Here is a 44,808-nt window from a genome sequence, read left to right on the forward strand (position 1 = left end):
CGACAAGAACAAAGACGCAGCGGAGACGCCGGAAGGCCTGTCGCCCTATCAAGCCCATCTTGCCGCCCAGAGCGCCGAACCGAAGGAGGACGCCGCTCGCCGTCCGTCTCCAGCTTTGCTCGACCTTAAGGCGCAGTGGGCCAAAATGTCGGCGCGGCAGAAACTGCGCGCGCGCCAGCTCGCCGTCGGTGTCGCTGTCGGTGCGCTCGGGATCGGCCTTTACGCGGCATCGGGCAGCAAGGAAGACGTCAAGCCCGCAGATCCCGCCGCATCACTCAACATGGGCGCGGGGCTGCGCGGCGACAGTCTTGAAGTCAAACTGCGTGGGGATTTGAAAAGGGTTCTCGATGGCCAGCAGCTGCTGGGCGACCGGGTCAGTGCGATCGAGGAAGGTAAGGTCATTCCCGGATCAGGTGTCCCGGGAACTGAGGGCAGTCAGACCATGGATGGCGACCTGCCCCCCGCCCTGCCGGACAACGTTCCAGCCCTGCCCTACCCGCCCGACACCGGCGACATCAGCGCGGATGCCGACAGGCTGCCTGCGCCGCCCACCGGGCCGGTTGCGCCGCCTGCCCCGCCTGCGCCTCCGGTCGAAAAAACGGTCGGCGCGATCGGCTCGGCTGCCGGTCCGGTCATGGCCCAGGGCGCGACCGACAATGCCGCATCGTCCAAAAAAAAGAATCGGACGATCTATTTACCGCCTGGTTTCATGAAGGCGCGGCTTCTGACCGGGATCGACGCGCTGGCGAGCCGGGACGCGACCAGTAATCCTGAACCCATCATCGCCAGGGTGCAGGCGCCCGCGGTCCTGCCCAATGAGGTGAAGGCCAATCTAGCTGGCTGCTTTGTGGTCGGCAACGCCACCGGGAGTCTTGCCAAGGAGCGGGTCGAGGTCCAGCTCGTGTCGCTGTCCTGCGTGGATTTCGACGAGCATTCGATCGTCGATCAACCGGTCAAGGGCTTCTTCGTCGATACCGACGGCAAGAAGGGTCTGTCGGGCAAGGTGGTGACGCGCGCCGGGGCGACGCTGGCGCGCGCCTTCATCGCCGGGACCATCAGCGGCATCTCGCAGTCAGTCGAAAGCACGTTCGGCAATACTTCGACCTCAGCGCTAGGAACGGTGCGCACGCTCGATGCCGGCGATGCTGCAAAGACGGGCATTGCCGGTGGGCTCTCCAAATCCTCCGACAAGCTCACCGACTTCTATCTCGATCTCGCCCGCCAGGCTGGTCCCATCGTCGAGGTGGGCGCCGCCAAGGATGTGGTCGTGGTCATCCAGGAGGGTGCCACCCTCGAAATCAAACCCGGCGCGGGAGCCACATTCTGATGTCCGCGCCCATGGGAGACAAAGCCATGAAGATGCTCCGACCCTGCCTCCTCCTGCTGCCCCTTCTCGCGCTGCCCGGCTGCGCGACCATGGGATCGGTGATGTCACCCTATAGCGAGAAATTCTCGTGCAAGAATAGCGACCATGGCCAGTGCATTCATCCGGGCCAAGCCTATGCCGATGCGGTCGCGGGCCGCGCCTCAAAATCCGATCCTGCCGTCACCCTTGATCACAAGCTGCTCGCTCCGGACAAGAAGCGGGCCCGCAGCATAGACAAGGGGCCCGCCAGGGCTGCGGCGACACCCTCGGCTATGGCGCAACCTGGCCAGCGCCATGTCGGCGCGCTGATCGAGGCTCCCGGATCGCCGATGCTGCGCCCTTCGCGCACCATCCGGACATTGATCCTTCCCTATGCCGACAAGCAGCGCCCCGACCGGCTCTATATGGCGCGCTATATCTATTCGATCATCGACCGGCCCGCCTGGGTCGTAGGCGACTATCTGGTGGAACCGGGCGGGCGAACGCCTGCGCCACCGGTGCTGCGCACGATGCGCGAGCCCGAACCGGGCAGCACAGACGTGCCGACGCAAGAGGCCATGCCGCTTACCATCCATCCGGAGAAACGGCCATGAGCGCGCGGCCCGGCCACAAGGGTCTGAGCTATCAGCGCCTGCGCGCCGCCGTGACCCGCGACGCCTATTCGGATTTCCTGCCGATGGTCGCCTGGGTCGAAGAGGAGGAAGCTTTCCTCTGCATCGACGATGGCTGGGGCCAGGCCTGGGAGCTTGTGCCGTCCGCCTATATGTTCGCCCATGTGCAACAGGCGTTGCTCGGACTGCTCAACATTCATTTCCCCGAAGGCACGGTCCTCCAGCTTATCACCTTCGCCGATCCGCTGATCGACCCGGCGCTTGACGCCTATCTCGATATGAAGGTCCGGCCAGACCCGCTGGTCCAGGCTTCGGCCCGGCGTACGGCCGACTATCTGCGCGGTGGTACAAGGGGCCTGGATGCACTCCATGCCATCCCGGTACGCGACTTCCGGTTGTTCCTCGCAATCAAGACGCGGGTGAAGCTCGGCGCGGACCTGCGCCGCCAGGTGGAAGAGCAACTGGCGAAGATGGGCATTCGGCGTTTGCCGCCCGACGAACTCATCAGCGTCTATCGCCGGATCTTCAACGGCGTCTTTGCGCCCGCACCTGGTGTTTTCCTCAGCGAGAGCATGGGCGGCATGCCCGCCCCGTCGATCGCGCGGCAGATTATCGAGGCCGGACCTGACCTCTGCTTCGAAGGCCCCGAGGTGTTCCTGGGCAACCAGGTGGCGCGCTGCCTCACGCCCAAAGCGCCGGCGCGCCGGATCACCGCCGAGCGCGCCAACCGCCTCATGGGCGGGATGCGCGGCTCTGCGGAGGACAGCGACCAGATTGGTGGGCCATTCCTCTATTGCCTCTCGGTCCTGTTCGATCATTCGCAGTTCGAAATCCACAAGAGGGCGCAGATCCTCTCGGCGCAGAAGGCCGCGGGCAGTTTCGCGGTCGAGGTCGGCAAGCAGATCGAGGAGATCGGCTGGATCTTGGATGAAGCGTCCAACAGCCGGTTCGTGTCGGTGATCCCTACCATGTGGGTATTCGGCCGCGACAGCGCCCAGGCCCGCGAGATGGCGGCGCGCGCCAAGCGACTGTGGGAATCAGAACCCCTGCCCTTCATGGTGCAGGAAGAAAGCTATCTGCTTCCCGTGCTGCTCGCTGCCAGCCTGCCCTTCGGGCTTTATCCCGAAAAGCAGACAATCAAACTGTTGGAACGCGATTTTCGCATGGCCGTGAAGGCCGCCAGCCTCATGGCGCCGGTCCAGACCGATTTTCGCGGCGGCGGCCGCCCGGCTCTCCTCTACGTAGGCCGCAAGGGCCAGCTCATCACGCTCGATCTCTTCGACCCGCGCATCAACAATTATAATTTCATTGTCTCGGCCGAAAGCGGCGCAGGCAAAAGCTTCCTGCTCAATAATTTGTGCCAGCAATATTATGCGCAGGGCGCTCTCATCCGCATCATTGATATCGGCGGCAGCTACCGCAAGCTCTGCACGCTCTGCTCTGGCCGTTATATCGACATCGGCGAGGAGCGCCTGGTGCTCAACCCTTTCGACATGGGGCTGGCGCTCGATGGCGAGGACAAGCAGTCGGCCATTGCCATGGCGGTCGCGATCGTCGCGGAAATGGCGAACGCCTCGACCCGCAAGCCCGTCACCACATCGGAATGGAACCTGCTCAAGTCCGCCATCCAATGGACCGTTGATAGCGGGCGCGGCGACGACGGCATCGACGCGGTGCGCCATTGGCTCGGCCGCTATCCCGACAATGCCGCCTCCGACCTCGACCGGGTCGACCATCTGGTGCCGGTCGCGCGCGAACTGGCGTTCAATCTGCGCGATTTCGGGTCGCAGGGCGCCTATGGCCATTTCTTCAACGGTCCTTCGACGCTCGACATCTCGCGCGATGAATTCGTGGTGCTGGAGCTCGAACGCTTGAAGGCGCTGCCTGATCTGTTCAACGTGATCGTCATGGTGGTGGTGAACGCGGTCACCCAGGAACTCTATCTCTCGGCGCGCGACAAGCCCCGCTTCGTGCTGTGCGACGAGGCCGCGCAGTTCATGACACGCAGCGACGGGCAGGACCTCTCCCGTCTCGCCGAGGCATTCGGCCAGGGCTATCGCCGCGCGCGCAAATATCAGGGGAGCTTTGGCATCGTGCTCCAGAGCATGAACGACCTCATGCTCTTTGGCGGCACCGGACAGGTGATCCTGGAAAATGCCGCGACCAAATTCCTGCTCCAAGGCTCCACCTATGACAAGGCGGTGGACAACAAGATCCTCGACTATTCAGGCTTCGTCCTCGATCTCTTGAAATCGGTCCGGAACGCCAAGCCCAACTATTCCGAAGTGTTCATCGACAGTCCATTGGGCCTGGGAATCGCGCGACTGGTGGTCGACCCCTTCAGCTACTGGATCAATACTTCAGCGCCCAACGAGGTTGCCGCGTTCGAGGCGCTTGTGCGGGCCGGTCGCAATCCGCTGGAGGCAGTGTGCGAACTGGCCGGTGTCGATCCCGCCCAAATACTGGCCGGAAATTGTCGCCAGGGCGGGAGGGCGGCATGACGCATAAGCCTGTAACCCATCCCGATCAGCTGGCGCTCGACTGGGAAAATGACCCGGCGATCGAAGCGATGATCGAAGCGCGTGTCGCCCGTCGCGCCGAGGCCGCCGCCTTCCATTGGCGACTGCGGCTTGTGGCCATCGAAACCTGCATGATGGGCAGTCTCGTCATCGTGGCAGGCACAGCGCTCGGTCAGCCGCCGCTCCAGACCATACGGGCGGGCATTCTCGTGGCTACCGCCTGTTGTGCGAGCGGCATGCTGCTGATCGGTCTGTCAGGCGCATGCGGGATGGTCTTCTCGCGCTTCAAACAGTGGAGGGCGCGATGAAGGCCGATCACGCCAATGGCTTTGATCATGGCCTGGACGTCGGAGACGATGTCCATGGGCTTCTTGCCTATGCGCGCAGCGTGAGCGATCCGGCGCTGGGTGTGGACGCGGTCGCGCGGGCGATCGTCACGGTCATCCAGGCGGAACGCCGCTTTGCGCGGCTGTGCTACACCCTGCTGGTGACCGGCGGCATAGCCAATGCCTCGTTTTGCGCGTTCGCGGCAGCGTGGATCCTCCAGGTTCCGCTGGTCGAAGCCATCTTCATAGGGATCTGCGCCGGCATGGGCGCGAGCTCCACGGGTCTGATCCTCATTCCCTGGGACGCAATCGCCCAGCGCCTTCGTGATTTCACCCAGCGGTGGAGGCGGTCGTGAACGGCATCTTCTCAAGCACGCCCGCGCCAGGGCCCATCCGCCTCCTCATCGGCAGCCAGGGCCTTGCGCTCGTGCAATCCTGTATCGCCTGGCAATCGCCCGCCATGCCCGCGGTCTTTCGCATTCTTGGCGCGGCCATAGCGATCATTGCGACAGCAGCCCTCGTCAGCGCCGCGATCGGCGAGGGGCGCGAGAACCGTGCGCCATATTGGAGACGGCGTCGTGATCGCTAGAACCACGGGCCCAGGGCGCCCTCGTCATGCCCTATGGGCAATAGCGCCCTTGGCGCTGATGACTGGACTGCTGGCGCACGCCCCCGTCACAGCCGCGACCAGCATTATCGGCCGCACCTGGCCGATCGCCGAGCCCGACGCGCTGAGCGAGATCGAAAGCCGCGCCGCGCATGTCCCGGACATGAAAGCCGCCTTTGGCCCGCGCGAGCGCTGGTCGGCGATGAAACCTGCCACGCTCGGCATCACCCGCGCCGATCGCCACCGAACGGTGGTGCCCTTCTACACCCTCGATCAAGATATCCGGCTGCCGGGCGGAAAGCTGCTTTACGCCAAAGGCTATAGCTTCAATCCGCTTGCCTATGTGTCACTGCCCCAACGGCTGATCGTCGCGCACCCCAGCGACCTGGCCTGGGCGCTGCGCACCGCAAGGCCCGCCGATTTCATCCTGCTCGCCGCCGGTGGTTTCTCCCAGGCGGGAGATACACATGCAGATGCGATCACATTGGGTGAGCGTCACGGCCGGGCGCTGTTCCTGCTCGAAGAGCGCGTGAAGGCGCGGCTCGGCCTGACGGTCGCACCGGTGATCGTCGCGCAGGCGGGCCAAAAGCTGGTGCTGACCGAGGTCGTGATTGCCCCAAGTCCGCGGAGGGCTGCGCGATGAAGATGCTCTCTGTCCGAAGCGTTTTGACGCTCGGCTCGGCCCTCGCGGCATTGGCGATCGCGTCCCCCGCTTATGCCTCCAAATGCGAGGCAGGCACGATCTTCAATCCGATCACCAAGGTGCGATGGAACTGCATCTTCCCGATCACCATCGGCGGGGTAAAGGTGGGTCCGACCGACCCGCTCGGCAAGGCGCTCGACGCGCAATCGGCCTCCAAGCCTTTATGCGCGTGCCACAAGGGCGTGACATTCTGGTTCGGCGTCAAGGTCAGCTTCTGGTCGCCCAATCGGATGGTCGATGTTGTGACCGAGCCCGGCTGCATGATGGCGCTGGGCGCTGACATCATGCCGACCGGCGGCAGGCTGCAGGGCAGCCAGACCAGCATTGCCGACGGCACCAACACGCGCAAGATGTTCGCCCAGATGCACTATTATATCGCGCCGGTCTGGAAGATGCTCGACATGTTCACCGACCTGCCCTGCATCGAGGATGACGGCTTCGACGTGGCCATGATCACAGAGGTACTGCCGACCTGGCAGTCGGCGACTTTGGGCGCGATCATCCAGCCAGAGGCAATCCTGTTCGGCAATCCGGCCGCTGGCCTTGCCTGCATGGCCGACAGCGCCGCGGCCGCTGCGGGCAAGGTCGTCGATCCGCTCTTCTGGTGCATGGGATCCTGGGGCGCGACCTATCCGATCGCTGGCGACATCCATTTTGGCGACAGCGTCGAGGCCTGGGCGGGGCTCGCCGCGCGCGGCGTCTTCATGATGGGGCGGCTTGGCGCCCTTACCGTCAATTCAGCGGACGGCTGCTCGTTCATCCCGCAGCCGGTCTGGACCAAGAGCCGCTACAAGTTCCAGCTGATGGAACCGGTCAAGGGCGGCCAGTGCGTCAACGTCGGGCGACCAGGCGCGCTATGGACCAGTGCCAAACATGCACCGGGCAAGGACAATGCCCAGTTCATGCTGTTTGAAAAGACGATCTGCTGCGCCGGGGTTTCGACGCCATGAACAGGTCGCCTTTCCCGATCCGCATGCCCTCGCCTGGCATCAGCCGATGGTCTGCCCGTCATTCCACCGAGCCAGGCGTTCCCCATGCGGTCAGGCCAGTGTCGCATCCCCCCTGCGGCACCGGTCGGACGGTTGGCGTGGCCACACATGCAGACGATCATGCGGCGCGCCCCTCTTCGCCGCATGTCGTCGTGGCCACGCAGACCGTTTTTGAAGGCCAGGCTGTATTCCGGGCAGAGCGTGCCGACCCTGTTTCAGCTATATTTCTATTCCGGCTGCGGCGCGGGTCGCGGCAGATCAATCTGGTCGAGCACCGGCCATGAGGCCAGCGACCCTCGTCCTTGTCGCAGCGCTCAGTCTGCCGAGTCCCCTTCATGCGCAGACCGCGCAGGACCGCGCCCGCGCTGCGGCGGCCGCCGCGCGGGCGAAGAGCGCTGACAGCGACGCGCTGCTGGGCAATTATGTGACGCCGGGTCTGGCGGGACAGGCGATCACCACGGTCGACACCAAAAAGACCTTCACCCCCAATCTTGCCTGCCAGAAAAGCGCGACGCTGCTCGAACTGCTCGCCCAGCCCAGCGCCACCGGCGATATCGGCACGCTCAGCATCTCGCGCGACAGCGATCTTGACGGGAGCTTCGATGAAGCACTGACCGTTCCGGTCCCCACATCCGGTATTTGCGCCAATGGGATCATCTCCTGCGCGCCGGGCAGTTGGGACGCGTGCCGCTTCTTCCGCTGGGACACTTCTACGTCCGGGGCACTGAAGCTTTCGCAGGTCGAGCTGACCGATCTGGCCGGTTGTTACTGCGTCAACAATAGCTGCGGCAGCAATCTGGTCTGGGGCAATATGGCCTCGATCCTCAAGGATCTGGGCGGCGGCGTTGTCGGCGCGCTCACCACGGCCGATCCGCGTATCGGCATCGCGCAGGCGTCCATCGATGGCCCGCTCATCCGCTATACCGGCGCGCAGACCACAGCCTGCACGGCGCAACCGCAAATCGGCGCCACGGCCTACAAGGCCAATCCGGGCGCCATGGCGGGCGACGCCTATGGCGCCGCGCAAACGAGCAGTATTTTCCAGGCGCTTGTCCAGTCGTCGACCGGAACCGGCACGTCGCAGGTGCGCCGGAGTTGCGCCATCACCCGGCAGATCACGCAGGAAGAGATGACCGCCGAGATGATCATCGATCGCGTGGCGGGCGGCTACGCAACCTTCGCGGCAGACCCAAACAGCCGCACCTTCGTCATGGGCTCGCCCACCGACAATAGCCTGTCTGGCGGATCCTGCACGCTTATCGATTTTCACATGACATTGCGGGTCAAGGACGCAGCAAGGCTTCAGCAACTACTTCTGACCCGCTTTGGCGGGGACGACTGGGCTCAGATCAGGATCGATGGCGACCTGGTTGGCTCAGGCCCGGAAGTCTGGACCGGATCGGGACCGCCGCCGGGCAAATGCGAGAAGAAGAGCGCCTTCTATGTCGATCCTGGTCTCGATCTCACCTCCAGGCTGACGCAAGGCGATCATGATATCTGGTTGCGGGTCGCGGTCGCCGATGGCGGCGAAGCCTATGCCGCGATTGAGGCGAAAGTGGATGCTGGCTGCAAGACGAGCGAACAGCTTGTCGATAGCTGTTCAGGCTATGCAGCCAATAATGCCTGCCGTCTCTATGATGAAGATGTCGATGGCGTCATCACCTATCGCAACGGCGTCAAAACCGGGCTCACCCCCCTGCCCCAGACCCGGTTGATCGGCACCGGCGCCTGCGCGACCACGATCAGCCGCGCCTTCTTCGAGCGCCAGCGCAGCTACACCTGCACGGTCGATAGCGGCGCGGTCCCGCAGCCCGATCTATCCCGCGGCACCTATATCATCGATCATTCAACCGAGACTTTGCTCGCTGATCAGGTGAAGAATGCCGATGGCAGCCAAAGCCTGACAACCCGCAATTTCTCCTTACCCGTGTCCGGTAGCGTCAATGCGTGCGAGCCCATCTGCAAGACCCGCAAGGCGCAGGTCAATATAGCCGCAGCCCCCGATGGTGTGACCGGTTCCAGACAGAGTGATCCCATGGGCTGGGACTATTTTTATCACGCCTGCCAGGACAATGGTGTCTGCCCTGCGGGCGCGGGCGAGGAATTGGTGCAGGGCTGCGGCTGCATCGATGATTTTCCCGAAGCGGTGGTGATGATGCAGACCGTGCGCCTGGGCGGTGCCGACATGGTCTGCACGAGTGCCATGAGATGAGGCTGCTGCGTGCCTTTGCCCTGGGGCTCATCCTCCTCGTCGGCGCTGTTTCCTTGTTCCCCGGCAGCGCGAGCGCTCAGCAGCTTTGCGCTGTCGATCTTAACGGCAATGGCGATGCGGCGGACGACGGCGAAACGGCAAGCTGCCACCTGATCGATATGGGTGGATGGATGTGCCCCATTGGCGAAACGCCGTGCCTGGCGGATCAAGGTGGAGCAATGCGCTGCCCGCTCGGCGATCAATATGCCTGCGCTGTGCCGGCCAGCGGCGGGGCGCCAAGCTGCTCGGCCAATGCCTGTATCGACACCAGCGCCAATCCGATCGTCGAGGAGCCGGTGGTGGATGATCCCGGCGTCGTGGCCGACGGCGCCGTCGATGCCGATGGCAATTGCCTTGGCACGATCGAAATCTTCTCCGGACGCGCCGCGCGTTGCCGTCCTGCCGGACTCAGCACCACCTTCCAGAATTGCTGCAAGGACAAGGGGAAAATCGTGAAGGACGGCATGGGCGGTTCGATCTCGTCGATCACGACGAAGATCGCGGTCGCCAAGGGCGTCTTCACCGGTATGAAAGCCGCCTACACCGCCTTCAGGGCAGGCGCGACCGCAAGCCAGGCGGCAAGTGCCGGCGCCAATGCGATCATCGTCGGCATCGATCCCACATCGATCGCGATCAGTCTTGCGGTCAATTTCATGATCGATCTCCTGCTCCAGGGCTGCGACCAGCAGGATATGGAAGTGGGCATGCTGCGCGGTTCGGGCATGTGCCATGAGATCGGCAGCTATTGTGCGTCGAGCATTCTTGGCGTGTGCGTCCAGAAGGCCCGGGGCCATTGCTGCTTCAACACCAAGCTTGGCCGTATCATCCAGGAACAGGGCCGCCCGCAGTTGAAGGCGTTCGATGCTCTTGGCTGGAGCACCGCCAAACAGCCCTATTGCCGAGGTTTGAGACCGGAAGAATTCCAGGCGCTCGATTTCAGCAAAATGGACCTCTCCGAATATTATGCGGAAATCGAGGCGCGCGCCCAATCCGACATCCAGATCGACATGAAGGACAAGATCGATGCCCATATGCAGACGATCAGCAACTAGCCGCGCCCTGCTTCTGGCGGCTCTCGCGCACTATCCCGCATCGGTGCGAGCAAGTGAACCGCAGGCTGTGGCCGAACAGCCGACGAGCGCAAATGCGCGTACGCGCATCCAGGATCAGGGTGACGCGGCTATGGAGCGCGTGAAGCGGGCTGCCGCCAAGGCCAAGGCTTCAACGAAAGCCTCGCCCGTTCTGCCCTCAAAAGCCGACGCTGGCGCGGAGCGCCGCGCCTTCGAGGGGATCAACAGGCGTAAGCAGGATCCCGCCATGGCGGATCGCGTCAAGGCAGACGTCGCGGCGGCACGCAAAGCCCTGGCCATCGAACGGGAGACCGCCAGTCGGCGTATCGCGCAGGCCCTGGGTCTTGAACAGCCAGAAGAAGCGGCATTGGCGGGCGTCGTGTCCGGCAGCAGCGCGAACCAGTGGGTCCCGCTACTGTTCGCGTCCTCCTCCATGCCGGTTGAAACATTGCGCACTTATGCAGGGCAGCTCGAACAGGTTGGCGGCGTGATGGCTTTTCGCGGCATGCCGGGCGGGATGCGGCAGGTTGGACCGATGGCGCAACTGTCGGCCGCGATACTGCGCCGCGATCCGGGATGCGAAGGTCCCGCCTGCGCCATGCGCGACGTGCAGCTGATCGTCGATCCACTGGTCTTCCGGCAGCATCGCGTCACCCAGGTGCCCGCACTGGCGATGATCCCGGGCGATCCGACCCGGCCCTATTGCGAGCGCGACGAGGCGAGCCCGCGCGCAACGCATCTCGTGCTCGGCGATGCTGCCCTGTCCGGGCTTCTTGAGGAATATGGCCGCCTTGGCGGCAAGGCGGAGGTGCAGGATGTTCTTGCTCACATGGCGCGCCGGTAACCGGGTCTGGCGCGAACTCAAGGATCTGCCGCTGCGCGCAGCCGTGGCGCTCGGCGCTGGTGGCCTTGGGCAGCCGGCCCGTCCGGGTCAGCTCTTCAAGGCCTATGGGATCGTGCTGCCGATCGGGCTCTTTGCCTGGTGGGCGATGCCGCAGCTCACATTGGTCATGACGCCCTCCATCAATGCCTGGGTCGTGCACCGCTCCCCCGGCCCGATCCGTCACGGCGACCTCGTCTCGTTCCTTCTGTCCGATCCGCTTGCTGGCCCCAAGCCAGTGAATGTCACCAAATATGCGCTGTGCTTGCCAGGCGACCGGATCATGATGGTTGAAAAGCCTGCCACCCTGGACCGCGGTTGGACCGGCTGCTACTATTGCAACGGCAGGCTGATGGGCATCGCCAAGCCATTAGCACGCAGCGGCAAGCGGCTCGACCATTGGCGGCCGGAAAGTCCGCGCATTCCCGATGGCATGATCTTCGTCGGCTCGCGCCATCCCGATGGATATGACAGCCGCTATTACGGTCCGGTTGCCATCGAGCGGCTCATCCGCATGGAGAAGCTGCTGTGAAGCGCCTCCTCGCTCTGGGTGCCCTGCTGCTGCTGCCCGTCGATATTGCGGGTGCGCAGGCCACCTCTTCAGGCGCGGGCGATCGCGGGACGCGGGGCTATTGGTGGTATGAAACCCCCAAGGCCGACGCTGCGGAAAAGGCGGACGATGATGCAATTCCAAGACCCATCATACCGCCGATGGTTGAACTGGCCAAATGGGCGCCGCCCCGGATCGCCAAGCTGATCGAACAACAGCGCGACTATGCCGCCACCGTTTTGACGATCGACGCGGTCGCCGACTTCTGGCGGCTGCAGGATTTTGCCCGGCGCAAGGCACGCGCCTTTGCCGGCGTCACCCAGCTTGCGATGCTCACCTATCCGCAGCTCAATGCCCGCGCCGCCAATCCAATGGTCGGCGAGGCCCGCGATGCGCTGGGCGCACATAAGGATCAGGTCCGCCGCCAATATCTGCGCGCACATGCCGGCGAATTTGCGCTGGTCATGTTCGCGCGGGACTCCTGCGGCTACTGCAAGGTGCAATGGCCGATCGTCCAGCGGTTCCAGGAGGATATGGGCTGGCAGGTCAGCCTCATGGATCTCGACCGCAAACCCGAACTCAGCCAGCGTTTCGGGGTCGAGGTCACGCCGACCACCATGGTGATCCGACGGAACAGCGCACAGCGCATGGTGATCGCCGCGGGGGTCGAGACTTATCCCAATCTCGCCCAGATGGCCTATCAGGCGGTCCGGCTGCTGCGCGGCGACATCCGGCCCGAACAATGGTTGACGGGAGCCGGCGAGGAAGACGGCTTCTTCGATGCGCTCGCCAATGGACCCGTCTCCGCGACCGATCCGCGCGTGATCGGCGGCGACCTCGTCGATGCCCAGGGGCCAAGGCCGTGACGCGCCTCGGGCAGGCCCTGTTCGCCTGGGCGCTTTTGCTGACCACATGGGTGCAGACGCCCGCAACAGCCGCTGCGCAGCCGACGGATCGCGGCCTTGCCAGGCGAGCCGCCATTCATCCGGTGTCGACAGATGCAGACATGCGTCTCTGGCTGGCCCGCGTGCCGGTGACGCGAGACTTTCCTGCCGATTTCGAGATCCTGCTGCGTGGCCAAGCGTCGCTCTACACTGTCGAGATGAGCACATCGCCCGGCTGCCTGCCATGCGGCGATCTGTGGACCAAGCTTTCCGCTTTCCGCGCCCGCTATGGTTGGCAGGTCCGGACGCTGGGGCAAGAGGAAGCGATGCTGCGATCGGGACGTCTCGGCCTTCCTTGGGTCGGAAACCCGGTCGCATGGGTGCGCCCGCTTGCCGACCCGAACCGCATGGTGCCGATCGCGATCGGCACTGACCATAGCGCCAATATTGGTCGCAACGCCTGGCTTGCCGCCCGGATGCTGACCGGAACACCGGCAGCAGTGGGCGTGCGCGCCATGTCGAAATTCACCGGGATCGTCGGCGTGAGGGCGCTGACCTCCTCTAACCCAAAGCGACGCTGATCATGGCGGGGCGGCGTCACATGTCCATTTTCATCAGGAAGCCTGCCATGAGACATCATTCACGTCGTCTGGCCCTCGCCTTCTCCATCCTCGTCGCTTCATGCGGCCAGGCGGCCCCTGCCTATGCGCAAAGCTGGGCCGAAAGCTGGTTCGATAATGTCACCTATAGCTCGCCAGGCAGCTTCGAGGACCAGACCCGCGGCTATGTGACCGCGGGCGGCATGTCGGGCCGCGTCGATGTCCATGACGACTATCTGATGAGCCTGACGCTTCCCAAGGTGAAGGCGGGCTGTGGCGGCATCGACATGTTTTTAGGGGGCATGTCGTTTCTCGACCCCGACTATCTGGTCCAGAAGCTGGAGACGATCCTGCAGGCCGCGCCGGCCGTCGCTTTCCAATATCTGCTCGAAACCCTCGACGAGAAAATGGGTAACATCATCTCGAAGATGGAGGCAGCGACCAATTACCTCAATTCCATCCAGGTGAATGATTGCCGCCTCGCCAATCGCATGGTTCAGATTGCCAGGGGCGATGATAATATGTCTGGGATCGTCGAGGAGATGACCGGCTACAAGTCGATCCGTGCAGGCTATGCCAATAGCTGGCAACAGAGCCGCGAGAAGATCCAGGCCAATAAGGGCAATCCCACCGAGGATCTGAAGGACGCGCTCGCCAATTGCCCGGCCGAGGTCACCGAGATCTTCAGGACCGGTTCGCTGCTGGCGCATGCCGCCGCGCGCGTCGGGGCGTCCGATTGGGCGGGCGTGATGCGCGCACGGGTGGGCGATGTCTATATGCGCTGGGATGATAAGGACAAGGTGCCGCTCTTCTCGGCAATCCCCGCCTGCCCACGCCAGGATAGCGAGAGCGCCGATGATTTCCTGACCGGACGGGTGCCTACCCGCGCGCTCAACATTCCCGCGACCGCTTCGGATTGTTCGGTGAACGGCGCCGGGCGCGGCGCGCTGCTGCTGGCGCGCGAAAGGATGGAATCGGTGGCCGCCAAGATTCGTACCCGCGCCGCGTTGACGACAGAAGAAAAGCAGTTCGTCGCCAATGTACGGACCTTGCCGGTCTATCGCCTGCTCGAATGGGGCGTGCGGCAGGGCCTGACCGACAGCGTGATCGCCGACACCGACGAGCTGGTCGCCCTCACCCTCGCCTATCAGATGCTCAATGATCTGACCCGCTCGATCGACTTTGCGCTGCAAAACGCAGAGCGCGGCGTGACGACGGCGGGCGCGGCTGACGCGGACAACAGCAATATCTGCCAGACCCGCATCCTGACCAAGGGCATCGAGCAGCTAAGCGAACTGCGCGACGAAGTGTTGCGCCAGCGCGCGCAGATGCGCCAGTCCTACATCGCGGCCATGAACCAGGCGAACCTCTCGGCAAATTATGCCGGGGTGGTGCGCCAGCGCGACCGTGATGCGCGTGACGCCGCTGGCGCCAACGCCAATCGCAACCGGTGAGGCGAGCCATGCGTCATCTCATCCGCCTGGCATGCGTCCTGTTCGGCTTGCTCGCCGCCACGCCCGCGCTGGCGATCGATGCCAGCTATCACACTTGGGACGGCTTCTCCGAGACCGTTGATGCGTTTCACTTGGTGGCGATGATCTTCGGTGATCCGCGCTATGAAACACTGGTTTTGATTGTCGCGGTGGTCGGCATCGGCCTTGGCGCGGTTATCGCCAGCATTCGGGGTGCCGGCATGGGCCTGGTTGCCTTCGGCTTTCAGATGCTGGTCGGCATCGGACTGTTTGCCGGGATGATCGCTACAACCGGCACGGTCCACATCTATGACCGGGTGCGCAACGCCTATCAGCCGGTCGGCGACGTTCCCAATCTCATCGTGCTGGTTGCCGGCGTCACCAACCTGATGGAGCGGGCGCTTGCTGAAACGATCGATGACAACACCACCGATCCCAATGCCAAGCTGGAATTTGGTGCAGGCGGCCATGCGTTCGACCTGTTCCTCAATGCAGTCTCGCCGCGCAGCCCGATCGTCGACACCTTCCTTGATGCAACGGTGAAGGATTATGTGCGGCAATGCTATCCGGTCGCGCGTGTCTCGCCGGCCTATGGCATTGATGACGATCAGCTGTTCCGCACCTCGACCGACCTTCCCGCCTCCTTTGCGGCGATGGCGGGCCCTGCGACCTTCTCGACCGTCTTCACGTCGAGCGACAAGGGCGGGACGACGATGAGCTGCGATGCAGCCTGGGACCATATTGCCGACCGTCTGTCGGATGCCACAGCGTTCGACGCTTATAGCGACCAAGTCTGCGCGCGCACCGGGTTCGATGTGAACCAGGCCAGTCAGCGCGATCGCTGCCGCCAGCAGATCGACGCGCTGGGCGACATGATGCTGGGCCAATCGATGAGCCGGCAGACGTTCCTCACCAACATCCTGCTCGGTCAGACGGTCGGCGATGTGTTGTTTGAGGATTCGCCTGCAGCCACGGCGCGGGTCATGGCGAATCGGGCGATCGTGTCCAACGGGCTTGCGACGCTTTCGACGGCCAATGCGTGGATGCCGACCATCCGGGCTTCGGTTTTCGCGATCATGCTGATGATGATGCCGATCGCGCTGCTGTTCATCCTGACGCCGATCAACCTGCGTGTTGCAAGCTTCGCGCTCGGCCTGTTCGTGTTTGTCGCGCTCTGGGGCGTGATCGATGCCGGCATTTACCAGCTCACCCTTGGCCGGGCGATGGATGTGCTGGCCGAACTGCGCGCGACCAACGTCGCGGCGGATAGCTGGATCCTTGCGCCATCGGCGGCAATGAAGGCGCTGGCCATTTTCGGCTCGTTCCGAACCGCAGCCGCGGGCCTGGCGGGCGCGTTCGTGTTCACCGTGTTCCGCTTTTCTGGCAATATGTTCACCGCGTTCACGTCAGGCATGCTCGGTGTCCAGGGCCAGGGCAGCATGGCGGCGGCAACCGTCGGGACCAGCGAGGGCTATGCCTCGGCACTGGAGGCGCAGGCTTCGGCCGGTGGCACGATGGCGCGGCGCTCCACATCGGCGGGGTTCGGCGATTTCGGCGAGCGCAGCAGTTTTGGGCTCGACCGCGCATTTTCTTCAGCCGGGTCGGTCATCGGAGAGCATGGCGGCGGCGCGACCGGAACGGCGGCGTTCGGGCTGGGCCGGGCGGATGCCGCACGGGAACTGGGCGGGCTCTCCCCTGCCCTAGTCGGACGGGATTTGAACGATCCTGGCACGGCCAGCGCCATCCGGGCCAATGCCGCAACATCCGCTATCCACAATTTTGCGCAAGGGGATGCGCTGCGCAAGCTTGGCACGAGCTACTTCGGCGAAGGCCAGGGCGGCGAACGCGCTTTTGCCGCCTTCGCGCAGAATATGGTGCAGTGGAAGGCGTTCGGCGACAGCCAAGCCTATGAGATGATGCAATCGGGGGCGAAGCGGCATTTTGAGCGCAGCGGCTATGATGCAAAGGATGCGGCGCTCAAGGCGTCGACCGTGATCGCCCAGGCCGGTGCTGATCCGACCTTCGCCAAGATCACGGCCAACGCCTTCGATCAGGAACAGATGCTTCGCAATGACCTGACTGCCGCGCAGACGCAGGTCGGCGCGATGGAGGGACGACGCGACTATGCCGACGACCGGGTTGCGGCGGTCGAGCGCGGCAATGTCGCGACGGAACAGGCCCATCGCACCGGGCATAATCAGGGCCAGCGCGAAGCCGCAGGGATGCTCGGTCTCTCGGTCACCGAGACCAGCCGGCGCATCGGGTTCATCAATGCACTTTCGGGCGAAGCGCGATCGAGCGCGATCAGCCAGCTGTCGCGCTCTACAGGGCGCAACGAAGCGCAGGTGCTGCGCGCGCTGGAAGGCTATAATGCCGCTGTTCAGGTCGGCACTGCCGACGGAGCAACAGCGCAAGCCGTGCGCGAGGGCACGAGTGTCTATAGCCGCACGCGCGAGGCCGCTGGTTATGATTTTGCCGAGCGGTCGGGCAAGCTTGATGCCCAGCGCGAGATCGGTCCTGATGGCGTGCGCAGCGCGGCCCAAATAGGCGAGCAGCGGCGCCAGGCAGACAATGCCGGTTTTGCACAAGGCGCCGCTGCCGCTGGTGTATCGGTGCGAGAAGCCGCGCGTCTGGATTCTTTCATTCGCACGCTGGCGGGCACTGCCGGAAACCAGGTCGATATGGCTGAAGGCGGTGCGGAAGGCATTGCCGATCGCGCGCGCAACGAGCGACTGACCGGCATCGTCGACAAGGAGCGCCTCACCCGCACCCAGGCACTGCTGCGCGAGCATGGCGTGGAGATGTCGAAGCGCCAGATCGCCATGGACCAGAATGGCGACATCGGCCTCAACCTGACGCCGGAACTGGCCGCGCAGATGTGGCGCGGCGGCCTGATCAACGAAAGCCAGCTTGGCGCGATCGCCAATGGCGGGCATGCCCGGTTCAGTTTTGCCCATAATGATCTGCTCGTCTCCAGCAGCACCGGGTTCAGCCAGTCTGCGCGCAACGATACCAGCACGCGGTTCGAAGCCGGCAAACAGGCGGGGCCGGACACGATCGAGCATTTTCTGGGCAGCGGGGCGCAAGGCCAGACCGCCATGGCCAACTGGTTGCGCGGCGGGTTCGAGATGGATCGGCGAGGTGACTGGCGGCTGAAACCGCAGGTCGCCGATACGCTGGAGCGCGACGTCACCGCGATTATGGTTCAGACAGGGTGGAACAGATCGCTATCGCGGATGGCAGAACATCAAACTGCAGACAATCAGACCATATCGGGCGATCTTACCGCTTCGGCAGCACGAGCTGTAGGAGCCGACGGTGGAAGCAAGGACCACAAGGGCAGCGGTAGAGGAAGCGCTGCCGGTTCGCTCACGGGCAAGGTCGGAATGGATATTGTGGATCGCGGAAGCGCCGCCGTATCCGCGCAATCATCAATCGATATTGTAAATTACGACGTTCGGGAAGCAATTGCTTCGGCTGAAAAGGCCGCTGCTCGAACCAGCAGACCAGAAGAGACTTTTGCGAAATATCTGAGTGAGCAAGTGCTTGGTGATGATGGCTTGCGCAACCGATATTTGAGGCAAGCGGATGCAGGTCGTGGGACCGTTGATGTCACAGGCCCAATAACATCAATCGAGCAGTCGTCGATTCTTAGTTCCGGTCGATTGCTGTTCGATCGCGACAATGGAATGGCGGACGGAGATTCCAGCTTTAAGGAGCGGAGGGATCCATGATGTCAGTCTTTGATCACGCCGAGATGGCGAAGGTGGCGGAAACCGGACCGAGCATCAAACGGATCAGTGTAGGGATCCATCGTCGGCGTTTGCGAAGGCTGTCCCCGCGTGATCACCCATTCGCCGCACGAAACCTTGGCTTTCAAAAACCCATAACCGAGAACCGCCACGACCGTGATCGGATTGAAGATGAAGATAAGCAGCACCATCGCGGTAGCCACGGACGTATTAATCCGATCGTACGGGATGGTTATCATGATTTCCAGGCCAATCCAGTACAGCAGCGCCGTTACCCAGTAGAGCTTCGCGTACCATGGCCGCCAAAACCAATCGGCAGCGCGCGGCGATGGCGAGCCTGCCTCATCTGTCTGCTCAACGTGATCAACATCCTGCATTTGCAGAGCCTTTCCATCTGGAAAAATAGCATAGGTTCATCCGACTGGAAACCGTTCCGCCCTGATCACCGCAGACCGATCGCCCATGGCCACCGCGATCATCTTGCCCCCTCCTTTCCTCCTGCCCTCCATCCAGCTTTGTTTTACCGTTCTAACAAATGCGCACACTTCAGATCCTGGACACGGCCGCGATGAAGAAGAAGCGGCCCAATCGAGATGTACCTCCCCGTCTTTCTACCGAAGCGGATGCCGCCATCCTACGACTTGCGCGCCTCCTGGGCCGTCAGATCGCGCGTGAACTTGATCAGGAGCGACAGCAACGAGAAAAGCGCACGGATGTCCCGCCCAAATCGTGCGAATGATGTTTGCGTGTTCAGCCCTTTCAACATCGGATGAACCATCGTCGGCCGAATGTTGCGGCAAATATGCTGCTATTCCTTGGCTGGTGTTGGCGTATTTTGCGCCGAACGGTGGTGCAATTGCGATCTTGCCCACGGAATGATTTTATCTGAAAATCATGGTCTTTCCGAAGGACGAACTTGTGCCTGCGTTTGCATTCTATCTGGTTTCCGACGAGGGCGAGCCATCTATGCGGCTGGTCGATGTGCCAGATGTTGACGCGGCGAAAACATGGGCAATGGATGCGATCAGATCTGCGTCATTTCACACCATCCGCTTCTGGGACGGTGTTCGCGTAATCGAGGTGAAACGCCCTGCGATGCGGCAACCCAGAAAGAAGCCAAGCGATGCAGAGGAGCGCGGAAAGCGTATGGTTGCCATGAAAGCCAAAGGCATGAAACAGCGCGAAATTGCCGCAGCATTTGGGATCAGCATCGGCCGGGTGCGCGATGTCATGTCACGTGAGGAGTTGCGTGCCCGGGAGGAAGCTATTCAAACCAACCGTGCCGCACTGTCGGGCCGGGCCAATAACCTGTTGCGACATTTAGTCATCGAGCCGGAAGCGGACCCTGCCGAGCGGGACCGGCTACTTCCGGGACGGGTTGCAACATTGACCCGCCGTCAAATCATGAATGTAGGCAATTCCGGCAAGGTCACTCTTGCCGAGATTGAAGCCTGGCTGTGGGAACGAGGCCTTTGTCTTAGCGCCGATATCTGAGCTGGACTTTATACCGCATTCTCCGGTGTATTCGTGGCCGGGTCAGCGGGTTGGGCCTCCTGCAACGTCCCGCGAAATGGCACAATCCATCTTCGGCGTGGGATAAGCGTTTCAAATGAGAGCAGGGCAAATGCATAAGTTGCCTAATACGACCGGCCCATTTTGCGGCAAAAGCTGGGACATTCGCGACTGTCGGCTTCGGAGAGCCAGGATTAAAGAAGCCGACGTTGACGATGTTGTGGGCGTCAGCTTTGGAGGACAAATGCTGAAACATGACGACCGTTGGCGCGGCCCGATGGGAACGACGGCTCTAACCGAAAAGCGGACGTTTAATAACTGTATTGTCGTAACAAGCGGTTCGACTAATGGCATCCTGAAGACTGCAGCAGTCGAGAGGTATGACCGTTTACCGAAAGTGGCGCGAACATGCAGACGGCCTCAAGTTTTTAGCCACTCGTCTCTGACATCCGGTGATGCGCCCCAGTCTCATGTTTGAGTAGAGCAACGGTCGGGAATCCGACGAGTGCAAGCGCCGCCCACTTCAACGGAAACGATATTCCCGATCGCTCCTTCGATATCCGCGTCATCGTATTCGATTTCGACGGGCCTATCTCGCGACCGAATGCCGCAGACTGGCAATTAACTCGAACCAGCGTCTATCTATCATGACCATTCAAGCTGAAAAATTCCGCACGGCGGGTTTCGAGAGCCTGTATAGCCTCTCCAATCCGTTGAGAGAAAATGGGCAAGCATTGGCTCAGAACGAAGGCAATGCCTCGCCCATATTCGATAGATGCCGTCAGTGCCCGGAAAACCTGGATGGAATCGCCTGGATAGATGCTTCCCTGATCGAAACGGAGTTCTTCAGGATCTTGAGATGTCGACTGCACATGGTTCATGACGCCGCGTGTGTTAGGATGAGCGCCATGATCGATGCTCGTCTCGTAGAGCGAATTTATGATCGCGCCGAGTCCGCTATGCCAGTCTTCAAGGTATTTGGCGGCATCGACAACCGCCGAGCTAAAGGCCCGGCGCGATGCCTTGCGTTCATCCTCGCCGTCGTGGCGGTTCGACCAGACCATTCCCAGTTCCGGCTTCCTGGCGATGAGCAGCGCGTAGCAAGCCGATTCCAAGCTTGTCCGGAACAGCGGATACACAGCGGCCTCATGGCCGCTCATCGCGATGCGGACACCGCTAGTCCAGATCATGAATGCATTTGAGGACAGGAACATGGGAACCTGCTGGACGGGCTGGCCGTCCGCCCACAAAGATGTTGCGAAAAACTCATAGTAGGCTGTGACAAGGGGCATGAGCGGATGATGCCCCTCAAGCAGAAGGTCCGTATTGCGATTACCCGTTCGGACATAGTCCGCGAGGCTAAGATTGATGATGACCTTCATCGCGACGCTCTTCTTGAACAGAGGTTTCAACCGGCAATTATCGGGTGCGCATCAATCGGAACAATTCGGCCTGATAGCATGCGTCGTGCAGGGCGTTATGGTCACCTGAAGACCGGGGATTAAGGCGCTTTGCCATGACGCTGGAACGTGCGTCAGCCCAGCTGCACCCCGTCGCGCCCATGAAATAGGCTTTTATGTCGAGAGCCGAAAAGCCGAACGGGTTCGAACCATGATAGGCCCAGAAATAATGGTTCACAAAGGCCCAGTCGAACGGCGCATTGAGGCCAACGAAAATGCGATCGGCAGCGGCAGGCCCGAGAGATGCGAGCCAGTCGGCGAATCCCGCCATTGCACTTTGGGGAGGCAGGCCGGTGTGGCGCAATGTCTCCATTGAAAGACCCGTAACCCGGAGCGCGTCGGGATCAAAACGGTCTCCGACCGGCTTCAGCAGGGCCTCGAATTGCATGTCCGGCTGATCGACTTTGCATGCGCCGATCGAGAGCAGGCTGAAGGCGCCAGGATAGGGGCCTGCGGTCTCTACATCCACTGATACGAAGATCGGATCGCTCATCGCACAAGCGCCTTGGCCTGCACGAGAGGCGGTCGGTTGCGAACCGCGTCCCAATGCTCTCTCAAGAGACGACGCCTATCCCGAATCGTTCCTTCGCTAGACCACAGAAACGTCGAGATAGTGTTCACGTCAAACGGCAATCGGCTGCCCTTGCGAGCGGAGACCAATGTCGGTATTGAGCGACCAAAGGCGAAGCCGAGTTCCAAAAAGCAATTGGGTCGCCCGCCCGTGAGATCCGCGACCACAAGGCTGGCGCGAGCCAGCTGGACAAAAATCTCCTCATCGATACGTGCATGCTCATGACGATGTTGATCGTCGATGACCGTCAGTTCATAACCCAGTTCATCCTCGACGACTGGCCGCACGACAGCTTCGAAATAGGAGTCGACTTCCGCGAAGTCGGGCAGCCCCGGATTAAGCAGGCGAACGGCGAAGGCGCGCGGACGCTCGAGCGCTTCCAGCAGATCGACAAGGACGGCGACCCGTTGTTCGACAGAATGGCGGGCAGGCATTTGCAGGCGGTTTACCCACCCATGCGCACTGCCCCCGTTGGTGACGCGGAAGAAGCGCGCCGCCTCGTTGTCGAGCTGTGCCTGCGTGTAGAGCTTGCGTGACCCGCGATCCTTGCCAGTTACGGCGAGGTCGAGAGGAATGACTGGCTTGCCGGCTTCATGATAGCGGTTCGCCAGATGAAGCACGCCTTCATCGCCACCTAGCGTGATGAGTATGTCGCCAAAGCGCGACTGGATATCCATGCGCCGCGCCGCCATGCTCCACTGCGCGGCGCTTTCCATATGCACTAGGTCCGTGTGCGCCATCCCATCCCACAGTGTGACGCGATCGGGTGGAATTTGCTCTTCCGTTTTATGATGTTTGACCGCGATCACCATCGGTCCCGGCACATTCAGGGGCCTTGCCGCCAGATTGGAGTGCATCGCCTCCCAGATATCCCAGTCGAAACATATTGGGTTCCCGTCAGGCCGACACGGCTCCGCATCGACCGGAACCACGAAATTGGCGCCACGTCGCACCAACTGCTGCACAAATTGAGCAAGCACCCCACGCGCATCGCTAATCGCTTCACCCGACGCAATCATCGGATCAGTGGCGAAGCTTCCGCTGATGTGTACACGGCGACCAAAGAGAGGCGAGCGTGCCATCAGATATCGTCGACTATGGGCGATGCTGCCATTGCCTTCGCGACTTCATGCAAGTGTGCGAAAGACAGTGGCGCGTCCGGATAGGCACGGGCGAGCGCGGCAGGATAAAGGCGTGTGCGAATGTCCGAGAATGTCCAGCCGGGTTTACCGCTTCGCGGGCCTGTGGCTGCGATCAGTGCCGCAATCTCTTGGCTGCTCAAGCCCAGTCCATCGAGGTCCATACGAAAAAGCTCTCCCCGTTGCTCGTCCGAGGGGCGCTGAAATGTCTCAATGATTGCCGCACGGCGCCGGACCGCCGGATCGATTGCAGAAAGACGATTGGTGCATAGGATGACGACGATCCGGCCGCCAAACTGCCGAAAATCATCGATTCCCTGTATTAGGGTGTTGACCGCGACCTTGTCCTCATGGTGGCTATGCGCTTGGGACCGTGCGGCGGCGAGACTATCTGCTTCGTCGATAATGAGAATCGCCCGGCGCCCTTTTCCTGCTGCCTTGATCACTTGCGTAAAGGCTTCGGAAAGAAGCGACCCCATCTCGCCGACCATGCCGGAGCCGCGCACCCTGTTGCTCAGCTTGAAAAGGACGGAGTCTTCAGACCGGGCCTCCGTAACCAAGCGGTTCGCGATAGTCTCAGCCATAGCGGTCTTTCCGGTACCGACGTCGCCATGAAAGAGTACCAGCGGATACTGCTCGGTGACCAGATCGCATATCGGCAATATCTTCTTATGATGGCGCTCGCTCCATCGGGCGAGCTCGCTGCCGTGCAGCAGCAACTGAAGCTGAGCATGGATGCGCGCATAGAGGGCTTCAAATCCCAGCAGGCGCGGTTCGCGGGCTGCGAGCTGCGCGCTTGGCAGGTCAATTTCGCTGTCGAAGATGCTTGGCTCGCTCATTGACCCCAATCCTTGCGCTTCATGCCAAAACTCGAGCTTGCATAGTCGCGGCCGCCAGCCGCGGCCAAGCCTGCATGGCTTGTGTCCTCTGAAGTCGCGTGCCACTTGACCTTGAAAAGCTTGCTCAAGCTGGCTTCAGCTTCTGCCGTATAACTCGATGTGTGGCTCAAGATGATCCTCAAACGCGGCGATGGCACGCGGGGCCATAATGCACCTGGCCGGCTCGACGTCCAGCCACCGGCCTCGCTGCTGGGGGTGAAGCGAACAGCTTGCCGCTCGGCGCCGTAGCTCAGCAATGTAACGTCGACCCAGGCTAGATGGCCGCGCTTGACGAGCAGTTCGATATCATGCGCATAAAGTCGGGCGGTATCCTCGCTCCAGCAGCCCGTGCTATTTGCGATCATGATGAGATCCGCCTTCACCCGGCGCATGACGCTTTCGATATCCGTATCGGTGTAGGTCGCGCTTTGCGAGCGCGTGAGCGTCAAACTCATAGTCAGTCCTCCACCCGGAATTTCTTGCCGAACAGATCTTTCCAGAGGTCATTGTCATTCTCGGCCGAAGCGAATTGAGCGGCGTACCAGGCATCTTCAGCCGCCTTGACGATCTCGACCCGCTCGGCTTCCGAAATGCGGCTGGTCACATTGTTAAGGCTGTAGACCGGATCGAGCACGACGACCGGATCGGAGAAGCTGCCGAATGGCGCTTCGTTCTCGGGGAACTGAATTTTCTCCTTGAGGCCGGACTGCGCGATGTAGAGCAGGAAGTTGCGAAAGCGGTGTTCGATCGATCCCCCCGACCCGTTAATCGCGACGACATGGGCCATGATCAGTTCGATGGCGAAGGACTTAAGGGGCTTGAGCTCAGCAAAATTCCGCCACTTCTTGGCCATGCGCACAAGCGTTCGAAAGTCCCCATCCTGTGTCTTGCGATCGCGTACGAACTGGATCTGGCCCGGCGGGTTGGTAAGAACTCTCGAGCCATCGTGAATGTCGAACTGCCAGCCGAAGCCAGGCCGTCCAGCGATTTCGATCACAGGGACGATGTCGACACTGAGACCGCTGCGAACGAATTTCACTGTCGCCGCCTTGCGCTGCAGTTCGAAGTCGGCAACAGACTTGTTAGGATATTGCTTGACCAGCAGCTCAAAGATTTTGTCGCTGAGACCAGCAAGCGATGATGCGTCGATGCTCTGTCCGGCGATGTAGAAGATGACGTCAACGTCCACCGGGTCAATAGAGGTTTTCTGGAGAATGGTGAACTTGGCGAAAGACCCTGCTTTGAAAACTCGAGTGACCTTCAACTCCGTTTGATCGCGGATATTGGCGCGAAGATCCTCTACCAGGCGATCCACCTGAGCATGATATTGCTTGCGGCTCTCTGCGGTAAGCCGAAGTATATTGCTATCGAAGTAGCGTATCTGAGCATTGTTGAGAGGCATGGCTCGGTCCTGATGATGGCGGCGCGCCATCGAGGGCAGCGCACATTTGATTTGACTATGCGAGCGACTGGTATCATATGATCCCATGACCGTCAACGAGGATGACTTCAAAAGGGAAAGCGGTCGAGCTAATGGTGTCAGATGATGTTAAAAGGCAGCTCTGCGCGCTTGCTCGATCAAGCCGCACCCGAACGGCGGTCTTCAATCCGTCGCGTCCGACGCATTGGGCTCCTTATGAGGTTCGTTGCCCGGACTCAGGTGATACCTTCACCGCAGACTCGGCCTGGCATTTTGTCGCCGACATGATCGAGGGTGGCGCTGAGATGGAGACTATCAGCCTGGCCAAGCCGGCTGGGAAGACAGGCTATGTCATGATCGTCGAAGGCTTTGGCGGCGAAAAAATCTATATCAAGCTGCAGCTCGGGAGCGGGCAAGTGATCGGCCGCAGCTTCCATATCAGTGTGAACGAGGACCAGTTATGAGCAGTATCAGCAGTCACGAGGCAGAGCATGCTGCGATGGTAGAGTGCGCGATCTGCGGTGAAGCCACCGGCATTCTGTCGATACAAGAACAGGAATTCGCCTATCGTGATGGCCAGCACGAGGTGCTGCTGCACGCGAACATACCAGTGATCAGCTGCCAAGCCTGTGAAGAGGCTTATACAGCCCCTGGTGCCGAGGAGGCCCAGCATGAGGCGGTTTGCCATCACTTGGGTCGATTGGCGCCTGTCGAAATTCGTGCGTTGCGCACGCGCCTTGGCGTCAGTCAGGCGAAGCTGGCCGAACTCACCCATATTGGTATCGCATCGATCAAGCGCTGGGAGGCTGGCTCCCACATCCAGAATGCCTCGCTCGACGCAAAACTGCGCGCACTGGGTGGTGGGCCGCAGGAGTTTCCCATACGATCGGGCTTTCGGTTCCACTTCCCGCCAAAGCCGGAGGCATGTGAAGCAGCTCGCAGGTGGCGTCTGCGTCAGGACTATAGTTCCATGCATTCGCAGCGCGAACTGGAGGCTGCCTGATGTTCGTCGTGACCTTCTATTCCTATAAAGGAGGCGTGGGTCGCACCATGGCGTTGGTGAATATCGCCGTCGCCGAGGCACGGCTTGGCAAGCGTGTCCTGGTTGTCGATTTTGATCTCGAGGCACCGAGCCTCCCTAGCTACAAGGTTTTCGAAAGTTCAGGCTGCGGCAGCGGAGTTGTCGATTACATCACCAGCTATCGCGAGACGGGCATCGCCCCTGACGCGCAGCAGTTCATTTCGCAATGTGACGTGGATGGCGCGCCGATCTGGATCATGCCGGCAGGCCGGCATACCGATGCAGGGTATACAGTGGCGCTCAATTCGATCGATTGGCAGGATCTATACGAACATCAGGAAGGCTATCTGATGTTCGAAGATCTTAAGCGTCAGTGGGAGTCGCTCGACTTTGACTACGTCCTGATCGACAGCAGGACGGGGCATACCGATGTGGGGGGCATCTGCACGCGGCAGCTGCCCGATGCTGTCGTCATCATGTTTCTGCCCACCACGCAGAATATCGGTGGCCTAGGGCCGATCGTGGACAGCATCATCGAGGAGAATAAAGCCCGCAAGAAGGACATTGCGCTCCATTTCTGCGCCTCGAATGTCCCCGATCTTGATGATGAAAAGGGCATTCTCACAGAGGCGCTTAACTCAGCGAGCGAGCGCCTCTATAAGGAGGACCCGATCACAATCGTACATCATTACAGCAGTCTGGATGTTCTGACGCAGACTGCCTTTGTTCAGTCGCGCCCAAACTCGCGCCTTTCGAAAGAATATGAAACGCTCCGGCAGGCGATCGTGTCGCTCAACTTCGAGGATCGCGAAGGTGCGATCGTATCCTTGCAGGGCATGCCCGATGTCTACGAGGCTGCGCGCCAGCAAAATCGGACCAAGGTACGGGACAAGCTTCTTGAGCAGACCAGGGATATTCGCTCCTTCCATCCAAATGATGGCGAAATCGCCTTTCTGGCAGCACGGGTATTGAGTGACGTCGGAGATAGTGCAGGTGAGATCGAGGCTTTAAACGTCGCGATTGAGCGAGGCTTCTCGGTAGACCGATCGCGTCTGGCTCGGGCCTATTGCTATCTTGCGGCCAATCAGCCGGACACCGCTATAGAGGACTTGACCGTCCTTCTGCAGACGCAGACCGCGACGGTGTTCGAGGTGGGGCCGGCGTTGCAGCTGCTGAATGGAATTCGCGGATGGAAGCCACAGTTTGAGGTTGTGCTGGATCGACCGGATGAAGATTTCGCCACGGTTGTGGCGCTGTCAAATTATATCATGAGCATCCGTGAGGCGCTGCCAGCCATGGCGCGCAGATTTGAACGCAGCATCGATTCGACGCTGCTCACCCCCCGTATGCGACGTTATGCCCTCAACCATGCCATTCTTTGTCACATCGGCTCAGGTAACTTTGCGCGCGCAAAGGAACTGATCGCGATTGATCCGACGGAACTGTCGCCGAACATAACGCTGCAGGATCTGTTCAACTACGGCATCGCCGATTGGGGCGAAACCGGCGCACCGAATTCGGATATTTTCGCCAAAGTGATTGAGCAGGCGTTGTCGCTCAAAGGCTTGCCGGCAGAAGACAGCAATGTTCGGCAATGTCTCGCGCTTGCGCACAGCGTTGTGGGCGACAAGGATGCAGCCCGACAGGCGCTTCAGGATGCACTCAGTGTGGCCTCCCAAAGCCCAGGCGAGATGGTGTTCGACTGCTGGCTGTATCTGAACGTGTTCGGCGAGGAGATGATGACGGATCTCAACGAGATGAGCGATGTCCTGGCGGCTGATAAGACGCTTGAACCGAAATTTTTCGGCGAGGTTCGGCGGTTACTGAACTGAGCCCTCATCACCGAATCCCTTCTGAGCGAGGCGTTGACCGGTCGTATGCGGAACACCATCGGTCAATCAGGCGTTGCTTGGGTCTGGATAGTGTGTATCTATGCTCTGCCACGGCATGGATCGCCACCACGTCAGCAATTTATTAACCTTGGCCTCCTATTTTTGAGGCTGCTTTGATGGGGAGAGTTGAGATGGTCTACAAACCGGAATGGGATGAATAACATTCTCAGTCTCGATCAATCAAAAACGGCTGGCGGTAACGCCAGCCTTTTTTGTTGGCGACGTTGACGGCAAAGTCGTCTTGCGGTGACAATTTCTAAGGTAAGCATGTGCCTGTGGCGCTGATGGTTATCCACCGAAAATGGAAATAAGGGGTGCCCACACTGGCGCTGCAGCTATCGCCGTGCCCGCAGCGCCTCCGATCGCGCCTTCGACGATTGTCTTTAGAGATTTGCCTGCGGACTTAATGATAGACGGGTCCGGCTCGTCCATCAGCTGTGCTTCGATGGTCGCTACCTGCGCGTCGGCTTTCCGTCGCTGCGCGTCATCAAGCCCAAGCTCATCTACATGTTGCCGGTAGAGCGCGACGATCGAACGAAGGTCATCCGACGAATAGGTCGTCGTCTGTATCCCATTGCCACCGGATGAAATATGCTGAAGAGGCGAGTTGTGCATCTCTCCAATATTGTAGATTACGCCAGATGGTTCTCGAGAACTTTGCTCTGCTCGCTTCCTGGCGCTAGATGAAAGATCGACGTAAAGCATCGCGCCTGTCGGATTAAGCACCGAACCTTCTTCAAAAAGGGCCTCTGCAACGTTGGTGAGGCGATCGCGATTCCATTCTGGGAAATACTTAATGGCAGCATCCTGGATAGATGGTCGCTTCCCACCCTGTCCTAGCTGAAACAATGCTTGGAGAAGATCCTTTTTGTCCTCTTCAGTTGCCATGTCCGATTTTGCATCCTGAAACGGCTCGCCATGTGCGTGCTCTTCCACATATACAGCGAAGTCTCGGTTAAAAGGAATGATGACCGCCGCCGTTATCTTTCGAATGTTTGCTACAAATTTGCTACCGCTGTAATAGTAGGTGTGAGAGAAATTCAAGAACCAGTCAGGGGCTGCGGCGCCACGCTCGATTATATGTATGACTAGGCCCAGCTCTTCCTTACGGCTTGCGGGCCAGTTCAAGCGTGCACTGCCCATCATGCTGCCGCCTTGGTTCGCCCGCTCTAAGAATGCGTCGAAGTCAGCAGCTGCGCGAAGATCACTCGTAATGGCGGCAAGATCGGACCCATTAAGGGTCTGAGCTAGTCGCTCAAGTGGTCGCTCGTATGTGTTATAATCAGCGGACTGCAGGTCGAGGACCGCGTTGTTCAGATCCCGCAGAGCAGACTTTACAGTCATTCTTCGTCTTCCTGCTTGCTCCGAGCTTCGGAAGCACGTTCTAGGATGGCTTGTCGATACCTCTCCTTGACCTCACTGACGATGCCTTCGATCATGTCATTACGGCTGTAGTCGCCGACACGCTCATCGACCGCTTCCTCCATTTTCTGGATAGCGACCTCGATGCTTTGCGGGTCGTTCGGATCGAAGTTTACAGTACCGATCTCGCCGTCCAACGCCGCAATCGCTTTCTCAAGCTCTTTCATTTTCCGCGACAGCTCGTTTAAACCCTTGATCACACCACTCGCTCCTGTGGTCCGTTTCCGCCCCGCCAAGATGGCGCAGACATGCTCGCGAGTCACGCAGACTTATCGACAGTGGGTAGAGGTGACGTGATGGAAACCGAAGCATGTCGCCACGTCGAAGCTGCGCGGCTGATCACGTCAGGCGGACGGCTATCGAGCTATGATTGTTCAGATCGGCTTAATTAGCCCAAGCGTGCGGCGCACCCGTTGCCGCCAAATTACCTTTCGGGTTCCCTATGTATCCGTGCGCAACGTCATGCCGTCAAAGCCAAATTCTTCCACGATATGGTTCTGCGTCGAGGCAGTCTGCAGACGATAGCGGTCGTCGGGTTTGCAGATCGCCGATCGTCCGGTCGATCGCGATGAGACGGAGCGAAACGGCCCAACGGAAAGTGCGTCGCGCCGCAAAAGCGGACGGTCTGCAGCTGGGAAACTAAAAATTGCTGCTGAACGTCTTGGCAGGTGAAGGGTTTCGGACGCTTGCGTACGAAAGCCTCCCATGCAGGAACCCGCGGGCCCAGCAGGATGACCTATGGGGATTTAAGCTTTGGGCTGGTTTTGTCGAGTGGAGCGGAGGCGTCGATTGACGCGCGACGCTGGCAGCGCAGCCGGCGTTGGGGTGCTTTAGGTATATGTCGGCGGGTTTTGCCGTGACGCTGCCAGGGTCCGAAGTCGGGATAGCCGATGGCAGGCACAAGCCTTGTCCCTGGCCACAGCGCGGGGCGCAGGGCCATTGTTGCAGGTTGATCATGCCGGGTCATGACGCGAACTCCCGGATCGGGAGGAGCAACGGTGGCGGTGCTCGTGGCTGACACCAGCGTGCGAAAGTCTCGATGACGACCATCCGCCCGCCACAACACGGACATGGTGAGCAGGTGTCGAGCGGAGCATCAGGCGTCGGCACCTCCGGCTCAGACGGAACGGCCAGCAGTCTGCGGGCGAGCGCGAGATTGTCCCTGCGCGCTGCGCTGGCGAGCAGGCCGTAGTGTCGGATGCGATGGAAGCCACGCGGCAGGACATGCAGCAGGAAGCGGCGGATAAACTCGTTGGCGGTCAGGGTCATGATCTGGTGGCGTTCAGCGCCGTCGTGTCGATAATCCTTGTAGCGGAGCGTGACGCCGTCCTGGTCGAAGCTGATCAACCGCCGGTTCGAGATGGCTACCCGGTGGGTATAGCGCGACAGATAGGCGAGCACTGCCTCGGGACCAGCAAAGGGTGGTTTTGCGTACACAACCCAGCGCTTTTGCCGCACCGGTGCCAGGTGCCGCAGGAAGGTCCGGCGGTCAGCCAGATTGCTCATGGCTCCAAAGAAGTTGAGTTGCCCTGCATCATGAAGGGCGATGAGCCGGGTAAGGAAGAGGCGGCGGAAAAGCTTGCCCAGAACACGTACCGGCAGGAGGAAGGCGGGACGCGAGGATATCCAGCGCGTCCCGTCGTGCGCGATGCCCCCGCCTGGCACGATCATGTGGACATGGGGATGGTGGGTCATGGCTGATCCCCATGTATGGAGCACCGCCGTGATGCCGATCCGGGCACCCAGATGCCTGGGATCGGCGGCAATGGTCATCATCGTCTCTGACGCTGCCCGGAACAGCAGATCATAGACCAGCATCTTGTTCTGCCATGCGATGTTGGCGATCTGGGCCGGAAGCGTGAACACGACATGAAAGTAGCCGACCGGCAGCAGGTCGGCCTCACGCTCGGCCAGCCAGGTGCGCGCGGCTGCGCCCTGGCACTTGGGGCAGTGTCGGTTCCGACAGCTGTTATAGGCGATCCGCCAATGCCCGCAGTCCTCGCAGGCCTCGACATGGCCGCCCAGAGCAGCGGTGCGGCAATGTTCAACCGCGGACATCACCCTGAGCTGGTGCAGGCTGAGATGACCGGCATGTGCTATCCGGTAAGCAGGCCCGGCGGACCGGAAGATGTCGGCGACCTCAATGTTGGGGCGCACCGCCTCAACCGGCGGGCACCTTCCCCTCCATCAACGCCATCAGCTTGTCGAGCGGGCCCGATACGGCGTGGATCGTTCGGGTGGAGACCTTGGTATAGAGAGCCGTCGTCTCGAGTTTGCTGTGGCCAAGCAGGACCTGGATCACGCGGATATCGACATTCTGTTCCAGGAGATGCGTTGCGAAGGAGTGACGCAGGGTGTGTGGGCTGACGCGTTTGCGGATTCCCGCCACTTCGGCAGCCTCCTGAACGGCCCGGTGCAGTTGCCGCGTCGATATTGGATCAGTGATATTCTGGCCTGGGAACAGCCAGCCATGCGGGATCAGGACACCGTGCTTCCTGCCCTCGCGCCACCACATCCGCAGCAGTTCGAGCAGTTGCGGCGAAAGCATGGCATTACGGTCCTTGCCGCCCTTGCCCTGTTCGATACGGATCAGCATACGCTGGCTGTCGATATCGTCGACCTTGAGGTGGGCAACCTCCGACACACGCAGGCCCGCGCCGTAGGCCACGCCCAACGCCGCCTTATACTTGATACTCGCGGCGGCCTGGAGCAACTGCGCGGCTTCTTCGACGCTCAGCACTTGCGGTAGTCGGGGCACGTTACGGGTGATCACCAGTGCGCCTGACAGATCCCGCCGCTTGAGCGTGGTCGTGAACAGGAAGCGCAGCGCCGACACCGCGCCGTTGATCGTGCTCGGCCTGACGCCGCTCTCATGCTGCATTAACTGAAAGCTGCGCAGATCCTCTTCCGTTGCCGTATCGGGCGGGCGGCCCAGAAAGGCGGCCAGACGCTTCACATGGCGGATATAATCCTTCTGTGTATGGGCCCCAAGACCTCGCATCATCATGTCGTGCTGCATCCGCTGACGCAGTGGGCTGATCGGAGCAGTATTGATCGAGACAGTCATGGCAAGTTCCTCTTCGTTGAAGGAACTTCCAACCTCAGACGGCGACCTCGCCCCGCCAAAGGCCCTTATTTACAGCACTACGACGCCCCACGCGACCCTCCCGCGCAGCGGGTTCGTGCATGGGTCGTTTTTGCTGGGCTCGGCAGCCGGGTTCTGGGACACCGCGTAATTGATGTAACCACCCTCGTGCATGGTACGAAGTCGCCTTGGCGCTTCAATGCAGGAGGGTGACCGATGTCGATTTATGCAGGATTAGACGTGAGTGACAAGACGACGCATATCTGCGTGGTCGAGGCCGATGGTAAGGTTTTGCGGCGCGATGTTGTCGCGAGCGATCCCGATGTTTTGGCCAAGTGGCTCACCCGGCATTGGCCGGACCTCGTACGCGTTGTGCTGGAAACCGGAACGCTATCGACCTTCCTCTACCATGGACTGGCCGAACGTGGTGTCGCGGTCGAGTGTATATGTGCGCGGCACGCCAAGGGCGTCCTCTCTGCACGTGTGAACAAGAGCGATGTCCACGACGCAGAAGGACTTGCTCAGCTGGCGCGCACCGGCTGGCTCAAGCGTGTCCATATGAAGGCGTCCGCCACGCATATCGACAGGGCCGCGCTGCGCATCCGCGCCCTGCTCATCACCGCGCGGACATCCATGGCCAACCAACTGCGTGGACTTTTAAAGCTCTTCGGCCTTCGTATGGGCACAGCCAGAACACCTGGCCGGCGTGCCGAACGCCTGACTGCCTTCTATGCCCAGCGCCCTGACCTGAAGGCGCTGTTCGCCCCACTCATTGCATCCATGGAAGCGGTTGAGGAACAGCTGCGCGCATCCAATAGCCTGCTCACTGACCGGGCAAAGGCGGATGAGGTTTGCACTCGGCTGATGAGCGTTCCTGGCGTTGGACCGATCACTGCGCTCACCTACACCTCGACCATTGAGGATCCGCACCGTTTTGCGAGAAGCGACGATGTCGGCGCCTATGCAGGGCTCGTACCCCGACGTAGCCAATCAGGAGAACGCGACACTAGCGGGCACATCTCGAAGGCTGGCGACCCCATGTTGCGCAAGGCGCTCTATGAAGCCGCCAACGTCGCGCTGTCACAAGTGAAGAGGCCATTCGCCCTTCAGGCTTGGGGCAGGAAAATGGCCGAAGCCAAAGGCGCCAAGCGTGCCAGAACGGCGGTCGCGCGCAAGACTCCATTCGCTTTGGCTGAACGAGACGGAGTTCCGCTGGGCCTGAGCCCGGCGTTCTCTTCCCGATTAGCCATGCCCAGGACGATCTCGTCAGGAAAGTAGGGGGTCAAACCTCGTTTGGGACATAGAGACGTCCACCTATTCCGCTCGGCCGCGATCATGAACGCTCGGACGAAAAGCTGCCTCAGCTGTCCGATGACCTCCAAGACCACCATTGGCGAACGGGAAAATGGAAGAGAAATGCCACAATCAATTAGACAACTTTGCCGCCTTTCCTGACCAAGCTATGGAGCGACGGCTTATGCCGGGACCCGTCATTCCGCAAGGCAACCACTATTCGCCTAGGATTCGGTCGCGAGTTGCCTTGAGCGACCCGCAACGCTGAGATCGGCCGCCGTGACTGCATCGGGTCCGGTGCTGGACCGCTTCATCGCAACTTTGGTCAGCCGGCTCGCCATCAACCGAGCGGCATGATGCCGCTCGGTTGATGGCGAGCCGGCGCGAAGATCGCAAGAGTATGACGGTGATCAACCAGATGACAGGCGAGCGGTTCGCGGTGATTGACCAGATCGTGCTGGGGATGGTTCGCAATACGGCCGAAATGGTGTTCACCATCGGCTCTATCGCGATCATCACCTAGAGGAGGGGCTGCGTCCTCTCTCCGCCGCGGGCGTTGGCCGATGCGCAAAGGAACAAGCTTTTGGGCGCGATGCTTGATCGGGCCGTCGACCATCCGATCTTTGCAGGGCGCTGGCTATCCAAGCATGGAGGTCCCGCCGCCGACGAATGTCTGCACGGCCCTGTTGAGGTTTGACGCCGCGCCGGTCGAATGGAGGGTACCTTGGGATCGGCTGTGGGAGGAGCCGTTCTGACCAGAGTCGGCTTACAGGTTATCCATCGGCCTGCTCATGAAAATTAGGCTACCAGTGACATCCATCTACAATCCCAAACTTGAGGGTTGGATCATGAAGTTGTTGGTCCACCGACACTAGCGCGAAGGCGGCGTCGAACCTATGATCCCAGAGGATGTGCGAATTTTGCAGCGTCAACTACGTCGGGGGGCAGTTTTGAAGGCGATTTTCGTTCACGTGTCCGATATTCACTTCGGCCAGGAGAAGGATGGCGGGAGTTCTGCGTCGAACGACGAGGCGAAGCGTTGCCTGATTGTGGACGCCGGAGCTGAGGTGAAGAAGCTCGGTGGCAAGACCGCGGGCGTCATAGTCACCGGAGACATCGCCTATTCTGCCCAGGAAGATCAGTATGCCTCGGCTGGGCAGTGGCTTGCGCAGCTGACCGATGCGATCGGCTGCGAGAGGACCGACGTCCAGATGGTCCCGGGCAACCACGACATTGACCGGGACGTGATCACCAACACGTTGGAGACGGTCCTGTTCGCGTTCCATGCGGGCGGGGAATACTGGCTTGATCGCCATCTCGACCACCCTGAGGATTGCAAGACGCTTTATAGGAGGTTCGACGCCTACAAGGGGTTCGCTCTGGACTACAGGTCCGACCTCGATCTGAATGGTGGTGTGTCGAAGAGCGCGAAACTCGATCTCGCCAAGGGTCGGGCGATCCGTTTTGTCCGCCTCAACTCCGCGATCGCCTGTTCCAAGAAGGACGACAAGGGCAAGCTGATATTCGGTGCCCGGCAGCGCATCTACGCGGAGGAGGATGGAGTTGAACTCGTAGTCCTGTCGCACCACCCCCTGAGCTGGTTCCAGGATTCCGAGAAGGCTCGTGGCTTTCTGCGCGGACGCGCCCGTGTTTTCATATCAGGCCATGAGCATTTTCCAAACCTAGATGTCCAAAAGGTCGAGGAGGGTCGCGACCTCATGATGCTCGCCGCAGGTGCAACGGCTCCGGACGAAGTCGGCGATGCATTCACTTACAAATACAACATCTTGGCGTTCGAGTGGGATGAAGCGCAGGACGCCTTGGCCGTAACCATCAACCCTCGCACCTGGGACGAGGGGATGGCGCGCTTCAAGCGCGATGACGATTTCATGGAGGGGCATAACGAACGGCAGATCCTCGCCTCCCCGAACTTCAGGAAGTCGCCCACTGCCGGAGCGGCGCTCGTCGATGCGGATCTTGCCACGGCTGAACTGGTGGAGGAGCCCTCGTCTCCCTGTCATGACGCGGACGCCGAGCAGCACGCTGCTGAAGGCGACGGATTACCTGTCGCAGCGGAGGACAACATTGTCGACGATCAGGAGATCGAACCAGTCGAACCCATCGATCCCATCGTTGCGGAACCTGAACCCACGCAAGACACACGGGATCTGCAGATCAGGTTCTTCCAGGTGCTGAATGACGCTGAACGGCGGGAAGCGTTTGTCGCCTTCGGCATCATTCGCAACGCCAGGGGACGAATGGATCACGAGACGGAAAGGCGGCTGTTCCGCAGGGCAGTCAAACAGGGCAAGGCCGGAGAGATCGAGCGGATGCTCGTTGCGGCGGAGAATGAAGGCAATGGGGAGACCGCATGAGCAAGATGGCCAAATACGCTTCGATCATATGGGCCGAGCCGACCAACGATGACGTTCAGGCACGAAATGGTGCCGTGGACGCCCTGAAGTCGGATCTGTCGAAACTGACCACCAGGCAGGCCGTCGAGGCGGCCTCCACCATTGCCCAGGGCTTCGGTGGTGCAGAGTTGAGCGAGCTTCTCGCGCCCAAGGCAGAGAAGGCGATCAGTGACCGGAGCGCCGCATTCGTCCTGAAGGGCAGCGAACAGCAGGCGGTGATCTGCCTGGCGGTCGCCGCGCTTGCATTGGTTCAGGAACCGGTCAGGAGCGGCGACGGCTGGACCGCGATAGATGCGCTGGCTGCCTCGCTCTGGTCTGCGCTCACGTTCCAGAATCAGCTCGAGCATGCCAATATGGAAGCGCTACGCAAAGACGTGCTCGAGGCCTGCAGGTCGCGCGTGCACGCTGTCGCGAAGGCCGCCCGGCTGCGCCAGGATGTCCCGGATGTCGGGACGCTCACCATAGCCGAGAACGATGCCGGCGGCTCGCGCGCTAATGCCGCTTACAAGAAAGCCACGGCTCCGGTCATCAAGGCGCTGAAAGAGAATCAGGATCTCGATCGCGAGGAGCTGGACTTCCTCTGGTGGGTTCTGAGCGAGTACAGCGAACTGCTCGGTGGCCCGCTCACTGGAGTGACGCCCCTCTGCCGCGCCATCGCGTCGGGGCTGGAAGGTGCCACGCTCCTGCGGCGGCTGCCAGCCGACGGATTCCGGCACGCCGTCCTGAGGACAGTCGAGTCGACCGATGTCGTTTCCTTGGCGGCTCTCCTAACGGCGCTTGCAGCGGAGCGGACGGCGCTGGGGAAGCATCATGAGGGCACATGGCCTGTCACCCTTCCTGCCGTCTTCCCGTTGATCGCCACTCTGGCATCGGGTGATGCCGCGAGCGCCTGCGAGATCGAACTCGATGCGAGGGATTGGGGCTCCAGGGCACTGCTCGAAGCGTCCATCATAGCGATGGAAGGCCGTCAGGCCGGAGCCGCGTGATGCGCGGCCCGTGTCAGAACTCCAGTTGCACCTTCAGTGCCACCAACACTTGCGTCCTTGGCAATCCGCCTGAGGATTGCGAGAATCGACCCCTCATCGACGGCGACGATGATGACGATGTCGCCGAGGACGAACCCGGCACTGAGGAAGCCGAGGAAGAAACCCCCGTGGCGGACGCCGCACGGGGATCTGGAGTCGTCGGAATGCCGGTGCTCACCGCGCCCGACGACGGAATGCGCAGTCTGCCTGCGAGCCGCACATTGGGCATCGCCCAGGTTAACGCCATCATGGAGAACAGGCCGGCGTGTCTGGTCGGGATCGTAGGTCTCGCTGGCGCGGGCAAGACCGCCGCGCTGGTCAGCGCATACCTTCTCCTTTCAAACGGCGTCTTCGAAGGCTTCTCCTATGCCGACAGCGACACGCTTCGCGCGTTCGAGGAGATCTCGCGCGCCAGCCGGATATGGCAGAAGGGCAATCCGCCGGAGCAGATCACTGTCCACACCACCCTATCGAACGATCGGGAGGCGGGCTTTCTTCACCTTAGGCTCCGTCGCGATGCCGATGATCGCATATTCGACATGCTACTTCCCGACCTTCCGGGGGAATGGTCGCGCGCGCTGATCGACCGCAACGACGCCGACCGGTTAGAATTCCTGAAGTCGTCGAGCGTCATCTGGATGATGGTGGATGGCCGGCAGTTTGCGAATGCCGCCCGCGTCACGCGTGCTCGATACAGGGCGAAGCTGCTGATCGAACGGCTGGCCGACTTGCTGGATGGCAGCCGCCCGCGACTGATGATCGTGCCGACGTGGCAGGACAAGATCGCGTTTCCGCAGGCGGAGGCCGACACCCTGCGCGAATGCGGCAGGAGTTTCGGCTTCGAGGTCGATCTGGCCCCGATAGCCTCATTCTCGTGGGATGAGGACATGGAGCCAGGGCATGGTGTGGCGGACCTTTTCAGTAGGACGTTGACGGCTGGGCCGCCACCGCCCGACTTCTGGCCGGTCACCGACCGCAGCGCTGACGATCGCAAGCTCGCTTCATACCGGAGGGACGCATGAACAAGGGTTCCATAATCCTGGTGGGCGGACCGGCCTCTGGAAAGACAAACTACATCGCCCGGCTGTGGTTGGCCTTCGCGGCCAAGAAGGGCAGGCTGCGCGCGCCCCAACTGCCCGGGAACATCGAGTATGTGAACCAGGCGGTCGCCCATCTTCAGGAACGCAAATTCGCCCCTAGAAGCGATAAGAACATGGAGGAGAGCGGAAGACGCGACTTCACCATCACCGTGCGTGGGGATGAAGGCGCCGGGCCACCCCGCGATCTGACCGTGCCTGACATCACCGGCGAGCTCTGGTCCAGGGCGATCAAGTCCTATGAATTGCCGCAGGATTGGATGGACGCCCTTCAGGCATCCTCGTCGGCCATCTTGTTCATCGGCGCACACTCCAAGTTCAACCATCAGCCCATGAACTGGGTCACTGCGCGCGACCTCCTCCAAGGGCACGAAGAGGAGGACGATGACGATCTCGACGAGGACGACGACGACTACGGCGATGACGAGGATGAGGACGGCGAACCGATCGCGAGCCCTACTCCACCCGTGGGGGGCGAGGTGGCCGGGACCGACGAAGTCGAGACGATCGTCGTCAACCTGCCCGATGCTGCGTCCTCAGTTGAAGCTGATGGGGGAGACGATCTGCCGGATGTGGCGCAAAAGCGCGATGTCCTGCCTGCGCAGGTGGGCTTCTGCGAACTCGTCCGCTATCTCTCCCTGCTGCTGTCCGACCGTGCCGATGGCGGGAAGCCGCGGGTGGCGATTGTCATAACCGCATGGGATATGCTCGATCTGAAGGCGAAGAAGGCCGGCCCCATGAAGTATCTCGAGGACCAGTTCCCCATGTTCGCGGGAAGGATAAGGACGCCCGGCCGACTCGACATAGACGTGTTCGGCATGTCCATCGTCGGCGGGAACCTTCGAGGAACACCGAACAAGGCCTTCAGGGAATCGTTGAAGGGACGCGATCTCGCTGATGTCGGCTATACTGCGGTCATGCGCGAGGGCGTGATGGTCGAGGATGGAGATGTCACGCTGCCACTCGCCTGGGCCCTCGGCAACTGAGGCGGCAGTGATCATCGAGCAGCAACTTCACGGATATCGGCAAGGACATGAACTTCTGTCCGGCACCATCCGGCTGCCTCCGCGAGATCAGGATCTGGTTGACCGCCTGTCGGATCTGGCGGGCCCGCTCGCGCCGGGAGAGAAGTTCGCGCCTTATCTGACCTGCTACCCCTTGCCGAGCGGAACGCATTACGTGCTCGCCAGGACCTGGCAGGATCGGGAGGCTCCGCGCGCCGGATGTGTCCGGACGCGGTCGCTCATCATTCCCATGGTGGAGTGGATGTCCGACGTGGACCCGTGGACCCTGTCAGCGGTGGTCACCGACGTCGGGCCGACTGCTCCCTGCAAAAGGTTGTCGGTCGAAGCGCCGAAAGGCCGTCCGCTTCCTCCGGTGGACGGCGCCGGCATCGAACTGCTGGAAGCGCTCTTTCTTGAGGATTCCTCGGCGGTGGCAGTCTTCGGTGCCAGTTCTCCCGACCTCATAGCACTGCGTATCCTCACGGCCATTTGGCCTTCGATGAGGCGCCGCTACACCATCTCGACCTTCTGCAATTCGCCTCGAACCATAGCGAAGAAGAGCTTCGATCTCGTCTTCGCGCCGATCGATGCCCGTCCTAACTTTTCCGATTGGAAGGGGCGGCGCATCGACGGCAGCAGGTCGGGCTCTGCACGCCATCCGTGGGCGTCAAGGATCGTGGAAGCGGTATTCCGAGCACCCCATCCTTCACTGTCCGAACTTGATGTGTTTGGAGAGATGGCCGGCGACGAGGAGGGAAGCGTTCAGTCCCTGCGCCTTTCGATGCTGTGGGAGGAGCTTTCCCGCAAGGTCGATGTCGAGCCCCATGCGGCACTCGGCCTACTTGATATCGCCAACACGCGATCCTCAAGGCGGGCGGATCTCGTCGCTGGACTGACACCGGCATTCGCGCGCGCGGCACAGGCGGCGGTCGCGAATTTCCCGCCCGCCGAAGCCTGGCGATTCCTGCAGGTGCTGATCTCCAAGTTGGGCAATACCCGCTGGCGACTGTCATTGGCCCGGTCGATCCGGTCGCTCACGGCCTCCTTCGCTGCCCAGCATCCACGCGATGCAGTCGTCGCGATCCCCTCGTTGCTTGAGGAGGAAGGAGGCGACTTCCTTCTGAGCGGCATCGCACAGGGTCTCTCCGATGCGGTACCGTTCGAGCCGGTCGCGCACATGCTGGCGGAGCTCGCCGGACGGAATCTTCTGAGGACCGTGCTGGCGGCGCCGGAACTCATACCCATGACGCTTGGCGTGGAATCCGGCATCGAGCAGCCTCTGCTGCATAGTATGGCCGATGCATCGGCAGATGAGCGGTCGCAGGCGCATCGGCGAATGCTGCCCCACCTCGTGGTCGATAAACATGTGGATCTGCTGAGCGATTGTCTCTCCGAACCAACCGCACAGCAGGTCGTCTCCGAAGTCGAGCATCTTCTCCAGGCGAATGGGCTTCAGCAGCCAATGCTCAACGGCGTAATCGTGCAGGTGGCACGCAGGGTCGGCGCCTCGCGCGACATTCTCGATGTAGTCGTCCGGGCCAAAAACTCTGACATCGTCTACACGATGCTGAAGGATCTGATCCAGCCGACGCCAACTGACGTCGATTGGATCCTCGACACATTCAAGGATGCGGACCCACGTCGTGCGACCCTGCTGATCGACACACTCCAAGAAGCGTCGCGGGATGAGTTGCAGAGCATCTTCGGCCGAGCCGGTCACCTGCGGCGTGTCACGGCCGTCATCCGTTCGGATGCGCGTTCCACCGAACTGCTGGCCCGCATCGCCGAATCCGTGCCCATGCCTGCCGGCGATCTCCTGCCGCTCGTGATCGAAATCCTCCCGGACCTGGCCGGTCGGCGGGGCAGCGTCCTCGCAGCCAAGTGTCTGTATGAAGCGCTCGTTCAGGGTTCAGACCCATCATATGACAAGCAGCTCGCCACCCTGATCGATAGGACGGGCACGGAGGTGGATGCTCAGCGTGCAATCCGAGTGGGGATTGCCGCCGATCTGGCCACGCCCATCGTGAGCCGAAATCTCGTGCTATTTGATGCCGCTGCTCCTGTCACCCGGAAGCGTTTCATCAACGAACTCGAGGCGCTGACGGACATGGTGATGGCTCGCCGCACCTTGGACATCACATACCAGGCTGCGGAGGCTGCTTCGCGAATGCTTTGGGATTCCGCTTCCGTCAACAAAAGGGGCTACGTTCGTGCTTCGGCCCGCCTTCTGCCCTATGTCATGGAGCAGCACGGGCCTTCTGCTTCCGCGCTGCTGGTGGCCGTCTTCCCACCTGTCTATCGGGAGCTTCAGCAAGAGAGCCTGCCGGAATTCCTGTCATTCGTTTTTATGTTTCTCGATTGGGATCGCTGCAAGATAGCTCGCAGGGGGCTGGCGCAGGCCGCCTTGCATTCCCGATGGCGGCCCCGAGATGTGGCGTTTGCCGCCGCAAGGGCGGGAGATGCGGAACGCATCCTCCGAACTATTGCCAAGAGGGATGGAGGCATGTCCTTCCTCACGTCGGTGAGCAACGACATCACGTCCATTCCCGAGCCGGCGAAAAAGCAGGTGTGGAGAGCGATCAAGCAAATCAGGTCCGACAGTAGCCTCCGTGGGAAACTTCCGTTCGACGTCTAGGTTGGTGCCCGGATCGAGCGGTGACACTTCCAGCGCTGAGATGGAGGCTTCGGCTTTCACGCCGTACTACGATTCGTCGATGTTTCGATGCGCCACCGTTTAGTAGCAGCCAGCTAGGCTTCATCGTACTCATCCGGCAGCGGCGGTCGCCTGCAATCCACATAACCGAGCGATAGCTCTTCGGATGATCTCTCGATAAGCTCAACAGCCGAGAATGGAGCAAATAGCTGACCGGCCGGTTTGCGCAACCTGAACGGCGGATTGCGGCATGACCGGACATTCATATCGCTGCGCAGAAAGGGCGAGATTTGGTCGACTCCCGCCGGATTGGCAGGAGACAGACTTCACCCGAGAAACGAGTATTTTGTGACGAGAAGCGAACGAAGGCCATCGGCAGCTCGCTGCTAGCTTATCGATTCCGGCATGGCAGATCCCCTGTTCAGTGCCGGGCGCAATTCCAGCGACAGCATAAAAGCGCGCTGCAATTTTGATATCTTCCTCAGATTGGCAAGCATGGTCAAATCTGTAGACTAACCCCAAAGCTCATCTCTGGAGATTCCGAATGCCCCGCGTAGCGCTTTATGCCCGCTATTCCGACGATAAGCAGAGCCCTGCATCGATCAACGATCAGTTTTTGATATGCCGTGAGCAGGCGGCGCGCGAAGGCTGGCGGATTGTCGCCAATTATAAAGATGCCGCGATCTCCGGCGCAAGCGTCATACTCCGTCCAGGCATCCAGTCACTTTTGCACGATGCGCAGATGGGGCGCTTCGACATTCTGCTGGCCGAGGCGTTGGATCGGGTGTCACGCGACCAGGCCGACGTCGCCACGCTCTACAAGAATCTCCAGTTCGCCGGCGTGAAGATCGTCACCCTGGCCGAGGGCGAAGTTTCCGAATTGCACGTCGGCCTCAAGGGCACGATGAACGCGCTGTTCCTCAAGGATCTTGCGAAGAAGACCCATCGCGGTCTGCGCGGCCGCGTCGAGAAGGGCAAATCCGGGGGCGGGCTTTGCTTTGGCTATGACGTCGTGCGGCGCTTCTCCAGCGAAGGCGAACCGGTCCACGGCGAGCGGAGTATCAATGCCGCCGAAGCTGAAGTCATTCGCCAGGTTTTCCGACAGTTCGCCAACGGGCTCAGCCCCCACGCAATCGCCTGCCGTCTGAATGACTCCCGGATTTCAGCCCCAACGGGCAAGCTGTGGACATCGACCACGATCCGCGGCCACGTCAAGCGCGGCACGGGCCTCCTCAACAATGAGCTTTATATCGGCAAACTCGTCTGGAACCGGCTGCGCTATTTGAAGAACCCGCAAACTGGCAAGCGCGTCTCTCGTATCAATCCCAAATCCGAATGGATTGTGACCGAGGTTCCTGACCTGCGGATCGTGGATGAAGAACTCTGGCAGGCTGTGAAGGCAAGGCAGGAGAATATCGCGATCCAATATGCCGATGTCATCGAGGCAACCCGCTCCGCACATACAGCTCTTAATCGCACGCATCGCCCCAAAAGTCTCCTTTCCGGCCTGGTCTACTGCGGCTGCTGCGGCGGTCCTTATTCCCTTCGCGGGCAGGGGCGGTTTGCCTGTTCGAACCATGTTGATACGAAAAGCTGCTCGAACGGGCATAGCATCACGCGCGACAAGCTGGAAGCGCGCGTCCTTGATGGCCTGCGCGATCGCATGATGACCCCCGATATCGCAGCAGAGGCCATTCGGACCTTTGTCGAGGAGAGCAACCGCATCAACCATCAGCGCCGTGCGTCAGAAAGTGCTGATCGAACCGACCTGCAGAAAGTCCTCAAATCGATCAAGGGGGTCGTCAAGCTGGCGGAAGAAGGCAAAGGCACACGCACGCTTGTCGATCATCTGCTGGAGCTGGAAGCGCAGGAGGATGCGATCCGCGCCCGGCTCGCTGCGGCCCCGGCTGACGTGCCGGACATCCACCCCAACATCTCTGAGATTTATCGGCGCAAAGTCGAGCGACTGACTCACGCACTATCGCAGCCGGAAGAGCGCCAGGAAGCCGCCGATGCGTTGCGGGCGCTGATCGAGCGGATCGAGCTTACGCCCGGCGCGAAGCGCGGTGAGGTCAACGCCATGCTCTACGGCGAGTTTGGCAGGATCCTGGAGTGGATCGAACAGCGTCGATTGGCCGAGAACGCACAAAGCCCCGGCGCTTTGGCGTCGGGGCTTTGTGGAATGTCGGTATCGGTGGTTGCGGGAGTAGGATTTGAACCTACGACCTTCAGGTTATGAGCCTGACGAGCTACCGGGCTGCTCCATCCCGCGTCACCAATGGGAAAAGGGCGGGTCTTTCGACGCCGCCCTTTTACAAGACTTATGAATGGGTTTTTGTATCC

40 protein-coding genes, 1 tRNA gene and 1 pseudogene (1 of these 42 running past the window's edge) are annotated in these 44,808 nt (G+C 61.0%); 28 read left to right on the forward strand and 14 right to left on the reverse strand.

Translation table 11 applies throughout. The features are described 5' to 3' along the window. The 16 genes from F4U95_RS20195 to F4U95_RS20275 all read left to right on the forward strand — a co-directional run. Positions 1-1,327: the 3' portion of a TraB/VirB10 family protein gene (locus F4U95_RS20195; RefSeq protein WP_120252713.1), read on the forward strand. It extends 8 nt beyond the left edge of the window; only the last 1,327 of its 1,335 coding nucleotides appear in the window; its start codon lies beyond the left edge, outside the window; it ends in the stop codon at positions 1,325-1,327. Positions 1,328-1,353: 26 nt separating this feature from the next. After that, positions 1,354-1,959 (forward strand): TraV family lipoprotein, encoded by a 606-nt coding sequence (locus F4U95_RS20200; RefSeq protein ID WP_170267511.1) that lies wholly within the window; start codon positions 1,354-1,356, stop codon positions 1,957-1,959. After that, positions 1,956-4,478, forward strand: coding sequence for a TraC family protein (locus tag F4U95_RS20205; RefSeq protein WP_120252711.1), 2,523 nt, complete (start codon positions 1,956-1,958; stop codon positions 4,476-4,478). Before F4U95_RS20200 ends, F4U95_RS20205 begins: the two co-directional genes overlap by 4 nt. Further along, the gene (locus F4U95_RS20210; protein WP_120252710.1) at positions 4,475-4,804 is read left to right on the forward strand and encodes a hypothetical protein; all 330 of its coding nucleotides are present in this window, start codon (positions 4,475-4,477) and stop codon (positions 4,802-4,804) included. Before F4U95_RS20205 ends, F4U95_RS20210 begins: the two co-directional genes overlap by 4 nt. Continuing rightward, complete coding sequence (locus F4U95_RS20215) at positions 4,801-5,178, forward strand: hypothetical protein (RefSeq protein ID WP_120252709.1); 378 nt, start codon at positions 4,801-4,803, stop codon at positions 5,176-5,178. The genes F4U95_RS20210 and F4U95_RS20215 overlap by 4 nt, the downstream gene beginning before the upstream one ends. Further along, on the forward strand, positions 5,175-5,411 hold the full coding sequence (locus tag F4U95_RS20220; RefSeq protein ID WP_170267512.1) for a hypothetical protein: 237 nt from the start codon (positions 5,175-5,177) through the stop codon (positions 5,409-5,411). Before F4U95_RS20215 ends, F4U95_RS20220 begins: the two co-directional genes overlap by 4 nt. Before the next feature lie 58 nt (positions 5,412-5,469). Further along, positions 5,470-6,072: a conjugal transfer protein TraW gene (locus F4U95_RS20225; protein ID WP_120253494.1), complete on the forward strand. Its 603-nt coding sequence runs from the start codon at positions 5,470-5,472 to the stop codon at positions 6,070-6,072. After that, positions 6,069-7,082, forward strand: a complete 1,014-nt coding sequence (locus F4U95_RS20230) for a TraU family protein (protein ID WP_120252707.1) — start codon at positions 6,069-6,071, stop codon at positions 7,080-7,082. The genes F4U95_RS20225 and F4U95_RS20230 overlap by 4 nt, the downstream gene beginning before the upstream one ends. Before the next feature lie 319 nt (positions 7,083-7,401). Then, positions 7,402-9,333 (forward strand): hypothetical protein, encoded by a 1,932-nt coding sequence (locus F4U95_RS20240; RefSeq protein ID WP_150426797.1) that lies wholly within the window; start codon positions 7,402-7,404, stop codon positions 9,331-9,333. Then, complete coding sequence (gene traN / locus F4U95_RS20245; RefSeq protein ID WP_150426798.1) at positions 9,330-10,424, forward strand: conjugal transfer protein TraN; 1,095 nt, start codon at positions 9,330-9,332, stop codon at positions 10,422-10,424. Before F4U95_RS20240 ends, traN begins: the two co-directional genes overlap by 4 nt. A 67-nt stretch (positions 10,425-10,491) precedes the next feature. Next, positions 10,492-11,286 (forward strand): type-F conjugative transfer system pilin assembly protein TrbC, encoded by a 795-nt coding sequence (locus tag F4U95_RS20250; RefSeq protein ID WP_120252704.1) that lies wholly within the window; start codon positions 10,492-10,494, stop codon positions 11,284-11,286. Then, a complete protein-coding gene (locus F4U95_RS20255; protein WP_120252703.1) occupies positions 11,258-11,854 on the forward strand; it encodes a S26 family signal peptidase in 597 nt (198 codons plus the stop codon). Before F4U95_RS20250 ends, F4U95_RS20255 begins: the two co-directional genes overlap by 29 nt. Then, the gene (locus F4U95_RS20260) at positions 11,851-12,738 is read left to right on the forward strand and encodes a conjugal transfer protein TraF (protein WP_120252702.1); all 888 of its coding nucleotides are present in this window, start codon (positions 11,851-11,853) and stop codon (positions 12,736-12,738) included. The genes F4U95_RS20255 and F4U95_RS20260 overlap by 4 nt, the downstream gene beginning before the upstream one ends. Further along, the gene (locus tag F4U95_RS20265) at positions 12,735-13,337 is read left to right on the forward strand and encodes a hypothetical protein (protein ID WP_120252701.1); all 603 of its coding nucleotides are present in this window, start codon (positions 12,735-12,737) and stop codon (positions 13,335-13,337) included. Before F4U95_RS20260 ends, F4U95_RS20265 begins: the two co-directional genes overlap by 4 nt. 47 nt (positions 13,338-13,384) lie before the next feature. Then, positions 13,385-14,809: a conjugal transfer protein TraH gene (locus F4U95_RS20270; protein ID WP_120253493.1), complete on the forward strand. Its 1,425-nt coding sequence runs from the start codon at positions 13,385-13,387 to the stop codon at positions 14,807-14,809. Between the two features lie 8 nt (positions 14,810-14,817). Continuing rightward, a complete protein-coding gene (locus tag F4U95_RS20275; RefSeq protein WP_120252700.1) occupies positions 14,818-18,561 on the forward strand; it encodes a conjugal transfer protein TraG N-terminal domain-containing protein in 3,744 nt (1,247 codons plus the stop codon). A 2-nt stretch (positions 18,562-18,563) separates the two neighbouring features. On the opposite strand, the gene F4U95_RS20280 is transcribed toward F4U95_RS20275, so the two are convergent. Beyond that, entirely contained in the window at positions 18,564-18,956 is a 393-nt protein-coding gene (locus tag F4U95_RS20280; protein WP_120252699.1) for a hypothetical protein, read from the reverse strand. A gap of 517 nt (positions 18,957-19,473) precedes the next feature. Here F4U95_RS20280 and F4U95_RS20285 point away from each other — a divergent pair. Further along, the gene (locus F4U95_RS20285) at positions 19,474-20,073 is read left to right on the forward strand and encodes a hypothetical protein (protein ID WP_120252697.1); all 600 of its coding nucleotides are present in this window, start codon (positions 19,474-19,476) and stop codon (positions 20,071-20,073) included. Positions 20,074-20,729: 656 nt separating this feature from the next. On the opposite strand, the gene F4U95_RS20290 is transcribed toward F4U95_RS20285, so the two are convergent. From F4U95_RS20290 to F4U95_RS20315, 6 genes are read right to left on the reverse strand one after another with little or no spacing between them, the layout of a single operon-like run. Then, positions 20,730-21,473: a hypothetical protein gene (locus tag F4U95_RS20290; RefSeq protein ID WP_145986282.1), complete on the reverse strand. Its 744-nt coding sequence runs from the start codon at positions 21,471-21,473 to the stop codon at positions 20,730-20,732. 37 nt (positions 21,474-21,510) lie between these two features. Next, positions 21,511-22,044, reverse strand: coding sequence for a 3'-5' exonuclease (locus F4U95_RS20295; RefSeq protein WP_120252695.1), 534 nt, complete (start codon positions 22,042-22,044; stop codon positions 21,511-21,513). Continuing rightward, complete coding sequence (locus F4U95_RS20300; protein ID WP_120252694.1) at positions 22,041-23,204, reverse strand: hypothetical protein; 1,164 nt, start codon at positions 23,202-23,204, stop codon at positions 22,041-22,043. The genes F4U95_RS20295 and F4U95_RS20300 overlap by 4 nt, the downstream gene beginning before the upstream one ends. Further along, a complete protein-coding gene (locus tag F4U95_RS20305) occupies positions 23,204-24,100 on the reverse strand; it encodes an AAA family ATPase (RefSeq protein WP_120252693.1) in 897 nt (298 codons plus the stop codon). Before F4U95_RS20305 ends, F4U95_RS20300 begins: the two co-directional genes overlap by 1 nt. Beyond that, on the reverse strand, positions 24,097-24,594 hold the full coding sequence (locus tag F4U95_RS20310; protein ID WP_120252692.1) for an HORMA-1 domain-containing protein: 498 nt from the start codon (positions 24,592-24,594) through the stop codon (positions 24,097-24,099). Before F4U95_RS20310 ends, F4U95_RS20305 begins: the two co-directional genes overlap by 4 nt. 2 nt (positions 24,595-24,596) lie before the next feature. Next, complete coding sequence (locus F4U95_RS20315; RefSeq protein ID WP_120253492.1) at positions 24,597-25,541, reverse strand: CBASS oligonucleotide cyclase; 945 nt, start codon at positions 25,539-25,541, stop codon at positions 24,597-24,599. Positions 25,542-25,672: 131 nt separating this feature from the next. Here F4U95_RS20315 and F4U95_RS20320 point away from each other — a divergent pair, with 131 nt between their 5' ends. From F4U95_RS20320 to F4U95_RS20330, 3 genes are read left to right on the forward strand one after another with little or no spacing between them, the layout of a single operon-like run. Continuing rightward, a complete protein-coding gene (locus F4U95_RS20320; protein WP_150426799.1) occupies positions 25,673-26,023 on the forward strand; it encodes a hypothetical protein in 351 nt (116 codons plus the stop codon). Then, entirely contained in the window at positions 26,020-26,562 is a 543-nt protein-coding gene (locus F4U95_RS20325; RefSeq protein ID WP_120252690.1) for a type II TA system antitoxin MqsA family protein, read from the forward strand. Before F4U95_RS20320 ends, F4U95_RS20325 begins: the two co-directional genes overlap by 4 nt. Continuing rightward, the gene (locus tag F4U95_RS20330) at positions 26,562-28,412 is read left to right on the forward strand and encodes a tyrosine-protein kinase family protein (protein WP_120252689.1); all 1,851 of its coding nucleotides are present in this window, start codon (positions 26,562-26,564) and stop codon (positions 28,410-28,412) included. The genes F4U95_RS20325 and F4U95_RS20330 overlap by 1 nt, the downstream gene beginning before the upstream one ends. Positions 28,413-28,760: 348 nt before the next feature. On the opposite strand, the gene F4U95_RS20335 is transcribed toward F4U95_RS20330, so the two are convergent. The 4 genes from F4U95_RS20335 to F4U95_RS20350 all read right to left on the reverse strand — a co-directional run bounded on the left by F4U95_RS20335 (position 28,761) and on the right by F4U95_RS20350 (position 32,961). Then, positions 28,761-29,816: a hypothetical protein gene (locus tag F4U95_RS20335; RefSeq protein ID WP_120252688.1), complete on the reverse strand. Its 1,056-nt coding sequence runs from the start codon at positions 29,814-29,816 to the stop codon at positions 28,761-28,763. Continuing rightward, positions 29,813-30,094, reverse strand: a complete 282-nt coding sequence (locus F4U95_RS20340) for a hypothetical protein (RefSeq protein ID WP_232016536.1) — start codon at positions 30,092-30,094, stop codon at positions 29,813-29,815. Before F4U95_RS20340 ends, F4U95_RS20335 begins: the two co-directional genes overlap by 4 nt. Positions 30,095-30,857: 763 nt before the next feature. Continuing rightward, positions 30,858-32,051: an IS91 family transposase gene (locus tag F4U95_RS20345; protein WP_120252687.1), complete on the reverse strand. Its 1,194-nt coding sequence runs from the start codon at positions 32,049-32,051 to the stop codon at positions 30,858-30,860. A 4-nt stretch (positions 32,052-32,055) separates the two neighbouring features. Next, positions 32,056-32,961, reverse strand: coding sequence for a tyrosine-type recombinase/integrase (locus F4U95_RS20350; protein ID WP_120252686.1), 906 nt, complete (start codon positions 32,959-32,961; stop codon positions 32,056-32,058). A gap of 234 nt (positions 32,962-33,195) precedes the next feature. Between F4U95_RS20350 and F4U95_RS20360 the strand changes: the two genes are divergently transcribed. The 8 genes and pseudogenes from F4U95_RS20360 to F4U95_RS25190 form a co-directional block, all read left to right on the forward strand. Beyond that, complete coding sequence (locus tag F4U95_RS20360) at positions 33,196-34,257, forward strand: IS110 family RNA-guided transposase (protein ID WP_120252685.1); 1,062 nt, start codon at positions 33,196-33,198, stop codon at positions 34,255-34,257. 385 nt (positions 34,258-34,642) lie between these two features. Further along, positions 34,643-34,795: a hypothetical protein gene (locus tag F4U95_RS24645; protein ID WP_161600419.1), complete on the forward strand. Its 153-nt coding sequence runs from the start codon at positions 34,643-34,645 to the stop codon at positions 34,793-34,795. A 427-nt stretch (positions 34,796-35,222) separates the two neighbouring features. After that, positions 35,223-36,647: a metallophosphoesterase gene (locus F4U95_RS20365; protein ID WP_161600420.1), complete on the forward strand. Its 1,425-nt coding sequence runs from the start codon at positions 35,223-35,225 to the stop codon at positions 36,645-36,647. Next, positions 36,644-37,672 (forward strand): GTPase-associated system all-helical protein GASH, encoded by a 1,029-nt coding sequence (locus F4U95_RS20370; RefSeq protein ID WP_120252683.1) that lies wholly within the window; start codon positions 36,644-36,646, stop codon positions 37,670-37,672. Before F4U95_RS20365 ends, F4U95_RS20370 begins: the two co-directional genes overlap by 4 nt. After that, on the forward strand, positions 37,672-38,733 hold the full coding sequence (locus tag F4U95_RS20375) for a TRAFAC clade GTPase domain-containing protein (RefSeq protein WP_120252682.1): 1,062 nt from the start codon (positions 37,672-37,674) through the stop codon (positions 38,731-38,733). The genes F4U95_RS20370 and F4U95_RS20375 overlap by 1 nt, the downstream gene beginning before the upstream one ends. After that, complete coding sequence (locus tag F4U95_RS20380) at positions 38,730-39,794, forward strand: TRAFAC clade GTPase domain-containing protein (protein ID WP_120252681.1); 1,065 nt, start codon at positions 38,730-38,732, stop codon at positions 39,792-39,794. The genes F4U95_RS20375 and F4U95_RS20380 overlap by 4 nt, the downstream gene beginning before the upstream one ends. Before the next feature lie 7 nt (positions 39,795-39,801). Continuing rightward, the gene (locus F4U95_RS20385) at positions 39,802-42,447 is read left to right on the forward strand and encodes a GAP1-N1 domain-containing protein (protein WP_145986279.1); all 2,646 of its coding nucleotides are present in this window, start codon (positions 39,802-39,804) and stop codon (positions 42,445-42,447) included. A gap of 562 nt (positions 42,448-43,009) precedes the next feature. Beyond that, a pseudogene (locus tag F4U95_RS25190) lies at positions 43,010-44,062 on the forward strand (recombinase family protein); the annotation flags it as partial. Between the two features lie 147 nt (positions 44,063-44,209). Here the strand turns inward: F4U95_RS25190 and F4U95_RS25195 are convergent. From F4U95_RS25195 to F4U95_RS20395, 3 genes are all read right to left on the reverse strand, one after another. Then, positions 44,210-44,440 carry a hypothetical protein gene (locus tag F4U95_RS25195; RefSeq protein ID WP_232016531.1) on the reverse strand — a complete coding sequence of 77 codons (231 nt, stop codon included), beginning with the start codon at positions 44,438-44,440 and terminating at the stop codon, positions 44,210-44,212. Positions 44,441-44,443: 3 nt separating this feature from the next. Further along, complete coding sequence (locus F4U95_RS25200) at positions 44,444-44,614, reverse strand: hypothetical protein (RefSeq protein WP_232016530.1); 171 nt, start codon at positions 44,612-44,614, stop codon at positions 44,444-44,446. Positions 44,615-44,660: 46 nt separating this feature from the next. Continuing rightward, positions 44,661-44,737, reverse strand: a tRNA-Met gene (locus F4U95_RS20395). Positions 44,738-44,808: the final 71 nt, after the last annotated feature.

Source organism: Sphingobium limneticum, from assembly GCF_008710165.1.
Lineage (GTDB): Bacteria > Pseudomonadota > Alphaproteobacteria > Sphingomonadales > Sphingomonadaceae > Sphingobium > Sphingobium limneticum.

Excerpts from the sequence above, each read along its gene's own strand:
- F4U95_RS20380 (WP_120252681.1), top strand. The coding sequence starts at position 38,730 with ATGAACAAGGGTTCCATAATCCTGGTGGGCGGACCGGCCTCTGGAAAG.
- F4U95_RS20350 (WP_120252686.1), bottom strand. The coding sequence starts at position 32,961 with ATGACTGTCTCGATCAATACTGCTCCGATCAGCCCACTGCGTCAGCGG.
- F4U95_RS24645 (WP_161600419.1), top strand. The coding sequence starts at position 34,643 with ATGGCGAGCCGGCGCGAAGATCGCAAGAGTATGACGGTGATCAACCAG.
- F4U95_RS20375 (WP_120252682.1), top strand. The coding sequence starts at position 37,672 with ATGCGCGGCCCGTGTCAGAACTCCAGTTGCACCTTCAGTGCCACCAAC.
- F4U95_RS20275 (WP_120252700.1), top strand. The coding sequence starts at position 14,818 with ATGCGTCATCTCATCCGCCTGGCATGCGTCCTGTTCGGCTTGCTCGCC.
- F4U95_RS20285 (WP_120252697.1), top strand. The coding sequence starts at position 19,474 with ATGGTCTTTCCGAAGGACGAACTTGTGCCTGCGTTTGCATTCTATCTG.
- F4U95_RS20315 (WP_120253492.1), bottom strand. The coding sequence starts at position 25,541 with ATGCCTCTCAACAATGCTCAGATACGCTACTTCGATAGCAATATACTT.
- F4U95_RS20320 (WP_150426799.1), top strand. The coding sequence starts at position 25,673 with ATGGTGTCAGATGATGTTAAAAGGCAGCTCTGCGCGCTTGCTCGATCA.
- F4U95_RS20295 (WP_120252695.1), bottom strand. The coding sequence starts at position 22,044 with ATGAGCGATCCGATCTTCGTATCAGTGGATGTAGAGACCGCAGGCCCC.
- F4U95_RS20310 (WP_120252692.1), bottom strand. The coding sequence starts at position 24,594 with ATGAGTTTGACGCTCACGCGCTCGCAAAGCGCGACCTACACCGATACG.
- F4U95_RS20305 (WP_120252693.1), bottom strand. The coding sequence starts at position 24,100 with ATGAGCGAGCCAAGCATCTTCGACAGCGAAATTGACCTGCCAAGCGCG.
- F4U95_RS20325 (WP_120252690.1), top strand. The coding sequence starts at position 26,020 with ATGAGCAGTATCAGCAGTCACGAGGCAGAGCATGCTGCGATGGTAGAG.
- F4U95_RS20210 (WP_120252710.1), top strand. The coding sequence starts at position 4,475 with ATGACGCATAAGCCTGTAACCCATCCCGATCAGCTGGCGCTCGACTGG.
- F4U95_RS20215 (WP_120252709.1), top strand. The coding sequence starts at position 4,801 with ATGAAGGCCGATCACGCCAATGGCTTTGATCATGGCCTGGACGTCGGA.
- F4U95_RS20225 (WP_120253494.1), top strand. The coding sequence starts at position 5,470 with ATGACTGGACTGCTGGCGCACGCCCCCGTCACAGCCGCGACCAGCATT.
- F4U95_RS20255 (WP_120252703.1), top strand. The coding sequence starts at position 11,258 with ATGTTCTTGCTCACATGGCGCGCCGGTAACCGGGTCTGGCGCGAACTC.
- F4U95_RS20200 (WP_170267511.1), top strand. The coding sequence starts at position 1,354 with ATGAAGATGCTCCGACCCTGCCTCCTCCTGCTGCCCCTTCTCGCGCTG.
- F4U95_RS20280 (WP_120252699.1), bottom strand. The coding sequence starts at position 18,956 with ATGCAGGATGTTGATCACGTTGAGCAGACAGATGAGGCAGGCTCGCCA.
- F4U95_RS20330 (WP_120252689.1), top strand. The coding sequence starts at position 26,562 with ATGTTCGTCGTGACCTTCTATTCCTATAAAGGAGGCGTGGGTCGCACC.
- F4U95_RS20240 (WP_150426797.1), top strand. The coding sequence starts at position 7,402 with ATGAGGCCAGCGACCCTCGTCCTTGTCGCAGCGCTCAGTCTGCCGAGT.
- traN (WP_150426798.1), top strand. The coding sequence starts at position 9,330 with ATGAGGCTGCTGCGTGCCTTTGCCCTGGGGCTCATCCTCCTCGTCGGC.
- F4U95_RS20230 (WP_120252707.1), top strand. The coding sequence starts at position 6,069 with ATGAAGATGCTCTCTGTCCGAAGCGTTTTGACGCTCGGCTCGGCCCTC.
- F4U95_RS20205 (WP_120252711.1), top strand. The coding sequence starts at position 1,956 with ATGAGCGCGCGGCCCGGCCACAAGGGTCTGAGCTATCAGCGCCTGCGC.
- F4U95_RS20270 (WP_120253493.1), top strand. The coding sequence starts at position 13,385 with ATGAGACATCATTCACGTCGTCTGGCCCTCGCCTTCTCCATCCTCGTC.
- F4U95_RS20360 (WP_120252685.1), top strand. The coding sequence starts at position 33,196 with ATGTCGATTTATGCAGGATTAGACGTGAGTGACAAGACGACGCATATC.
- F4U95_RS20370 (WP_120252683.1), top strand. The coding sequence starts at position 36,644 with ATGAGCAAGATGGCCAAATACGCTTCGATCATATGGGCCGAGCCGACC.
- F4U95_RS20335 (WP_120252688.1), bottom strand. The coding sequence starts at position 29,816 with ATGACTGTAAAGTCTGCTCTGCGGGATCTGAACAACGCGGTCCTCGAC.
- F4U95_RS20290 (WP_145986282.1), bottom strand. The coding sequence starts at position 21,473 with ATGAAGGTCATCATCAATCTTAGCCTCGCGGACTATGTCCGAACGGGT.
- F4U95_RS20300 (WP_120252694.1), bottom strand. The coding sequence starts at position 23,204 with ATGGCACGCTCGCCTCTCTTTGGTCGCCGTGTACACATCAGCGGAAGC.